Annotated in this window: 53 protein-coding genes (2 of these 53 only partly in view); 24 read left to right on the top strand and 29 right to left on the bottom strand. The window is 66.7% G+C overall.

Annotated elements, in window-relative coordinates:
• From DFO63_RS04560 to DFO63_RS04545, 4 genes are all read right to left on the bottom strand, one after another.
• Positions 1 to 728, bottom strand: partial view of a ferredoxin--NADP reductase gene (locus DFO63_RS04560; protein ID WP_014037801.1) — the 5' portion only. 52 nt of this gene lie to the left of the window's left edge; 728 of the gene's 780 nt are visible here — the first part of the coding sequence; its start codon is at positions 726 to 728; its stop codon lies beyond the left edge, outside the window.
• Between the two features lie 80 nt (positions 729 to 808).
• Positions 809 to 2680 (bottom strand): ABC transporter ATP-binding protein, encoded by a 1872-nt coding sequence (locus DFO63_RS04555; protein ID WP_119006520.1) that lies wholly within the window; start codon positions 2678 to 2680, stop codon positions 809 to 811.
• A gap of 196 nt (positions 2681 to 2876) precedes the next feature.
• A complete protein-coding gene (locus DFO63_RS04550; RefSeq protein ID WP_119006987.1) occupies positions 2877 to 3326 on the bottom strand; it encodes a carboxymuconolactone decarboxylase family protein in 450 nt (149 codons plus the stop codon).
• Between the two features lie 36 nt (positions 3327 to 3362).
• Positions 3363 to 4259, bottom strand: coding sequence for an RNA polymerase sigma-70 factor (locus tag DFO63_RS04545; protein ID WP_119006519.1), 897 nt, complete (start codon positions 4257 to 4259; stop codon positions 3363 to 3365).
• A 155-nt stretch (positions 4260 to 4414) separates the two neighbouring features.
• On the opposite strand from DFO63_RS04545, the gene DFO63_RS04540 reads away from it, so the two are divergent.
• From DFO63_RS04540 to DFO63_RS04530, 3 genes are all read left to right on the top strand, one after another.
• The gene (locus DFO63_RS04540; RefSeq protein ID WP_049421523.1) at positions 4415 to 5932 is read left to right on the top strand and encodes a fumarate hydratase; all 1518 of its coding nucleotides are present in this window, start codon (positions 4415 to 4417) and stop codon (positions 5930 to 5932) included.
• A gap of 122 nt (positions 5933 to 6054) precedes the next feature.
• Entirely contained in the window at positions 6055 to 6390 is a 336-nt protein-coding gene (locus DFO63_RS04535) for a hypothetical protein (RefSeq protein ID WP_119006518.1), read from the top strand.
• Positions 6391 to 6447: 57 nt separating this feature from the next.
• Positions 6448 to 7083, top strand: a complete 636-nt coding sequence (locus DFO63_RS04530) for a glutathione S-transferase family protein (protein ID WP_119006517.1) — start codon at positions 6448 to 6450, stop codon at positions 7081 to 7083.
• A gap of 96 nt (positions 7084 to 7179) precedes the next feature.
• On the opposite strand, the gene arsC is transcribed toward DFO63_RS04530, so the two are convergent.
• From arsC to DFO63_RS04515, 3 genes are all read right to left on the bottom strand, one after another.
• On the bottom strand, positions 7180 to 7521 hold the full coding sequence (gene arsC / locus DFO63_RS04525; protein WP_049444769.1) for an arsenate reductase (glutaredoxin): 342 nt from the start codon (positions 7519 to 7521) through the stop codon (positions 7180 to 7182).
• On the bottom strand, positions 7521 to 8675 hold the full coding sequence (locus DFO63_RS04520) for a phospholipase A (RefSeq protein WP_014037794.1): 1155 nt from the start codon (positions 8673 to 8675) through the stop codon (positions 7521 to 7523). Before DFO63_RS04520 ends, arsC begins: the two co-directional genes overlap by 1 nt.
• Before the next feature lie 118 nt (positions 8676 to 8793).
• Positions 8794 to 9279 carry a DUF456 domain-containing protein gene (locus tag DFO63_RS04515; protein ID WP_014037793.1) on the bottom strand — a complete coding sequence of 162 codons (486 nt, stop codon included), beginning with the start codon at positions 9277 to 9279 and terminating at the stop codon, positions 8794 to 8796.
• A 235-nt stretch (positions 9280 to 9514) separates the two neighbouring features.
• Here DFO63_RS04515 and DFO63_RS04510 point away from each other — a divergent pair, with 235 nt between their 5' ends.
• Positions 9515 to 9724, top strand: coding sequence for a cold-shock protein (locus tag DFO63_RS04510; RefSeq protein ID WP_014037792.1), 210 nt, complete (start codon positions 9515 to 9517; stop codon positions 9722 to 9724).
• A 72-nt stretch (positions 9725 to 9796) separates the two neighbouring features.
• Here DFO63_RS04510 and DFO63_RS04505 read toward each other — a convergent pair whose 3' ends face one another.
• Positions 9797 to 10291, bottom strand: a complete 495-nt coding sequence (locus DFO63_RS04505; protein WP_005410289.1) for a glycine zipper 2TM domain-containing protein — start codon at positions 10289 to 10291, stop codon at positions 9797 to 9799.
• Positions 10292 to 10427: 136 nt separating this feature from the next.
• Positions 10428 to 10862 (bottom strand): cytochrome c, encoded by a 435-nt coding sequence (locus DFO63_RS04500; RefSeq protein WP_119006516.1) that lies wholly within the window; start codon positions 10860 to 10862, stop codon positions 10428 to 10430.
• A gap of 79 nt (positions 10863 to 10941) precedes the next feature.
• On the opposite strand from DFO63_RS04500, the gene DFO63_RS04495 reads away from it, so the two are divergent.
• Entirely contained in the window at positions 10942 to 11769 is an 828-nt protein-coding gene (locus DFO63_RS04495; RefSeq protein WP_049444765.1) for a tRNA threonylcarbamoyladenosine dehydratase, read from the top strand.
• Between the two features lie 77 nt (positions 11770 to 11846).
• Here the strand turns inward: DFO63_RS04495 and DFO63_RS04490 are convergent, their stop codons facing one another.
• On the bottom strand, positions 11847 to 12620 hold the full coding sequence (locus tag DFO63_RS04490) for a TatD family hydrolase (protein ID WP_119006515.1): 774 nt from the start codon (positions 12618 to 12620) through the stop codon (positions 11847 to 11849).
• Positions 12617 to 12832, bottom strand: coding sequence for a DUF6116 family protein (locus DFO63_RS04485; RefSeq protein ID WP_014037787.1), 216 nt, complete (start codon positions 12830 to 12832; stop codon positions 12617 to 12619). Before DFO63_RS04485 ends, DFO63_RS04490 begins: the two co-directional genes overlap by 4 nt.
• A 163-nt stretch (positions 12833 to 12995) precedes the next feature.
• Between DFO63_RS04485 and DFO63_RS04480 the strand changes: the two genes are divergently transcribed.
• The 11 genes from DFO63_RS04480 to DFO63_RS04430 all read left to right on the top strand — a co-directional run bounded on the left by DFO63_RS04480 (position 12996) and on the right by DFO63_RS04430 (position 26681).
• A complete protein-coding gene (locus DFO63_RS04480) occupies positions 12996 to 13841 on the top strand; it encodes a glycine zipper 2TM domain-containing protein (RefSeq protein ID WP_119006986.1) in 846 nt (281 codons plus the stop codon).
• A 126-nt stretch (positions 13842 to 13967) separates the two neighbouring features.
• Entirely contained in the window at positions 13968 to 14510 is a 543-nt protein-coding gene (locus DFO63_RS04475) for a GNAT family N-acetyltransferase (RefSeq protein ID WP_119006514.1), read from the top strand.
• 176 nt (positions 14511 to 14686) lie between these two features.
• A complete protein-coding gene (locus tag DFO63_RS04470; protein WP_119006985.1) occupies positions 14687 to 15343 on the top strand; it encodes a glutathione S-transferase family protein in 657 nt (218 codons plus the stop codon).
• 78 nt (positions 15344 to 15421) lie between these two features.
• Positions 15422 to 17701: a thiamine pyrophosphate-dependent enzyme gene (locus DFO63_RS04465; RefSeq protein ID WP_119006513.1), complete on the top strand. Its 2280-nt coding sequence runs from the start codon at positions 15422 to 15424 to the stop codon at positions 17699 to 17701.
• A 3-nt stretch (positions 17702 to 17704) separates the two neighbouring features.
• A complete protein-coding gene (gene asnB, locus DFO63_RS04460; RefSeq protein WP_119006512.1) occupies positions 17705 to 19645 on the top strand; it encodes an asparagine synthase (glutamine-hydrolyzing) in 1941 nt (646 codons plus the stop codon).
• 66 nt (positions 19646 to 19711) lie between these two features.
• Entirely contained in the window at positions 19712 to 20272 is a 561-nt protein-coding gene (locus DFO63_RS04455) for an NAD(P)H-dependent oxidoreductase (protein WP_101765781.1), read from the top strand.
• A 347-nt stretch (positions 20273 to 20619) separates the two neighbouring features.
• Positions 20620 to 22050 carry a replicative DNA helicase gene (locus DFO63_RS04450; protein WP_075677331.1) on the top strand — a complete coding sequence of 477 codons (1431 nt, stop codon included), beginning with the start codon at positions 20620 to 20622 and terminating at the stop codon, positions 22048 to 22050.
• Between the two features lie 173 nt (positions 22051 to 22223).
• The gene (locus DFO63_RS04445; RefSeq protein WP_119006511.1) at positions 22224 to 24467 is read left to right on the top strand and encodes a TonB-dependent receptor; all 2244 of its coding nucleotides are present in this window, start codon (positions 22224 to 22226) and stop codon (positions 24465 to 24467) included.
• A complete protein-coding gene (locus tag DFO63_RS04440) occupies positions 24467 to 26056 on the top strand; it encodes an alkaline phosphatase D family protein (RefSeq protein ID WP_101765778.1) in 1590 nt (529 codons plus the stop codon). The genes DFO63_RS04445 and DFO63_RS04440 overlap by 1 nt, the downstream gene beginning before the upstream one ends.
• A 167-nt stretch (positions 26057 to 26223) precedes the next feature.
• Positions 26224 to 26436, top strand: a complete 213-nt coding sequence (locus DFO63_RS04435; RefSeq protein ID WP_049438118.1) for a hypothetical protein — start codon at positions 26224 to 26226, stop codon at positions 26434 to 26436.
• Entirely contained in the window at positions 26433 to 26681 is a 249-nt protein-coding gene (locus tag DFO63_RS04430) for a hypothetical protein (RefSeq protein ID WP_101765777.1), read from the top strand. Before DFO63_RS04435 ends, DFO63_RS04430 begins: the two co-directional genes overlap by 4 nt.
• Before the next feature lie 25 nt (positions 26682 to 26706).
• Here DFO63_RS04430 and gstA read toward each other — a convergent pair whose 3' ends face one another.
• Entirely contained in the window at positions 26707 to 27309 is a 603-nt protein-coding gene (gene gstA, locus DFO63_RS04425) for a glutathione transferase GstA (protein WP_101765776.1), read from the bottom strand.
• 123 nt (positions 27310 to 27432) lie between these two features.
• Between gstA and DFO63_RS04420 the strand changes: the two genes are divergently transcribed.
• A complete protein-coding gene (locus DFO63_RS04420) occupies positions 27433 to 28329 on the top strand; it encodes a LysR family transcriptional regulator (RefSeq protein ID WP_233490792.1) in 897 nt (298 codons plus the stop codon).
• A gap of 139 nt (positions 28330 to 28468) precedes the next feature.
• Here the strand turns inward: DFO63_RS04420 and lpdA are convergent, their stop codons facing one another.
• The 6 genes from lpdA to purB form a co-directional block, all read right to left on the bottom strand.
• The gene (gene lpdA / locus DFO63_RS04415; protein WP_008264626.1) at positions 28469 to 29905 is read right to left on the bottom strand and encodes a dihydrolipoyl dehydrogenase; all 1437 of its coding nucleotides are present in this window, start codon (positions 29903 to 29905) and stop codon (positions 28469 to 28471) included.
• Positions 29906 to 29968: 63 nt separating this feature from the next.
• On the bottom strand, positions 29969 to 31171 hold the full coding sequence (gene sucB, locus DFO63_RS04410; RefSeq protein WP_119006510.1) for a dihydrolipoyllysine-residue succinyltransferase: 1203 nt from the start codon (positions 31169 to 31171) through the stop codon (positions 29969 to 29971).
• A gap of 40 nt (positions 31172 to 31211) precedes the next feature.
• Positions 31212 to 34043 carry a 2-oxoglutarate dehydrogenase E1 component gene (locus DFO63_RS04405; protein WP_014037774.1) on the bottom strand — a complete coding sequence of 944 codons (2832 nt, stop codon included), beginning with the start codon at positions 34041 to 34043 and terminating at the stop codon, positions 31212 to 31214.
• Positions 34044 to 34229: 186 nt separating this feature from the next.
• Positions 34230 to 35126 (bottom strand): GNAT family N-acetyltransferase, encoded by an 897-nt coding sequence (locus DFO63_RS04400; protein ID WP_119006509.1) that lies wholly within the window; start codon positions 35124 to 35126, stop codon positions 34230 to 34232.
• A 9-nt stretch (positions 35127 to 35135) separates the two neighbouring features.
• A complete protein-coding gene (locus DFO63_RS04395) occupies positions 35136 to 36548 on the bottom strand; it encodes a cupin domain-containing protein (protein WP_119006508.1) in 1413 nt (470 codons plus the stop codon).
• A 771-nt stretch (positions 36549 to 37319) separates the two neighbouring features.
• Complete coding sequence (purB, locus tag DFO63_RS04390; protein ID WP_119006507.1) at positions 37320 to 38687, bottom strand: adenylosuccinate lyase; 1368 nt, start codon at positions 38685 to 38687, stop codon at positions 37320 to 37322.
• Between the two features lie 294 nt (positions 38688 to 38981).
• On the opposite strand from purB, the gene DFO63_RS04385 reads away from it, so the two are divergent.
• Complete coding sequence (locus tag DFO63_RS04385) at positions 38982 to 40409, top strand: class II fumarate hydratase (RefSeq protein ID WP_119006506.1); 1428 nt, start codon at positions 38982 to 38984, stop codon at positions 40407 to 40409.
• Positions 40410 to 40479: 70 nt separating this feature from the next.
• On the opposite strand, the gene DFO63_RS04380 is transcribed toward DFO63_RS04385, so the two are convergent.
• The 7 genes from DFO63_RS04380 to DFO63_RS04350 form a co-directional block, all read right to left on the bottom strand.
• Positions 40480 to 40905 carry a hypothetical protein gene (locus DFO63_RS04380; protein WP_042358832.1) on the bottom strand — a complete coding sequence of 142 codons (426 nt, stop codon included), beginning with the start codon at positions 40903 to 40905 and terminating at the stop codon, positions 40480 to 40482.
• A gap of 106 nt (positions 40906 to 41011) precedes the next feature.
• The gene (locus DFO63_RS04375) at positions 41012 to 41617 is read right to left on the bottom strand and encodes a DUF2884 family protein (RefSeq protein ID WP_119006505.1); all 606 of its coding nucleotides are present in this window, start codon (positions 41615 to 41617) and stop codon (positions 41012 to 41014) included.
• A 30-nt stretch (positions 41618 to 41647) separates the two neighbouring features.
• The gene (locus tag DFO63_RS04370; RefSeq protein WP_119006504.1) at positions 41648 to 42535 is read right to left on the bottom strand and encodes a DUF4097 family beta strand repeat-containing protein; all 888 of its coding nucleotides are present in this window, start codon (positions 42533 to 42535) and stop codon (positions 41648 to 41650) included.
• 25 nt (positions 42536 to 42560) lie between these two features.
• On the bottom strand, positions 42561 to 43589 hold the full coding sequence (locus DFO63_RS04365) for an ABC-2 transporter permease (RefSeq protein WP_119006503.1): 1029 nt from the start codon (positions 43587 to 43589) through the stop codon (positions 42561 to 42563).
• Positions 43586 to 44461, bottom strand: a complete 876-nt coding sequence (locus DFO63_RS04360) for an ABC transporter ATP-binding protein (RefSeq protein WP_014037764.1) — start codon at positions 44459 to 44461, stop codon at positions 43586 to 43588. Before DFO63_RS04360 ends, DFO63_RS04365 begins: the two co-directional genes overlap by 4 nt.
• A complete protein-coding gene (locus DFO63_RS04355) occupies positions 44461 to 44820 on the bottom strand; it encodes a GntR family transcriptional regulator (protein ID WP_005410261.1) in 360 nt (119 codons plus the stop codon). Before DFO63_RS04355 ends, DFO63_RS04360 begins: the two co-directional genes overlap by 1 nt.
• A gap of 2 nt (positions 44821 to 44822) precedes the next feature.
• Positions 44823 to 45059 (bottom strand): hypothetical protein, encoded by a 237-nt coding sequence (locus DFO63_RS04350; protein WP_080347456.1) that lies wholly within the window; start codon positions 45057 to 45059, stop codon positions 44823 to 44825.
• A 366-nt stretch (positions 45060 to 45425) separates the two neighbouring features.
• Between DFO63_RS04350 and DFO63_RS04345 the strand changes: the two genes are divergently transcribed.
• The 5 genes from DFO63_RS04345 to DFO63_RS04325 all read left to right on the top strand — a co-directional run bounded on the left by DFO63_RS04345 (position 45426) and on the right by DFO63_RS04325 (position 49392).
• Positions 45426 to 46013 (top strand): glutathione peroxidase, encoded by a 588-nt coding sequence (locus DFO63_RS04345; protein WP_119006984.1) that lies wholly within the window; start codon positions 45426 to 45428, stop codon positions 46011 to 46013.
• 102 nt (positions 46014 to 46115) lie between these two features.
• On the top strand, positions 46116 to 47093 hold the full coding sequence (locus DFO63_RS04340; RefSeq protein ID WP_014037761.1) for an FKBP-type peptidyl-prolyl cis-trans isomerase: 978 nt from the start codon (positions 46116 to 46118) through the stop codon (positions 47091 to 47093).
• A gap of 23 nt (positions 47094 to 47116) precedes the next feature.
• Complete coding sequence (locus DFO63_RS04335) at positions 47117 to 48466, top strand: UDP-glucose/GDP-mannose dehydrogenase family protein (RefSeq protein ID WP_049443188.1); 1350 nt, start codon at positions 47117 to 47119, stop codon at positions 48464 to 48466.
• On the top strand, positions 48459 to 48701 hold the full coding sequence (locus DFO63_RS04330) for a SlyX family protein (protein ID WP_005410256.1): 243 nt from the start codon (positions 48459 to 48461) through the stop codon (positions 48699 to 48701). The genes DFO63_RS04335 and DFO63_RS04330 overlap by 8 nt, the downstream gene beginning before the upstream one ends.
• Before the next feature lie 10 nt (positions 48702 to 48711).
• Positions 48712 to 49392, top strand: a complete 681-nt coding sequence (locus DFO63_RS04325; RefSeq protein WP_119006502.1) for a DUF2058 family protein — start codon at positions 48712 to 48714, stop codon at positions 49390 to 49392.
• Between the two features lie 48 nt (positions 49393 to 49440).
• Here DFO63_RS04325 and DFO63_RS04320 read toward each other — a convergent pair whose 3' ends face one another.
• From DFO63_RS04320 to DFO63_RS04305, 4 genes are all read right to left on the bottom strand, one after another.
• Complete coding sequence (locus DFO63_RS04320; RefSeq protein ID WP_049443190.1) at positions 49441 to 50628, bottom strand: MFS transporter; 1188 nt, start codon at positions 50626 to 50628, stop codon at positions 49441 to 49443.
• Positions 50629 to 50713: 85 nt separating this feature from the next.
• Complete coding sequence (gene metH, locus DFO63_RS04315) at positions 50714 to 53398, bottom strand: methionine synthase (protein WP_119006501.1); 2685 nt, start codon at positions 53396 to 53398, stop codon at positions 50714 to 50716.
• 57 nt (positions 53399 to 53455) lie between these two features.
• Positions 53456 to 54547 (bottom strand): homocysteine S-methyltransferase family protein, encoded by a 1092-nt coding sequence (locus DFO63_RS04310; protein WP_049443192.1) that lies wholly within the window; start codon positions 54545 to 54547, stop codon positions 53456 to 53458.
• A 13-nt stretch (positions 54548 to 54560) separates the two neighbouring features.
• Entirely contained in the window at positions 54561 to 55490 is a 930-nt protein-coding gene (locus DFO63_RS04305) for a metalloregulator ArsR/SmtB family transcription factor (RefSeq protein WP_014037755.1), read from the bottom strand.
• A 153-nt stretch (positions 55491 to 55643) separates the two neighbouring features.
• On the opposite strand from DFO63_RS04305, the gene DFO63_RS04300 reads away from it, so the two are divergent.
• Positions 55644 to 56398, top strand: the 5' portion of a protein-coding gene (locus tag DFO63_RS04300; protein WP_014037754.1) for an acyl-CoA dehydrogenase family protein. The gene runs 394 nt beyond the window's last position; 755 of the gene's 1149 nt are visible here — the first part of the coding sequence; its start codon is at positions 55644 to 55646; its stop codon lies beyond the right edge, outside the window.

Below are 56398 nucleotides of genomic sequence, written 5' to 3'. Positions count from 1 at the left end.
CGCGGCGAAACCTGGAAACCGCGGGCATCGAGCACAGCGCGCAGGTCGGCCAGCATCTGCGGGCTGCCACAGATCATCGCGCGGTCGTTTTCCGGGCTCAGCTCCGGCAGGCCGAGCGTGCGCTGCATCTCGCCGCTTTCCATCAGCGAGGTCAGGCGGCCCTGGTTGGCGAACGGCTCGCGGGTGACGGCCGGGTAGTACAGCAGCTTGTCGCCGATCATCTCGCCCAGGAACTCGTGCTCTCGCAGTTCCTTCTCGAAGTAATCGCGGTAGGCCAGGTCCTTCTCGTAGCGCACGCCGTGGCACAGGATCACCTTCTCGAAGCGCTCGTAGGTTTCCGGGTCCTTGATGACCGACAGCCACGGCGCCATGCCGGTGCCCGTGCCCAACAGGTACAGGTTCTTGCCCGGGTGCAGGTCGCTGATCAGCAGGGTGCCGGTGGGCTTCTTGCCGACCAGCACCTTGTCGCCCGGCTTGATGTGCTGCAGGCGCGAGGTCAGCGGGCCGTCCTGCACCTTGATGCTGAAGAACTCCAGGTGCTCTTCCCAGTTGGCGCTGGCGATGGAGTACGCGCGCAGCAGCGGCCGCGCCTCGGTTTCCAGGCCGATCATCACGAACTGGCCGTTCTCGAAGCGGAAACCGCTGTCGCGGGTGAGGGTGAAGCTGAAGTAGGCATCGGTCCAGTGACGGACCTCAAGCACCGTTTCGGCGCCAAAAGCGGAGGACATGGGCGTATCTATCGGAAGTCGTCGGGGGTGATTCTATCTCAAATGAGACAGGTTCTCATTAGGCGGAACGAGAGGCGTTCTCAGCGGTAACCGGCCGCCTGCAGCTCGAACAGCTCGGCGTAGCGGCCTCCCTGGGCCATCAGCTGCTCATGGGTGCCACTGGCCTCGATCCGGCCATCGGCCAGCACCAGGATGCGATCGGCCATGCGGACCGAGGAGAAACGGTGGGAAATCAGCACTGCGGTGCGATTATCCGCCAGTTCCCTGAACCGCTGGAACACCTCGAACTCACTGCGTGCATCCAGCGCCGCCGTTGGCTCATCCAGGATCATCACCTGCGCATTGCGCATCCATGCGCGGGCGATGGCGATCTTCTGCCACTGGCCACCGGACAGGTCCACGCCCTGCTTGAAGCGGCGGCCGATCAGCTGGTCGTAGCCGCCGGGCAGGTCGTCGATCACTTCCTCGGCCATGCCGCGCCGTGCGGCGTCGGCGATGCGCGCCTGGTCGTCCATCGCCTCGACCTGGCCGACGCCGATGTTCTCGCCGGCGCTGAGGTTGTAGCGCACGAAGTCCTGGAAGATCACCCCGAGGTTGGCGCGCAGGTCGTCCAGGTCGTAGTCGCGCAGGTCGCGCCCATCGAGCAGGATGCGGCCCTCGTCCGGTTCGTACAGCCGCGCCAGCAGCTTCACCAGCGTGGTCTTGCCGGCGCCGTTCTCACCGACCAGGGCCAGCACTTCGCCGGCCTGCAGCTGGAAATCGAGGTGGCGCACGGCCCATTGCTCGGCATCCGGGTAGCGGAAGCCGACGTTCTCGAACACGAAGCCCTGGCGGATCGGCTGCGGCACGCGCACCGCACCTTCGCGCGAGTGGATTTCCGGCTGGATCTGGAAGAACGAGAACAGGTCGTCCAGATAAAGTGCCTGGCTGGCCACCTGCGAGAACCCGATCAACAGGCCCTCCAGCAGCTGGCGCAGGCGCAGGAAGCTGCCGGCGAGGAAGGTCAGGTCGCCGATCGAGAAGTCGCCGCGCACCGTGCGCCACGCGATGTAGGCATAGGCGGTGTAGTAGCCCAGCGTGCCGAGCGCAGCCAGCAGCGTGCCCCAGAACGCGCGGCGCCGGGCCAGGGCACGGTTGGCCTGGAAGAGTGCTACAGACAACCTGCGATAGCGCTCCACCAGGAAGCGGTGCAGGTTGTAGATCTTCACTTCCTTGGCCGTTTCCACGCTGGCACCGAGCTGGCGCAGGTAGTCGAGCTGGCGGCGCTCGGGCGTCCACTGGAAGTTGAGGCTGTAGCCGGCCGCGTTGAAGTGCGATTCGCCGATGAAGGCCGGCACCAGTGCCAGCGCCAGCAGCAGGATCAGCCACGGCGCGTAGACCAGCAGGCCGACGGCGAGGCTGGCCACGGTGATCGCGTCCTGCACCTGGCCGAACAGCTGGCTCATCAGGTTCATCCGGCCCATGGTCTGGCGTCGCGCACGGTCCAGCTTGTCCTGCAGGTCCGGGTCTTCGAAGTCCTCCAGATCCAGCGTTGCGGCGTGTTCCATCAGCCGGATGCTGGTGACGTTGGCGAACAGTTCCGAGAGCAGGGCATCGGCGTAGCTGACCAGCCGGCCGAGCAGATCCGAGGCGATGGCCAGGCCGAATTCCAGCGCGAGCAGGCCCAGCAACGGATTCAGCACGCCGCTGGACAGCGCTTCGCCCAGCGGCGGGAAGCCAGCGTCGTGCTGGCTCAGGTGCAGGGCGCTGTCGATGATCAGCTTGCCGACGTACAGCATTGCCACCGGCAGCAGCGCACGGATCAGGCGCAGCCCCAGGCTGGCCAGGGTGAGCGCGGGGCTGGTCTGCCAGACCATGCGCAGGAACGGCGGCAGGTTGCGCATCGCCTTGAAGCGCTGGCGCAGGCTGGGCTTCTTCGCGGCGGCAGCGCCGGCGGTGGGGGTAGCAGGCATGCGCGTATTGTGCGCGCCTGACGCGTGCAGATGGGGTCAGTGCAGCCGTGTGGCCGCGCCGGGGTCAGATCGAGTCAGAGCCCTTCGCGTGGCGAAGGGATCCGACCCTGCCGCATCCACGCATGGCGTGGATCTACCGTGTCGACCAAGATCGACACCTACCAACCGTTGCAGGAACCCGCCCAGCCAGACCCCGTTACGGCAGCGGCGGCAGCAAACCCGCGCCCAACCGGTTCCAGGCATTGATCACCGCAATGCCCATGCTCAGGTCACTGATGCCCTTCTCATCGAAGTGCGGTGCCAGTGCGTCGAACGCTGCCTGCGACGGCGCACCGTCGGTCAGCCGGGTCAGTGCCTCGGCCCAGCCCAGCGCCGCGCGTTCGCGCGCATCGAAGAAGCGGCTTTCGTGCCACGCGGGCAGGGTGTCCAGCTTGCGCGGCTCGATGCCGCCCTTGCGCAGCGCGGTGCCATGCATGTCCATGCAGTAGCCGCAGCCGTTGAGCTGCGACACGCGCAGGAACAGCAGTTCCATCAGGGGCGGATCAATCGAGCTTTCATGCACCGCCTTGCTGGTGGCCAGCAGGCCCTTGAAGGCCTCGGCGGCCAGGCGGGTATAGGGAACGCGGGGAGAGGCGTGGTCGGACATTTTCGGCTCCACGGCGGCCACGATGGCCACCTTTCACTACCAGGACGCCGCACCGTCATCGCGCGTGACAACTCCCGGCAGCTTTTCCGGGTTCAACACGCTGTACACGTTGGCGATGCGGCCATCGACCACCTCGATGGTGGTGACCGAGTGCAGACGATCGCCCTGGAAGCGCAGGATCGCCGGTTCGCCATTGACGTAGCCCAATTGCGCCGGATGCACCGCGCCGCGGCGGGCGATGGCCCAGAACAGGCGGCCGATGCGTTCGGCGCCGAGCAGGGGCCGCACCGCCGCAGTGACCACGCCACCGCCGTCGGAAACCAGTACCGCGTTGGCGTGCAGCAGGGCCTGGATCGCTTCGCTGTCGCCGCGCTGGGAAGCGTCCATGAAGCGTGCGAGCAGCTGCCGGTGCTGGCTGGCATCGGCGTTGAAGCGCGGCCGCCCGGCCTGCAGGCGCTGCCGCGCGCGGTGCACCAGTTGCCGGCAGTTGGCCTCGCTGTGGCCGAGCAGGTCGGCGATCTCGCGGTAATCGTGATCAAAGGCCTCCTTCAGCAGGAACGCGGCGCGTTCCTCAGGGCCGAGCTGTTCGAGCAGGGTCAGGAAGGCCACCGAGACATCGTCGGCCAGCGCATGCAGCTGCGCCGGACCGGGTGCCGGGTCGGGCTCCAGGGTCACCGCCAGCGGTTCGGCCAGCCATGGGCCGACGTAGTGCACGCGCTCGCGCTTGGCCGCGCGCAGCCGGTCCAGGCCGAGCCGGGTGGTGGTGGTGACCAGCCAGGCTTCGGGGTCGCGGACGGCCGCCGGGTCGGCGCCGGACCAGCGCAGCCAGGCATCCTGGACCACGTCTTCGGCGTCGGCGCGGCTGCCGAGCAGGCGGTAGGCCAGGGCCATCAGGCGCGGGCGGTGGGTCTGGAATGCGGTTTCAGGGTTCATGTCGACCAGGACGCCGGGAAGGGAGCACGCGTGACAGGGAGTGTGGGGTCAGAGCCCCTTGCAGGGGATCCGACCCCGAGATTGTGATCCTGCGGCCGGGGGAGGGGGTAAAATGGGGGGATTACCCCCGCCAGCCTCCAGCAAGCGAGCAAGTCGTGACATCGATCAAGCAGGAAGACCTCATCCAGTCCATCGCCGACGCGCTGCAGTACATCTCGTACTACCACCCGGTCGACTACATCAAGAACCTTGCCGCCGCCTACGAGCGCGAGGAGTCGCCGGCCGCGAAGGAAGCGATGGCGCAGATCCTGATCAATTCGCGCATGTGCGCCGAAGGCCACCGTCCGATCTGCCAGGACACAGGCATCGTCACCGTGTTCCTGGAAATCGGCATGGACGTGCGTTGGGACGACGCCACCATGGGCGTGGAAGACATGGCCAATGAAGGCGTGCGCCGCGCCTACATGCACCCGGACAACAAGCTACGCGCTTCGGTGCTGGCTGATCCGGCCGGCAAGCGCATCAACACCAAGGACAATACCCCGGGCGTGGTCAACGTCAAGGTGGTGCCGGGCAACACCGTCGACGTCATCGTCGCCGCCAAGGGTGGTGGTTCGGAAGCCAAGACCAAGTTCGCCATGCTCAACCCGTCCGATTCCATCGTCGACTGGGTGCTGAAGACCGTGCCGACCATGGGCGCCGGCTGGTGCCCGCCGGGCATGCTCGGCATCGGCATCGGCGGCACCGCCGAGAAGGCGATGCTGCTGGCCAAGGAAGCTCTGATGGAGCCGATCGACATCACCGAGCTGCAGGCCCGTGGTGCGTCCAACCGCATTGAAGAGCTGCGCCTGGAGCTGTACGAGAAGGTCAACGCACTGGGTATTGGCGCGCAGGGCCTGGGTGGCCTGACCACTGTGCTCGACATCAAGATCAACGATTACCCGACTCATGCGGCCAACCTGCCGGTGGCGATGATCCCGAACTGCGCGGCCACCCGCCATGCGCACTTCACCCTGGATGGCAGCGGTCCGGTGATGCTGGACCCGCCGTCGCTGGAGGACTGGCCGAAGCTGACCTACGATTCGTCCAAGGGCACCCGCGTGGACCTGGACACGATCACCCCGGAGGACGTGGCCAGCTGGAAGCCGGGCCAGACCCTGCTGCTCAACGGCAAGCTGCTGACCGGCCGCGACGCCGCGCACAAGCGCATGGTCGACATGCTCAACAAGGGCGAGCAGCTGCCGGTCGATCTGAAGGGCCGCTTCATCTACTACGTCGGACCGGTCGATCCGGTGCGTGACGAAGTAGTGGGCCCGGCCGGCCCGACCACGGCGACCCGCATGGACAAGTTCACCCGCCAGGTGCTGGAGCAGACCGGCCTGCTGGGCATGGTCGGCAAGGCCGAGCGCGGTCCGGCGGCGATCGAAGCGATCCGTGACAACAAGTCGGCCTACCTGATGGCCGTCGGTGGTTCGGCCTACCTGGTGTCCAAGGCGATCAAGGCGGCCAAGGTGGTCGGTTTCGCCGACCTGGGCATGGAGGCGATCTACGAGTTCACCGTGCAGGACATGCCGGTGACCGTGGCGGTGGATTCCACCGGCGAATCGGTGCACAAGACCGGCCCGCGCGAGTGGCAGGCCCGCATCGGCAAGATTCCGGTGGTGGTGGAGTAACCCTGCCGCGCATCCGGTTCAAGCAACGGCGCCCGTATGGCGCCGTTGTTGTGTGGTGAGGGTTAACGAACCTGCAGCATCTGCTCTGCTAGGCTCGGCGCGACCTCACACAGGACGTGTTCATGGGCCTGCATCGATTCATCGCCGTTGCGATCCTGCTGGCCCTGGCCGGCTGCAGTACAACCTCATCCTATGAATGTGCGGACTTCTCCGCCTCCTCGCAGTGCCGCATGCAGTGCCAGGCCGACTATCGCAGCTGCATGGCGCGGGGCAGTGTCGGCAGCAACGACTTCAGCTGCGAACAACAGATGGTGCCGGCGCCAGACAAGCGCTGCAAGGACGTTGCCAACCCCGAGTTGCGCCGTTCCTGTGAACTGAAGACGCACGACTGCGCGATACGCACGCCGATCATGTCCTGTAGCGAAGGCCGCGATACCTGCATGAGCCGCTGCGGCTGAGCAGCGACCGCCCGCGCGGGCGCATAATCAGCGGATCCATTCACACAGGAGCCGCGCATGAGCACCACGCTGTATGGTTCAACCAGTACCGCCGCGCTGGTGGTGCACTGGCTGCTGATCGAGCTGGGCATCGAGCATGAACTGGTGCTGCTGGATTTCGACACGCGCGAGCACAAGTCGGCGGAATACCTGGCGCTGAATCCGGCCGGTGTGGTGCCGACACTGCTGATCGATGGATTGGTACTGACCGAAGCGGCGGCGATCGCACTGCATCTGGCTGACCGCCATCCGGAAGCCAACCTGTTGCCGGCACTGGGTACGCCGCAGCGCGCCGATGCCTACCGCTGGATGTTCTGGTGTGCCAATACGCTGCAGCCGGCCTATCGTGCCTGGTTCTATCCGTATGAGATGGCGGGCGAGGCAAACGTGGAGGCCACTCGCGAGATGGCCCGTCAGCGCCTGGAAGCGGCCTGGCAGCATGTGGCCACGCACCTGCAGGCACACGGACCGTACCTGCTGGGTGCCACGCCCTGCGTGGTCGACTACATGCTGGTGATGCTGATGCGCTGGTCGCGCAACATGCCCAGGCCCAGCGACACCTGGCCGGTGCTGAAGGCACATGCCACGTCGATGAAGGCGCGCCCGGCGTTCGCCGAGGTGTACCGCCGCGAAGGCATCACCGACTGGCGGTAACCCGTTCTGTAGAGCCGAGCCATGCTCGGCTGCATTCATGGGTAGCACGCGAACCGCAGCCGAGCATGGCTCGGCTCTACCAAAAGTAGGGCGGGCTTAGAGGATCTCCAGCACCGTTTCCGGTGGGCGGCACAGCCGCGTGCCCTTGGGGGTGCGCACCACCGGACGGTTGATCAAGTGCGGGTATTCGGCCATCGCGGCTAGCAGCGTGGCCTCGTCGGCATCTTCCAGCCCGAGTTCGGCGAACTGCGCTTCCTTGCTGCGCACCAGATCGCGCGCGTTCAGCGCCGACTCGGCCAGCACCTGGCGCAGCGTGGCCGCGTCGGGTGGGTTGCCCAGGTACTCGATGACCACCGGATCGAAGCCCGCATCGCGGATCAGCTTCAGTGCGCCGCGCGAGTTGCTGCAGGCCGGGTTGTGCCAGATCGTCACGTCCATCAGAACCACTCCAGCAGCGACACGCCCACGCCCACATAGGTGGCCTTGTGGTTGTAGTCGATCATGCTCTCGCCATAGCCGTCGAAGATCTGCACATGGCCACGCAGCAGGTTGCTGATCGGGAAGCCGTAGTCCAGCTGCAGTGCACCGTGGGAGCGGCTGCCGGTGCGCAGCGAATGGCGCGCCATCAGCGCGACCTCATGCCCGTTGCGGTTCCAGATCAGGGTCGCGTCACCGCGGCCCATGTAGTCCTCGATGTCCGGATTGTTGTCTTCGCTGCGGCTTTCCGGGATGCGGTACCACGGGCGGAGGACCAGCGCCCAGTTCTCGCGATCCAGGCCGATGTTGAGCATGACCCGGTTCCAGCTGCGCGAGAGCGGATCGGCCCGTCCGTTGGACTGGTGGTTGAGGCTGATGCCGGTCATGCGCCCGCGCCAGCCACCGATCGAGTAGCCGTTGCGGAACACCATCATCACTTCCGGTTCGTAATTGGTTTCGCGGAACGGGCGCGAATCCTCGCTGTTGTAGGCCTGCCAGCGCGAACTCTGGGTGTAGCCGGCCCAGATATCACCGTTGTCGCCGAACAGGTTCTCGGCGATCTTGGTCTTGAAGCTGATCTGGAACTTCAGTTCGGCACTGTCGAGCACCTGCGGGGTCGTTACGCTGTTGGCCGGGTTCGGCGAGTGCGGCATGGTGTTGCGGTCGCTGGTCCAGAACGCGGGCAGCAGGTACACCGGCTTGTAGGCGCGCAGCTGGAACGGGCCCAGCTTGGAGTCCTCGGCCAGCTCCCAGCGGCTGTCCAGCAGCGAACCGCGGCCGGCGTTGGCCAGCGCGCTGTCCGGTGCCGCCGGGCGGAACAGGTCGCTGACCCGTTCGCGCAGTTTCTCTTCGCCCTGGCTCACACGTGCGGTCTGGCGCTCTTCGCGGCGGGCCTGCGCGGCTGCCTCGGCAGCGGCGTCGGCAGCGGCGGTGGCCTGCGGGGTGTGCGCGAACAGGCGGTCATAGCAGGCCAGGCGCGCCGCGTCGGTGGTGATCGCCGCGCAGGCGGCCGGCGAGGTGTCGGTGCTGGGCACGAACTCCTGCGCGGCCAGCGGTGCACTGGCCAGGGCAAGCGCCAGCGGCGCCAGACGGGGAAGCAGCGTGGGGAGGGTCATTGCAGCAGGCCCTTCGGTGGATACGGGAATCGCACAGTGTGGCGGCTGCAACGGATCGCGGCCAGCCCCACGGTTTATGCACGGCCCCGGCGTGCGCGTGGCGTGAAGGCCAGGTGGCTCAGAAGAACCAGGCGAACGCGAACAGGCCCAGCATCGCGATCACCACCGCCAGTTTCAGTGCCAGGCCGAGCAGGATGCCGAGCCAGGTGGCCAGGCCGACCTTGGTCGAGCGGCCGAGTTCGCGGGTGTGCCAGTACTCGCCGAGCAGGGCGCCGATCAGGGGGCCGGCAAACAGGCCGATGGGCATGAAGAACAGGCCGACGATGCTGCCGACGAAGGTGCCCCACAGGGCCTTGCGGCTGGCGCCGACGCGCTGTGCCCCAACCACGGTGGCCAGCACGTCCACCAGCAGTGAAAGCAGGGTCAGTACGCCCAGCGCGACCAGGGTGGGCCAGCCGACATGGGCGAAGCCGTCGGCCCAGGCCGCCAGCAGCAGTCCGATGAATACCAGCGGGATGCCCGGAAGGGCTGGCAGGACGATGCCGGCGATGCCGATCAGGACAAAAATGACCGCTAGCAGATATAAGATGAATGAGAGTCCCATGCTGTCCCGTATGGTGTCCGTTTTGGGGTTGACAGTGAAAGATTTTGCCAGTTGCTTTTTCGTTTTGGGCGGGTTAAGTTGCAGTCGCTGAGCTTGGCAAGGTCACCGTGGATCGTGGCCTGATGAAGCAAGATCTTTCCGATCCGCTGCATCGATGCACCTCGCTTCCCCCTTGCTTGTCAGCCGCCCACCGGGCGTTTCCAACAACAAGAGAGAGTCAAAGGGAGTTAGTGAGATGGCTGAGCGCGAGACCGGTACCGTAAAGTGGTTCAATGATGCGAAGGGCTTCGGCTTCATCAGCCGGCAGAATGGCGAGGACGTGTTCGTGCACTTCCGCGCCATCGAGACCCAGGGCTTCAAGAGCCTCAAGGAAGGCCAGTCGGTGACCTTTGAAGTCGTGCAGGGCCAGAAGGGCCTGCAGGCTGACAAGGTGCAGCCGGTGTAATACCCGCCGCCCGTCGGCATGAAAAAGGCCCGCGCAAGCGGGCCTTTTTCTTTGCCGTTGGCCCGGTGCAGGTCAGCGCAGGATGACCTTGCCATTGACCACGCGCACGTAGGTGTTCTCGCGGATGCCGCCGAGATCGCGCTGGTTGACCACGATGGTACGGCCATCATCCATGCGCACGCTGATGTCATAGGTATCGCTGGTGACGTTCTTCTGGATCTGGTTGCCGGCCAGGGCGCCACCGACCGCGCCTGCAGCGGCGGCGATGTTCTTGTTGCCACGGCTGCCACCGGTGTGGTCGGAGATTTCATGGCCGGCCACGGCGCCGACGATGCCGCCGAGGATCGCACCGGTCGCGCTGGGCGCGGTGCGGCCCGAGGGCACGGTGTTGATGCGGGTGACGATGCCGCAGTCGGCGCAGCGGCCCTGGTTGTAACCGCCATTGTTGCCGTAGCCGCCGTTGTTGTAGCCGTTGTTGTAACCACCGCCGCCGTAACCGGGCGAGGTGGCACAGCCGGCCAGGGCGAGGGTTGCGATGGCACTGGCAGCGATGAGCTGGATCTTCATGAGGCGTCTCCTGGCCGTGAAGGCGGGTGCGTTGGGTGGTACTGCGTCATGCAGCAGGGTGGACGAATCCTCTCCTTTCGAACGTGAACAACGCGCCAACCGTGCGTGCCCTGACCGGCTGCAGGATGAATGCGCGTCAGCGGAAGTCCTGGTGGCAGGCACGGCAGTCCGCCTGCAGTGTTTCCACCACCTGGGCGAGGGCTTTGCAGTCGCCTGGCGGTGAGGCCAGCGCCGTGTTGAGGTTGCCGCGCAGCTGGCTGGCGTGCTGCTGGAACTGCACACTGTCCTTCAGCCCGGGAAAGGCCAGATCCAGATCGTTGGACAACAGGCGTATGGCCTGCAGGCGCGGCACGCTGTCGGCCAGGCTGCAGCGGTTCTGCTGCTGGGCCTGCTGCAGCAGCTGCGACTGCCGCTGCATCACCTGCATGAGGCTGTCCGGGAACGGGTCACGGCGGGCCTGCAGGGCACGGCTGACCATCACCGTGGCGATCAGGCCGATCAGCAGGCCCAGGCAGAGCACGAACAGGTAACGATGGGCGGTGGACAGGCGGCGGGGCGGGCTGGCATTCATGCGGGCTCTCCGGGCTTGCAACGGTGGGTTCGATGCCGGCGTACTGCGGGCGCCGGCACCTGCACGTTAAAATAGCCCGATGAACGAACAGGTCAAACAACGCTTCGCCGGCATCGAACGGCTGTATGGCGTGGGCGCGCTCGAGCGCCTGCAGGGCAGCCGCGTGGCGGTGGTGGGCATGGGCGGCGTCGGCTCGTGGGTGGTGGAGGCGCTGGCCCGTTCGGCGGTCGGCCACCTGACCCTGATCGATGCCGACGATATCTGCGTGTCCAACACCAACCGGCAGCTGCCGGCGATGGAAGGCAACTACGGCCGCAACAAGGCCGAAGCAATGGCCGAGCGCTGCCGTGCGATCAATCCGGACATCGAGGTCGACGCCGTGCAGGCGTTCCTGACCGTGTCCAACATGGCCGAGCTGCTGGACCGGGGGTTCGATCTGGTGATCGATGCCTGCGACAGCTTCCGGGTCAAGGTCGAGACGATCGCCTGGTGCCGCCGCCGCAAACTGCCGTTGCTGACCGTGGGGGCAGCCGGTGGCCGTACCGACCCGACCCTGGTGCGTATCCGCGATGTCTCGCGCACCGAGCACGACGCCATGCTGGCGCTGATCCGCAAGAAGCTGCGCAGCGAATTCAACTTCCCGAAGAACGCCAAGCGCTATTTCGGCGTGCCGGCGGTGTATTCGCTGGAGAATGTGAAGTACCCGCAGGCCGATGGCAGTGTGTGTGGCCTCCGCCCGAACCTGGGCGCCGATGCGGCGTTGAAGCTGGACTGTGGCGCCGGCCTGGGCGCGGCGACCCACATCACCGGCGCGTTCGCCTTCGCGGCGGTGGGCAAGGCGCTGGAGATGCTGCTGGAGCCGAAGAAGGTGAAGGCTGAAGTGGTCGAGGATCACGCCGACGCGTGATGGTAGTGCCGGCCGCTGGCCGGCAACGCCGGAATGCTTGAATCAGCGCAGATGCCGGCCAGCGGCCGGCACTACCGCTATAGCGCCGGCAGCGTGAACAGCCGCCGCGCATTCTCCGTCGTGGCCTGGGCCACGGCATCCAGCTCCATCCCGCGCAGCGCGGCCACATGGCGGGCAATGGTCGCCAGCCGCGCCGGTTCGTTGCGCTGGCCGCGGATGCCGGCATCGGGCTGGTCCGGTGCGTCGGTTTCCAGCAGCAGCTGTTCCAGCGGCATCTCACGTACCAGCCGCTGCAGTCGTTGCGCGCGGTCGTAGGTCAATGGGCCGCCGAGGCCGAGCAGGAAGCCCTGCCCGTGCAGTTGCGCGGCCTGTTCGGGGCTGCCGGAAAAGCTGTGCACCACGCCGCGCAGGCCGCCGATGCGGCGGATGGCGGCGATCACCGCATCCACCGCACGTCGCGCGTGCACGATCACCGGCAGCTCGAATTCACGGGCCAGTTCCAGCTGGCCGATGAAATACACCTGCTGAGCCTCGGCATCCAGTCCTTCGACGAAGAAGTCCAGGCCGCATTCGCCGATCGCGCAGGGGCGTTCGCGCTCGATCCACTCGCGCAGCAGCGGCAGGTGCCCAGGCTGGTGCTCGGCCAGGAACATCGGATGCAGGCCGTAGGCCGGGTACAGACCCGGTGCCTGCCGGCAGACCTCGCGCAGCTTCGGCCAGCTGGCTGCGGTCACCGCCGGTACCACCTGCAGGCGCACACCAGCCGCCTGCGCACGCTCGACCACGGCGGTGCGGTCACGGTCGAACTCGCTGGCGTCCAGATGGCAGTGGCTGTCGACCAGCACGCTCAACGCTGTTCCAGCGGCGGGGGCGTGATGGCGTTGCGGCTCTTCCAGTTGGCCAGCAGCAGGGTGCCGAAGCCCAGCACCAGCTCATCGACGAACGGAATCGGGTCCGGGATGAACAACGTCAGCACGAACAGGCCGGCGGTGAGCTTGAACAGGGTCGGGTAGCGCAGCCGGCGGGCCCATTGCAGTACCGGCAGCAGCATCGGGTTGGCCATGGCGGGAATCCTCGTGGGGAATATGCAAACGCTACCACGGGCCCAGCATTTCCCGATGCTGAATGGGTTACAGCAATGAGCAGGAAATGTGGAGATTCCGTTCAGGCAGCGCATGCTGCAATCTGGTCCGAGAACGTTGCGGATGGTCCGCAAGGAGCAGGTCATGAAAAGCACAACTACAACTGTCCTGGTCGCAGCGGGCGCGCTGCTGGTCGGTGGCATCGCCACCGCCGCCTTCATGAAGAGTGGCGACAAATCGCCCGATTCCATCAGCGCCGCAACCCCCAATGGCGAGTCGCGCCTGGTCGATGGCAGCGCCACCGACGATGGCGCGCGTGGTGACAAGCTCGACCCGTCCGCACCGCGCGGCCTGGAGTACGCCGATGTGCTGAAGGTCGATCCAATCACCGAAAAGCAGAAGGCGTATGCCACCGTGATCGGCACCGATCCGGTCCGTGAGACCTCCACCACCCAGACCCCGCACGAGGTCTGCCAGGACGTGACGGTGCAGGAACGCCTGCCGGAGCGTGATGGCAATGTCGGCGGCACCGTGGTCGGCGCTGTGGTCGGTGGCCTGCTCGGCAACCAGGTGGGTGGTGGTAACGGCAAGAAGGCCGCGACCGCAGCCGGTGCCGTGGCCGGCGGCTTCATCGGCAACCAGATCGACAAGCGCCACGTGGGCGGCCGCGTGGTCAACCGTACCGAACGCCAGTGCCATACCGAGACCGCCACCTCCGAGTCGAGCCGCGTCACCGGCTACAACGTGACCTACCGCAACGAGGACGGCACCACCGGCACCATGCGCATGGCCAGCAAGCCGGGCACCCGCATCGCCATGGGCAACACCGATGTGGTCAAGGGCTACAACGTGACCTACCGCTATGACGGCGCCGAGAAGACCGTGCGCATGGACAACAAGCCGGCCAGCGATCGCCTGCCGGTGGTCGATGGCCAGCTGGTCACGCAGACCGCTGCCGCCGGTGCCACTGCCGCAGCCACGCGCCAGTAATCCCGGCGCAGCCTGCAGTACCTGACGGGCCGGCGTATGCCGGCCCGTTTCGTTGTGGCCTGCGATATTCATCCGCGCGGGGAAGCAATCCTCCATCATGGATGCCCCCTTCGACATGGAGCCGGCATGAGCATCTTCGACCTGCGCATCGAAACCGAGCGGCTGATCCTGCGCCCGCTGCTGCGCGAGGACTACGAACCGTACCTGGCGTTCTGCGCCGACGAGGACACGATGCGCACTCTCGGTGGCGTGCAGCCGCCGTCGGTGGCCTGGCGCGGTTTCTGCAGCCTTGCCGGCGCCTGGCAGCTGTTCGGCTTCTCGATGTTCAGCGTGATCGAGAAATCCAGCGGCGACTGGATCGGGCGGATGGGACCGTGGCAGCCGCAGGACTGGCCGGGTACCGAGGTCGGTTGGGGCATCCGCCATGCCAGTTGGGGCAGGGGCTATGCGCCGGAGGCGGCGGTCGCGGCGATCGACTGGGCCTTCGATACGCTGGGCTGGGATGAGGTGATCCACACCATCGCCGAGAACAACGACAACTCGCGGGCCGTGGCACGCAAGCTCGGCAGTACCCTGCTGCGCATGGGGGAGTTGCCGGAGCCGTACAACGACAAGCCCATGCAGATCTGGGGCCAGTCGCGCGAACAGTGGCGGCAGCGCACACGCTGAACACTGCCCGGTAGTGCCGGCCGCTGGCCGGCAATCTCTTTGCAGCAGGATTCATGCGAGTGCCGGCCAGCGGCCGGCACCACGGTGTAGCCATGCTGCACCCGCGCTTGGCATTCACCGGCGTGCTTGCCAGACTGCATGCAGCCGGCCGCCGGCCGGATCCGAGGGAGCAGGCAATGGTGGAAGAGCGCGTCCCGTTGACGGTGCACGGCATGTCGGTGTCAGGCAATTGCCACAAGGTCCGCCTGCTGCTGGAGCAGCTCGGCAGCCGCTACCGCTGGGTGGAAGTGGACAGTGCCCATGGCCAGACCCACACCCCTGAGTTCCTCGCGCTCAATCCCAATGCGAAGGTGCCGCTGATCGTCCGCGACGATGGTCGCGTGCTGACTGAATCCAACGCGATCCTGTTCTGGCTGGCCGAGGGCACGCCCTACCTGCCCACCGATGGCTGGGACCGTGCGCAGGCACTGAGCTGGATGTTCTTCGAGCAGTACACGCACGAGCCGTGCGTAGCGGTCGCGCGCTTCATCCGCGGCTGGACCCCGCCTGAGTCGCCGCGCCGCGCAGAACTGCCACGCCTGCACGAGCGCGCCGCCACCGCGCTGGCGGTGATGGAGCAACATCTGCGTGAAGCGCAATGGTTCACCGGCAGCGGGTACGGCATCGCCGACATCGCGCTGTTCGCCTATACCGACGTCGCAGGCGAGGGTGGAATCAGCCTGCAGCCATTCCCGGAGGTGCGTGCCTGGCTGCAACGCGTGCGCGGGCAACCGCGCTTCCTGCCGATGCCGGCAGTGACCGCCGAGGTGCGCGCACGCTTCGAGGCCGCGTGACTCTCACCAGGGTGACCCCCACAGGGTAGCGCCTGGCCAACGCCGGGCGGAATGCAGCAACGACACGGAGGGTGTTCGATGTTCGCTGTGGTTCCAGATCCGATTCCCGCACGCATGCGCGTGCTCAACCGCGCCGACGTGTGCGATGCCAATTTCCTCGACGCGGTACGTGGCTGGCGCGGTACCCCGCGTCCGCGCCCGGCGCCGGATGCGCCGATCCTGCCGGGCAGCACGCTCACTGCCGCCGCGTTTGGCGAGCTGTTCGATTCGCAGCTGGCCAGCCGCCAGCTGGACCTGATGGCGCGCGTGCTGCGCGTGCAGAACAAGGTCTTCTACACCATCGGTTCGTCCGGCCACGAAGGCAATGCGCTGTTGGCGCGGGCCTGCCGGCATACCGACCCGGCATTCCTGCATTATCGCTCCGGAGCCTTCATGGCCGAGCGTTCGCGCCAGGTGCCGGGGATCGACCCACTGCGCGATGCCGCGCTGTCCTTTGCTGCCAGCGCCGATGACCCGGCCAGCGGGGGGCGCCACAAGGTGTGGGGCAGCAAACCGTTGTGGGTGCTGCCGCAGACCTCGACCATCGCCTCGCATCTGCCGAAAGCGCTGGGCACCGCGCTCGCCATCGAAAGCGGCAAGCGGCTGGGCCAGGAACTGCCGATTCCGGCCGACAGCATCGTGCTGTGCTCGTTCGGCGACGCCTCGGCCAACCATGCCACCGCGCAGACCGCGTTCAATACCGCGATGTGGTCGGCCTACCAGAAGCTGCCGGCGCCGATCCTGTTCGTCTGCGAGGACAACGGGCTGGGCATTTCGGTGAAGACGCCGGAAGGCTGGATTGCCGAACGCTTCAGCCGCCAGCCGGGGCTGGACTATTTCTTCGCCGATGGTCTGGACCTGGCCACCGGACACGCCCAGGTGCAGGCGGCGGTGGAGCACTGCCGGCGTACGCGGCGGCCGACGTTCCTGCATCTGCGCACCACGCGCCTGATGGGGCACGCCGGTACCGACTTCGAGGTGGAATGGCGCGCGTTGCCGGAGCTGTGTGCGGCCGAGGCGCAGGACCCGCTGCTGCGCTCGGCACAGATTGCGATGGAATCGGGCTGGATGGATGCGGCCGCCATCGAGGTGGCCTACGAGACGATGCGTGCGCGCTGCATGGCCGCCGCCGCCGATGCCGAAGGACGCCCGAAGCTGCAATCGCTGCGCGAAGTGATGGAGCCGCTTGCGCCCTATACGCCGGCTGCGGTGCAGGCCGAAGCACGGCGCGAGGTGCCCGCCGGGACACGCGAAGCGCTGTATGGCGGTGCGGAGGCCTTGCCCGAACGGCAGGCGCCACGCCACTTGGCGATCCAGATCAACCATGCCCTGCAGGAACTGCTGGCGAAGTATCCGCAGAGCCTGCTGTTCGGTGAGGACGTCGCACAGAAGGGCGGTGTCTACACCGTCACCAAGGACCTGCTGCGCCGCTTCGGCCCACGCCGGGTGTTCAACACCCTGCTGGACGAGACCATGATCCTGGGCATGGCGCAGGGTCTGGCCAACCTGGGCATGCTGCCGATTCCGGAGATCCAGTACCTGGCCTACCTGCACAACGCCATCGACCAGGTGCGCGGCGAAGCGTGTTCGCTGCAGTTCTTCTCCAACGATCAGTACCGCAACCCGATGCTGGTGCGGGTGGCCGGGCTGGGCTACCAGAAGGGCTTCGGTGGCCACTTCCACAACGACAACTCGATCACCGCGCTGCGCGACATCCCCGGGCTGGTGGTGGGCTGCCCGTCGCGTGGCGACGATGCGGTGATGATGCTGCGCACGCTGGCCGCACTGGCGCGGGTGGATGGACGCGTGGCGGTGTTCCTGGAGCCGATCGCGCTGTACATGAGCAAGGACCTGCACGAAGCGGGTGATGGCCAGTGGCTGTTTGACTATCCGGCACAGGGCCAGGCACTGGTGCCGGGCGAGGGCCGGGTCTATGCGCCGGAGGCCGGCGACCTCGTGATCTATACCTATGGCAACGGCGTGCCGATGGCATTGCGCGCATCGCGGGCGCTCGAGCAGCAGCTGGGCTGGCAGGTACGGGTGGTCGACCTGCGCTGGCTGGTGCCGCTGGACGCCGGCTTCATCGCCGCCCAGGCTGCCAGCGCTCGGCGGGTGCTGGTGCTGGACGAAGGTCGCCACAGTGGCGGGGTGGGGGAGGGCGTGGTCACCGCGCTGGTCGAGGCGGGGTTCGGCCATCTGCCGTTGCGCCGGGTCTGTGGTGCCGACACCTACACGCCACTGGCGGGGGCAGCAATGTTCGGGCTTCCAAGCGACAATGCGGTGATTGGCGCCGCCCTCGACCTGGCGCAGGAACCCTGATGCATGTGTGGATTGGCGGGAATGTTGTTGCCGGCGCCGCTGGCGTCGGCCGAGGCGCTGCAGGCGCAGGCCCTGGCCATGGGCCAGGCGCTGCACCACCGCGGGCCGGATGATGGCGGCAGCTGGGTCGATGCCGAGGCGGGCATCGCGCTGGCGCATCGGCGCCTGAGCATCCTCGACCTGTCCCCGCTGGGCCACCAGCCGATGGCCTCGGCCGACGGCCGCTACGTGATGGCCTACAACGGCGAGGTCTACAACTTCGCCGCCCTGCGTGAGGAACTGGAGCCGCTGGGGCATGCCTTCCGCGGCCATTCCGACACCGAAGTACTGCTGGCGGCGATCCTGCAATGGGGCGTGGAAGACACCCTGCAGCGCTGCAACGGCATGTTCGCCATCGCGCTGTGGGACCGCCAGGAGCGTTGCCTGTGGCTGGCCCGCGACCGCGTCGGCAAGAAGCCGCTGTACTACGGCTGGGCCGGCGACACGCTGGTGTTCGGTTCGGAACTGAAGGCGCTCTGGCAGCACCCGGCGTTCGACAACGACATCGACCGCGATGCGCTCACATTGCTGCTGCGGCTCGACTACATTCCCGCGCCGCACAGCATCCACCAGCGCTGCTACAAGCTGATGCCGGGCCGCGTGCTGCGCCTGGACGCGGCGGCTGTGGCTGCAGGTGCCGCAGCACATCGCCCGGAACAGGCACAGCGCCCGTACTGGGATGCGCGCGCGCGCATGCAGGCGGCGTTGGCCGCTCCGTTCCAGGGCCGCATCGAGGACGCCGAGGAGCAGCTGGACACGCTGCTGCGCGACGCGGTGGCGCTGCGCATGGTGGCCGACGTGCCGGTTGGCGTGTTCCTGTCCGGTGGCACCGATTCATCGCTGGTGGCGGCGCTGATGCAGGCGCAGAGCGGGCAGCCGGTGCACAGTTTCAGCATCGGCTTCACCGACTCGGGGCATGACGAAGCGCCGCTGGCCAGGGAGCTGGCGGCCCACCTGGGCTGTGATCACACCGAGCTGTACGTCAGCGGTGCCGACGCGTTGGCGGTGGTGCCGCAGTTGCCGGCGATGTTCGACGAGCCTTTTGCCGATGCGTCGCAGGTGCCGACCGCGCTGGTCGCCCGGCTGGCACGGCAGGGGGTGACCGTGGCGCTGTCCGGCGACGGTGGCGATGAGCTGTTCTTCGGCTACACCCGGTATGTACGCGCGCTGCGCAACTGGCAGATGCTCGGCCGCGTGCCGGGGCCGTTGCGGCGCTGGATGGGCGCACGCGCGCAGCAGGGCGAGTCCTCGCGGACCGGTGGCCTGGCCGCGCTGCTGGCCGAGACCGGCGCACGTGGCATCGGCGACGTCTACCGCAACCGCATCTCGCGCTGGCGCGACCCGGCCGCGGCGGTGCCCGGCGCGCAGGCCGCCGGCAGCTTCTACGACCTGGCCGATCCGCTGCACGGCGCGGGGACGCCGGCCGACGCGATGATGCTGGCCGATTTCGTGACCTACCTGCCGGATGACCTGTTGTGCAAGGTCGACCGCACCTCGATGGCAGTCAGCCTGGAGGCGCGCGCACCGCTGTTGGACTGGCGCGTGGCCGAGTTCGCCTGGTCGCTGCCGCTGGGCTTCAAGCGCAGTGAGACGACCAGCAAGGTGTTGCTCAAGCGCGTGCTGGGTCGTTACGTGCCGCATTCGATGGTGCACCGTCCCAAGCGCGGTTTCGGCGCACCGGTCAGCGATTGGCTGAAGGGTGACCTGCGGCCCTGGGCCGAGGACCTGCTGCAGCCGGCGCGGCTGGAGCGTGAGGGCGTGCTGTCGGCGGCGGCGGTGCAGCCGTTGTGGCAGCAGTTCCTGGGAGGGCAGCGCAAGTGGCATACCCATCTGTGGAACGTGCTGATGTTCCAGGCCTGGCAGGCGCATTGGCGGCAGGTGCGCGCGACCGTCACGGGCGGTTGATCTTCACCGGCCTGCACGGGCCCGGCGACTAGGCTGGGCCTCCCGCACCGTGAGGAGTATGTCCCGATGTCCGTCCCCACCATCGCCGTGTTCGTCGGCAGCCTGCGCAAGGACTCCTGCAACCGCAAGCTGGCCCATGCGCTGGAGAAGATCGCCGGCGATCGCGCGCGCTTCCAGTACGTGCAGATCGGCGACCTGCCGCTGTACGACCAGGACTTCGACGCGCACTATCCGCCGCAGGGTACCCGGCTGAAGAACCAGGTGCGCGCCGCCGACGCGGTGCTGTTCGTGACCCCCGAGTACAACCGGTCGGTGCCGGGCGTACTCAAGAACGCCATCGATATCGGCTCGCGCCCCTACGGTGACAGTGCGTTTGCCGGCAAGCCGGCGGCGGTGATCGGCGCCTCCATCGGCCAGATCGGTACCGCCGTGGCCCAGCAGCACCTGCGCAACAGCCTGGCCTTCCTGGACATGCACGTGCTGGGCCAGCCCGAGGCGTTCATCCACTTCAAGGATGGACTGATCGATGCCGACGGCACGATCCACAACGAGGGCACGCAGAAGTTCCTGCAGGGCTACGTGGACCGGTTCCTGGCGCTGATCGCGGTACACGTGAAGGGCGATTGAGACCGATGGGGTCAGAGCCCTCTGCTTCGCAGAGGGATCCGACCCCAGCCATGCCCGGGGTCGGATCCCGTCGCGCAGTGGCGGGTTCTGACCCCACGCCCAGCAGGGCGGGCCAGAGCCCGTATGTTGCACGGGTTCCGACCCGGGGCGCCTGATCTGCGATAATGCTCCGCTCGGGTGCCGCAATGGCGCCTGTCGCAGGCAGTGCGACGCCCCCACGCCAGTCTGGCCAGGCGCCGGCGGATATCCCCCGTTTCTCCACGGCTTATCCACAGGCTTGTCCATGGCCGCCGGGGGCGGCGCATGCCTACACTCGTCTGGCCCACTTTTCCAGGAAACACCGCAGCATGTCCGCTCGTCCCGGCTTCCGTTCCAACCGCAGAGAGCGCGGTGATGGCTTCGATCGCGATCGCGACGAGTCGCGCATCGACCAGTTGCGGGTACCGCCGCATTCGGTGGAGGCCGAGCAGGCGGTGCTGGGTGGCCTGATGCTGGCGCCCGAGGCGTATGACCGGGTCAACGACCAGCTGACCGAAGGCGACTTCTATCGTCGCGATCACCAGATGATCTACCGGGCGATCCGCGAGCTGTCCGAGCGCGAACGGCCGTTCGATGCGGTGACCCTGGGCGAGTGGTTTGAATCGCAGGGCAAGATGGAACTCGTTGGCGACGGCGCCTACCTGATCGAACTGGCCAGTACCACGCCGTCGGCCGCCAATATCGTGGCCTACGCCGAGATCGTGCGCGACAAGGCGGTGCTGCGGCAGCTGATCCAGGTCGGCACCGACATCGTCAACGACGGTTTCCAGCCCGAAGGGCGTGACAGCAGCGAGCTGCTGGCCTCGGCGGAAAAGAGCGTGTTCGCCATCGCCGAACAGGGCGCGCGTGGCCGTACCGATTTCGTGGCCATGCCGGGTGCACTGAAGGATGCCTTCGAGGAGCTGCGCAACCGCTTCGAGAACGGCGGCAACATCACCGGCCTGCCGACCGGTTACAACGATTTCGATGCGATGACCGCCGGCCTGCAGCCGACCGACCTGATCATCCTCGCGGCGCGCCCGGCCATGGGCAAGACCACCTTCGCGCTGAACATCGCCGAGTACGCGGCGATCAAGTCGAAGAAGGGCGTGGCGGTGTTCTCGATGGAAATGTCGGCATCGCAGCTGGCGATGCGCCTGATTTCCTCCAATGGCCGCATCAACGCGCAGCGCCTGCGCACCGGCCAGCTGGAAGACGAGGACTGGAGCCGCGTCACCAGCGCGATCAAGATGCTGAAGGAAACCAAGATCTTCATCGATGATACGCCGGGCGTGTCGCCGGAAGTGCTGCGCTCCAAGTGCCGCCGCCTCAAGCGCGAGCATGATCTCGGCCTGATCGTGATCGACTACCTGCAGCTGATGAGCGTGCCGGGCAACAGCGAGAACCGCGCGACCGAAATCTCGGAGATCTCGCGTTCGCTGAAGGGCCTGGCCAAGGAACTGAATGTGCCGGTGATCGCGCTGTCACAGCTCAACCGCTCGCTGGAAACGCGTACCGACAAGCGCCCGGTGATGGCTGACCTTCGTGAGTCGGGCGCAATCGAGCAGGATGCGGACATGATCGTGTTCATCTACCGCGATGACTACTACAACAAGGAAAACTCGCCGGACAAGGGCCTGGCCGAGATCATCATCGGCAAGCACCGTGGTGGCCCGACCGGTTCGTGCAAGCTGAAGTTCTTCGGCGAGTACACCCGCTTCGACAACCTGGCCCACGATTCGGTCGGCTCGTTCGAGTAACCGTAGTGCCGGCCGCTGGCCGGCAACCACCCCACGGCCGGTAAACCATCCGAAACGCCAAAATTCCGTATGTGGCGTGTAAATGACATGTAACGCGACGCTTCTACGATTCCGCCGCTGCTGCCCTTCGACGCCGCCCTTCGGCGTCCAGCGTGCCCAAGGAATCCGCCTCCATGCCGTCCCACGCTCCGCTTCGCCGCAATCTGCTGGCCCTGCTGGTCTGTGCTTCGCTGCCGTCGCTGGCTGCCGCTGAAACCGCCCCCGCCACCGACGCACCGTCGGCCACCACCCTCGATTCGATCTCGGTGATCGGCCGCGGCGAAGCCCGCCAGGTGCAGCGCGTGACCGCCGAGGACATGAAGATCCTGCCGCCCGGTGCCAACCCGCTGAAGTTGCTGGCCAGCAAGCCGGGCGTGCACTTCGAGTCGGCCGATGCCACCGGCGCCTACGAATGGTCCACCACCATCAGCCTGCGTGGCTTCAACCAGAACCGCCTGGGCTACACCCTCGATGGCATCCCGCTGGGCAACATGGCCTATGGCAACAGCAACGGCCTGCACATCAGCCGTGCGGTGATCAGCGAGAATCTGGGCGGTGCCGAAGTGTCCACCGGCATCGGCGCGCTGGGCACGCCGTCCACCAGCAACCTCGGTGGCGTGTTCCAGTTCTATTCGATCGATCCGTCCACCGAGTACGGCGTGGTGCTGGCGCAGGGCTTCGGCAGTGACAGTGCGCGCCGCAGCTATGCGCGCCTGGAGACCGGTGAGCACCAGGGCTTCGCCGCCTACCTGTCCGGCGTGTATTCGGAAGGCGACAAGTGGAAGGGCAAGGGCTCGCAGGAGCTGAAGCAGTTCAACGGCAAGGCCACCTACAACTTCGGAACAGACAGCAGGATCACCGCGTTGTTCAACGCTCCGCGCCGCGTCGAGGCCGATTACCAGGACCTGTCGCTGGAGATGATCGATCGCCTCGGCTGGGACTGGGACAACTACGCGCCGGACTGGGATCGCGCCGTCGCCGCGGCACGCGGGAAATTCAGCGGCGGCGTCAACAGCCCGTGGGATGCGTACTACTCCGGCCACGGCCTGCGCAACGATGACCTGTCCAGCATCGCCGGCGATTTCGGCCTGAACGAGTCGATGCGGTTGAAGGTCAATGTCTACAACCACAGCAACCGTGGCCAGGGCCACTGGTTCAGCCCGTCCAATCCGTCCAACCCGGGCACCAGCCGCGAGATTCCGATCTCGATCCGCACCACCGAGTACGCGATCGACCGTACCGGCGTGACCTCGGCGTTCACCTGGAACGTTGGCGGCCACGAACTGGAAGCCGGTCTCTGGTACGAGGACAACGGCCACAGCGTGCAGCGCAACTTCTACTACATCGACGGCCCGATCACCGACGACTTCTTCCTGCGCAACCCGGACCAGCGCGTGTGGCACCAGCGCTACACCACCATCACCCGCCAGTTCTACGTGCAGGACCGCTTCCGCCTGTTCGATGACCGGCTGACCATCGACATCGGTGCGAAGTCGCCGCACACCCGCACCAGCGTGCGCACGCCGCTGGGCAGCTATGCCAACAACAGCAGCCTGACCTCGAAGAAGGGCTTCCTGCCGCAGGCCGGCTTCAACTTCAAGCTCAACGAAGGCAACGAGATCTTTGGTTCGTTCGCCAAGAACATCGCGGCCTATGCACTGGGCGTGGGCAGTCCGTTCAACGTGCCGCAGGCCGCCTTCGATGCCAGCGCGCAGAACCTGAAGCCGGAACAGTCGCGCACGATCGAGCTGGGTTGGCGTGGCTACGGCCGTGGCTATGAAGCCTCGGTTGCGGTGTACGACGTCAAGTTCGACAACCGCCTGCTGGCGATCGCACAGTGCGTGGGCATCCTCGGTTGCCCGGCGCTGTTCTCCAACGTGGGTTCGGTGACCAGCCGTGGCGCCGAGGCGACGCTGCAGCTGAAGCCGATGCAGGACCTGTCGTGGTCCAACGCGCTGTCCTGGAATGACAGCACCTATGACAACGACTACGTGAACAACGGCGTGGTGCCGACCCGCGGCAAGAAGACCGTCGACACCCCGGAATGGATGTTCGCCAGCACCCTGGCCTGGACCCCGGGCCCGTGGGACATGCGCCTGTCGGCCAACCACGTGGGCAAGCGCTACGTGACCTACACCAATGATGTATCGGTGCCGAGCTACTGGCTGGTCAACGCTTCGGTGGCCTATGACTTCGGCAAGCTCGGCCCGGCGCAGAACCTGACCGTGGCGTTGAACCTGACCAACCTGACCGACAAGCGCTACCTGTCTTCGATCAACACCAACGGCACCTACGCCGCCGACCCGACCCGCAGCCTGGCGACCATGCAGGTCGGTGCGCCGCGCCAGGTGATGGCTACCGCCACCGTGCGCTTCTGATGCGCGGGCCTGTCGATCCGGAACGCCGTCGTCGTCTGCTGCGCATGGCGTGGCAGGGCACGGGGGCGGCGATCGCGCTGGCGGCGATGCCGGGGCTGGCCACGGCCGGCCCACGGCCGCGGCTGGGGCGCGATCCGTTCACCCTCGGTGTCGCCGCCGGTGATCCGGATCCACAGGGGGCCGTGTTGTGGACGCGGCTGGTACCGGACCCGCTCAATGGCGGCGGCATGCCGTCGCGGGCGGTGCCGGTGCGCTGGTTCGTGGCCGAAGACCCCGGCATGCGCCGGCTGGTGCAGCGGGGGACTGCGGCCGCGGTGCCCGAGCTGGCCCACTCGGTGCACGTGGAGGTCAACGGACTGCGCCCAGGCCGCGACTACTACTACCGTTTTGCCTGCGACGGCGATGAGGAAAGCGCGGTCGGCCACTTCCGCACCGCGCCGCTGCTGGACACGCAACTGCAGCAGCTGCGGCTGGCCCTGTGCACCTGCCAGGCCTGGAACAGTGGCTACTACCCGGTCCTGCGTGATATCGCGAAGAGTGATGTTGACCTGGTGCTGCATGCCGGTGACTACCTGTACGAGTACAGCCCGCTGCAGAACGCGCGTGGTCGCGCGTTGGATGCCGAGCGCTTCAGCGGCGAGACCGTCAGCCTGGAGCGCTACCGTGACCAGTACGCGCTGTACAAACTCGATCCGGATCTACAGGCCGCGCACGCCGCACACGCGTTCGCGGTGATCTGGGACGACCATGAAGTGCAGAACGATTACTCCGGCATCCACCCGGAAAAGCCCGGCGTATCGACCGAAGATTTCATCGTGCGTCGTGCGGCAGCCTATCGCGCGTTCTACGAACACCTGCCGATGCGCAGCTCGCCGGCGGGCAATGGCGGCCTGCGCGTGCACCGGCGCCTGCGCTATGGCGACCTGGCACAGCTGACGCTGCTCGATTGCCGCCAGTTCCGCCCGGCCAATCCCTGTGGCGTCGGCGAGTCGCCACGCTGTGATGCCGCACTGGACCCGCGCATGAGCATGCTCGGCGTGGGCCAGGAAGCGTGGTTCGCGCAGTCGATGGCCGCCGCGCAAGGCACGCGCTGGAACGTGGTGGTGCAGCAGCTGTTGATGGCGCAGCTGCGGCTGGACGGCGGCACGCCACGCGAGCGCTTCTGGAACGACGCCTGGGATGGCTATCCCGCCGCACGCAACCGGTTGCTGCAGGCGATGCAGGCGGGCGGGCAGGGCAATGCCATCGTGCTGGGCGGTGACTGGCATTCCTCTTTCGTCAACGATCTGAAGCTGGATTTCGACGCGGCCAGTGCGCCGGTCGTGGCCACCGAATTCATCGCCCCGGCAATCAGCAGTGGCGGCGACGATACGCCCTATGGCCCGTACTACGGGCCGTCGATTCCGCAGAATCCGCATATCCGCTATTTCGACGGCGACCGCCGTGGCTGGTGGAAGCTGCAGCTGAACCGGCAGACCATGGACGCCGAGCTGCGCTTCGCCGACAGCGTGCTGCGCCCGGATGCGGCGGTGCGTACAGCGGCGCGTTTCCAGGTGACCCACGGCCGCCCGGGCGCAGTCCCGGTGTGAATCCGATCCTGATCGATGGCGGGTAGTGCCGGCCGCTGGCCGGCAACCGCATTAACCACTGGTTTCATCGCTCCCAGCCCGGGTTTCGTCGCAAACCGTTTGCGGGCGGCCTGGGCGGGGCGCCAAGGTGTCCGCAGGCGGCAGGGTGCCGCCCCAAGGAGACCGTGATGAAGACCCTGTTCGCGCTCGGTGTGTGGTGCCTGCTGTTCGTGCTGTGCTGGCCGCTGGCGATCCTCGCCCTGATCGCCTGGCCGTTCGTGTGGCTGCTGAGCCTGCCGTTCCGCCTGGTCGGCATCACCTTCTCGGCGCTGTTCGCCTTCCTGCGCGCGCTGTTCATGCTGCCGGCGCGGTTGCTCGGTGGTCGGGTGGTTCCCGCATGAGGAGGGTGCTGCTGGTCGGTCTGGCCCTGTTGGCGGCCCCGGTACTGGCCGCACCTCCAGCGCCGCCCTCGGTGTGGCTGGAACGCCAGCAGACCGCCGCTGCCGATGAGGCGAACGCTGCAGCGGTCTCTGTGCAGAAGGCCAAGGAGCGCTGCAGGGTCGCGAAGGAATGGAAGGTCGGCGATACGGTTGTGCAGCACAGGGTCTGTGAGGATCCGCCGAAGAAGCCCACTGGGAAGGTGTAGAGCCGAGCCCATGCTCGGCTCCACCTCATGCTGCCTCGGCACGCAGCGCCGCCTGCACGGCCGGTCGTGCGTTGATCCTGCGGACATAGGCAGGCAGGGCCGGCCACGGCGCCAGATCGATGGAGAAGAAGCGGCACCAACCCAGCACCGTAAACAGGTAGGCATCGACCACGCTGAAGTCGGGCCCCATGAGGAAGTCCTGCGTTGCCAACGTCTCCTGCAGCAGGTCGAAACGCTTGAACAGCTTCTGCCGGAAGAAGGCTTTGGCCGCTTCCGGCAGATCGGCGTTGAACAGCGGCGCCGAGCCGGCGTGGATCTCGCTGGTCACGAAGTTCAACCACTCCTGCAGTCGCACCCGCTCCCAGCTGCCGGCGGGCGGCGCCAGCGCGCATCCGGGTTTCAGGTCGGCCAGGTACTGGACGATGGCCGGGCCTTCGGTCAGCACCTGTCCGTCATCCAGTTCCAGCGCCGCGACATAGCCTTTGCGGTTGATGGTGCGGAAATCGCGGCCATCGGCGGTCTGCTTGCTGGCGTTGTCGACCTTGATCAGCTCGAAGGGCAGGCCGAGCTCACGCAGCACGATATGGGGCGACAGCGAGCAGGTGTAGGGCGCGTAGTACAGCTTCATGGACGGTCTCGAGGGGGAAAGGACGGCTGGGCCAGCCGATGCGAGGCAGTCTGCTGTGCGAGCGGTATCCGGTAAAATCAATCTTCGATTTTCTTGCCATAAGCTGGGCTACTGCCAGTCATGATGAATCTTGCCCATTGGCGCCTGCTGGTTGCGGTGGCTGACGAGGGAACCATCTCGCGCGGCGCTGACCGGGTCGGCATCAGCCAGTCCGGTGCCAGCCAGGCCCTGGCCCAGCTGGAATCCTCATTGGGGTTTGCGGTGTTCGTGCGCGAGCGGCGCCAGGTGGAGATCACTGCGCTCGGGCAGCGGGTGATCGAACACGCACGCATCATGCTGGGCGGCCTGCAGGCGATCCGTGCGCTGGCCGATGACAGCCAGGGGTTCAGTGGCGCACGCATCCGTCTGGCGACCTTCCCGTCACTCGTTTCCAGCGTGCTGCCAGCGCTGCTGCGGGATTTCCAGCGCCGCCACCCGGGCATCGAGGTGGTGATCGTGGAGGGTACGGACGAGGAGGTCGAGCGCTGGCTCGAATCGGGCACGGTCGATGCCGGCGTGGTGATGAACCCCGCTGCCGATCGCGTCCCGTTGATGCTGGGCAGCGATGGGTGGATGGCGGTGCTGCCGCAGGCGCATCCGCTGGGGCGTCGCGCCACGGAAAGCGGGGTGGCCTTGAGCGAGCTGGCGGGCGAACCCTTCATCCTCGCAACAGGGGGCTGTGCGGTGAACGGTCAGCGCTTGATGGCGGACGCTGGTCTACAGCTGAGCGACGTACGGGTGACCGTGCGCGACTGGGCCAGCGCGTGCGTGCTGGCGCGCGAGGGACTGGGCGTCTCGCTGGTGCCGGAATCGACGTTGCCGGACGATCTCCACGGCCTGCGCGTGCTGCCGGTGAAGCCGGCCATCCGTCGATTGTTTGGCCTGGTCTGTTCGCCGGCGGGTCGCGCATCGCGTGCAACGCAGGTCTTCATGCAGGAGCTGGCCACGGCCGTTGCGGGCAGTGCGTCTGGATCAGCGTGAGCCCGCTACCGGCGGGGAGCCCGAGCGCGGGGGCGTCAGCTGCCCGGCAGGGGTGCGGGCAACAAAAAACCCCGCCGAGGCGGGGTTCTTTGTTTGCAGGCGCGTGCCGACCAACGGTCGGCACCTACCCGGATGCAGATCAGTTCGCCTTGTGGATGGCGCGCTTGCTGACCGCCATCGCCGCGTCGTGGATCACTTCCGACAGCGACGGGTGGGCGTGGCAGATGCGGGCCAGGTCATCGGCCGAGCCGCTGAACTCCATGGTCAGCACGCCTTCGTGCACCAGTTCGGAGACGTTGGCGCCGACCAGGTGCATGCCGAGGATGCGATCGGTTTCGGCATGGGCCAGGATCTTCACGAAGCCAGCCGGCTCGATCATCGCCACGGCACGGCCGTTGGCGGCGAACGGGAAGCTGCCGGCCTTGTACGGAATGCCTTCGGCCTTCAGCTGGGCTTCGGTCTTGCCGACCCACGCCAGTTCCGGCTCGGTGTAGATGACCCACGGGATGGTGTCGAAGTTGACGTGGCCCGGCAGGCCGGCGATCAGCTCGGCCACCGCGATGCCTTCCTCGAAGCCCTTGTGCGCCAGCATCGGGCCGCGCACGCAGTCGCCGACCGCCCACACGCCGTTGACGCCGGTGTGGCAGTGCGCGTCGACTTCGATCTGGCCGCGCTCGTTGATCTTGACGCCGGTGCCTTCGGCCAGCAGGCCCTTGGTGGCGGCGCGACGGCCAACGGCCACCAGCAGCTTGTCCACGGTCAGGGTCTTTTCGCCTTCGCTGTCGGTGTAGGTGACAACGACTTCCTTCTTCTTGCCCTTGCCGGTGATCTCGGTCTTGGAGACCTTGGCGCCGAGGCGGATGTCCAGGCCCTGCTTCTTGAATTCCTTGGCAGCGGTCTTGGCCACTTCGGCGTCGGCCACGGCCAGGAACTCCGGCAGTGCTTCCAGGATGGTGACTTCAGCGCCCAGGCGCTTCCACACGCTGCCCAGTTCCAGGCCGATCACGCCGGCGCCGATCACGGCCAGGCGGTTCGGCACTTCGGTGAAGTCCAGGCCGCCGACGTTGTCGACGATGGTCTCGCCGTCGAACTTGGCGAACGGCAGTTCGATCGAATCCGAACCGGCGGCGATGATGACGTTGGTGCCCTTCAGCTCGACGATGGAACCGTCATGCTGGGTGACCTTGACCACGTTGCCCGGCTGCAGTTCGCCAAAACCGTAGTAGGCGGCGACCTTGTTGGCCTTGAACAGCATGCCGATGCCGCCGGTGAACTGCTTGACGATCTTGTCCTTGCGGCCAACCATCGCCTCGACGTCGATCTTGGCATCCTTGAAGCTGATGCCGTGGTCGCCAAAGATGTGGCCCATGTTCCAGAACTGGCGCGAGGAATCCAGCAGCGCCTTGGACGGGATGCAGCCCACGCGCAGGCAGGTGCCGCCCAGCGCCGGCTTGCCGTCCTTGCCCAGCGCTGCGTCGATGCAGGCGGTCTTCAGGCCCAGCTGGGCCGCGCGGATGGCAGCGTGGTAACCGGCCGGGCCGGCACCGATGACGACGACGTCGAATTGTTCAGCCATTGAATTATTCCTTGATGCATTACCAGAACCCCTCCGCGCAGGCGCGGAGGGGCGGGAGGTTTCTTACAGGCCGAACAGCATGCGGCCCGGGTTTTCCAGCTGGTTCTTGATGTCCACCAGGAACTGCACCGAGTCCTTGCCGTCGATGATGCGGTGGTCGTACGACAGCGCCAGGTACATCATCGGCGCGATCACGACCTGGCCGTTCTGGGCGATCGGACGCTCCTTGATGGCGTGCATGCCCAGGATGGCGCTCTGCGGCGGGTTGATGATCGGGGTCGACAGCAGCGAACCGAAGGTGCCGCCGTTGGTCACGGTGAAGGTGCCGCCCTGCAGTTCTTCCAGGCTCAGCTTGCCGTCACGCGCCTTCTTGGCGTAGTCGGCGATGGTCTTCTCGATGTCGGCGAACGACATGCGTTCGACGTTGCGCAGCACCGGCGTGACCAGGCCCTTCTCGGTCGACACGGCGATCGAGATGTCCGAGTAGCCGTGGTAGATGATGTCGTCGCCGTCGATCGAGGCGTTGACCAGCGGGAAGCGCTGCAGCGCGTTGGCAGCGGCCTTCACGAAGAAGCTCATGAAGCCCAGCTTGATGTCGTGTGCCTTGACGAACTCGTCCTGCAGTTCCTTGCGCGCGGCCGACACCTTGGACAGGTCGACTTCGTTGAAGGTGGTCAGCATGGCGGTGGAGTTCTTCGACTCCATCAGGCGCTCGGCGATGCGCTTGCGGATGCGGGTCATCGGCACGCGTTCTTCCGGACGTGCGCCACCGGCCTTGCCGGCGCCGCCGTTGCGGGCGAAGTTGACGATGTCTTCCTTGGTCACCGCGCCGCGACGGCCGGTGCCGTCGACGTCGGCCGGGTTCACGCCTTCCGTGATAGCGGTGAAGCGGGCGCCCGGCGGCAGCGCGTCGGCGGCCGACTTGGCAGCCGGGGCCGGAGCGGCGGCAGCGGCCGGAGCCGCGGCGGCCGGGGCAGCAGCGGCAGCCGGAGCGGCTTCAGCGGCCGGAGCCGGGGCAGCAGCGACGGCGCCTTCCTCGATGATCGCCACGACCTGGCTGGAGGTCACGGTCGAGCCTTCGGCGAACTTGATTTCCTTGAGCACGCCGTCGACCGGCGACGGCACTTCCAGGACGACCTTGTCGGTTTCCAGGTCAAGCAGGTTTTCGTCGCGCTTGACGGCGTCGCCCACCTTCTTGTGCCAGGTGGCGATGGTGCCGTCGGCGACGGATTCGGGCAGTACCGGGGCTTTGACTTCGGTGGCCATTGCGGGAGCTTCCTGGTTTGTCTTCTAAATAGGGGGAGGATTATTCAGCGAACGTGTCGTTGAACGGGTTGACCAGTGCATCGGCGACCAGCTGCTGCTGTTCGCGGACGTGGTCAGCCATGTGACCGGCAGCCGGCGAAGCCGAACGTGCGCGACCGGCGTAGTGCAGGTTCTGGCCATCGGCCAGGCAGAACTGCAGGTGGTGGCGGATCTGGTACCACGCACCCTGGTTCTGCGGTTCTTCCTGCGTCCACACCACGTCGGTGGCCTTGCCGTACTTCTTCAGTTCGGCAGCCAGCAGCGCACGCGGGAACGGGTACAGCTGCTCCACGCGGATGATCGCCACGTCGTCCTGGCCACGCTTGGTCTGGTCTTCCAGCAGGTCGTAGTAGACCTTGCCCGAGCACAGCACCACGCGCTTGACCTTCTTGGCGTCCGCGTTGGCGTCGCCGATCAGGTGCTGGAACTCGCCGTTGGCCAGTTCGTCCAGGGTCGACACGGCCAGCTTGTGGCGCAGCAGCGACTTCGGCGACATCACCACCAGCGGCTTGCGGGTGGTCAGGTGCAGCTGGCGGCGCAGCATGTGGAAGGCCTGTGCCGGGGTCGACGGCACGACCACCAGCATGTTCTCCAGCGCGCACAGCTGCAGGAAGCGCTCCAGGCGCGCCGAGCTGTGTTCCGGGCCCTGACCTTCATAGCCATGCGGCAGCAGCAGGGTCAGGCCGGAGATGCGGCCCCACTTGGCTTCACCGGCGGCGATGAACTGGTCGATGACGACCTGGGCACCGTTGGCGAAGTCGCCGAACTGGCCTTCCCAGATGCACAGCGTGTTCGGATCGGTGGTGGAGAAGCCGTACTCATAGGCCATCACCGCTTCTTCGCTCAGCAGCGAATCGATGACGGTGGCCTTCTCCGGCGAATCCACCAGCTGCCGCAGCGGCATGTAGTAGTTGTCGGTCTTCTGGTCGTGCAGGATCGCGTGGCGGTGCGTGAACGTGCCGCGGCCGACGTCCTGGCCGACCAGACGCAGGGCACTGCCTTCGTCGAGCAGGGTGGCGTACGCCAGGTTCTCGGCAAAGCCCCAGTCGCCCGGGATCTCGCCGGCGGCCATCTTGCGGCGGTCGTCGTAGACCTTGGCCACGCGCGAATGCAGCTGCACTTCGTCCGGAATGGTGTTGATCAGCTTGGCCAGCTCGACCAGCTTGTTCTTCTCGACCTTGGTCGAGACCGGATCGGACAGTTTGCCTTCCAGCAGCTTCGGCCAGTCGACGAACAGCGGGCTGGTCGGCGGAGTCTTCTCGACCTTGGCCAGCTCGGTGGTCACTTCACCGGCGTCCAGCTTCTCACGGTAGGCATCGACCATCGCCTTGCCGGCACCGGCGGCGATCACGCCCGCCTTTTCCAGCTGCTCGGCGTACATCTCGCGGGTGGTGGCGTGCTTGCGGATCACCTGGTACATCAGCGGCTGGGTGATCGCCGGTTCGTCGGCCTCGTTGTGGCCCCAACGGCGGTAGCACATCAGGTCGATGACCACGTCCTTGGCGAACGTCTGGCGGAACTCGAAGGCCAGCTGTGCGGCGAACACCACGGCTTCCGGATCATCGCCATTCACGTGCAGCACCGGTGCGGCGATCATCTTCGCCACGTCGGTGGCATAGCGCGTGGAGCGCGTATCCAGCGGGTTGGAGGTGGTGAAGCCGACCTGGTTGTTGACCACGATGTGCACGGTGCCGCCGACGGCGAAGCCGCGGGCCTGCGACATCTGGAACAGTTCCATGACCACGCCCTGGCCGGAGAAGGCCGCGTCGCCGTGGATCAGGATCGGCATGACCTGCTTGCGTGCGGTGTCCTTGCGGCGCTCCTGGCGCGAACGCACGGAACCGGCCACGACCGGGTCGGCGATTTCCAGGTGCGACGGGTTGAACGCCAGCGCCAGGTGCACCGGGCCGCCGTCGGTGGCGACGTCGGCGGAGAAGCCCATGTGGTACTTCACGTCACCGGCCGACGCGTGCTCGTCGTGTTCGAACTTGCCTTCGAATTCGTCGAACAGCTTGCGCGGGTTCTTGCCCAGGGTGTTGACCAGCACGTTCAGGCGGCCGCGGTGGGCCATGCCGATCACCACGTCCTTGACGCCATCCTTGCCGGCGCTGCGGATGATGGTGTCCATCATCGGGATCAGCGAGTCGCCGCCTTCCAGCGAGAAGCGCTTCTGGCCGACGTACTTGGTGTGCAGGTAGCGCTCCAGGCCTTCGGCCGCGGTCAGGCGCTCCAGGGTGCGGCGCTGGGTGTCAGCGTCCAGCTGGTAGTTGCCACCGGCCGCTTCCAGCTTCTTGTAGATCCACTGGCGCTGCTCGACCTCCGAGATGTGCATGAACTCCGCACCGATCGAGCCGGTGTAGGTCGCCTTCAGGCGTGCCAGCAGGTCGCGCAGCTTCATGCGCGGCTGGCCGCCGACGCCGCCGGTGCTGAACTCGCTGTTGAGGTCGCCATCGGACAGGCTGTGGAACGGCAGGCCCAGGTCCGGGGTGTTGACCGGCGCGGCCAGGCCCAGCGGATCGAGGCGGGCGTCCAGGTGGCCGCGCGAACGGTAGGCGGTGATCAGACGACCGACATTGCGCTCGCGCTCGTCGCCCGCACCATTGCCGGTGCCGGCTTTCAGCGCATCCTTGGCCGCGTCCGCGATGTGGGAGATGACGGCCGAGTGCGGAATGTCACCTGCTTCGCGGCCCTTGAAGCCGTCGAAGTAGGTTTTCCATTTGGGATCGACACTATCCGGGGAGACCAGGTACTGCTCGTACAGGTCCTCGACATAGGAGGCGTTGCCGCCGGCGAGTTGCGAAGATTGCGCAAACTGCTTCAGTTGATTGTCCACGATGGAGGGTGTTGATTCGCTTTGTGGGGTATGGCTTCAGAAGGACCCGGCACGAAGATGAATAGCCATGCACGGGCGCGTTCAAACAGCCAAATTGTACCCCCAACCGGACACGAAGGGGCACCACCCGAGGCATCGTGCGTCCCCCGGTGCCGCTCCCAGACAGGTTGGCGCGGTGGCGCGCGCTCAGATGCCGAGCGCACGCAGTTCGCTGCAATCGCGCGAACGGTCCCAGACGCGCTGCAATTGCTGCTCGAACGGCTGCGAACGTGCAGGCAGCGCGATGCCGGCCTCGCCGTCGAGGCGATGGCCGATCAGACGAAAGTAGAAGTCGCCCGCATCGTTGAGCAGGCACGCCGAGGCCAGCGCGCGGTCGATCGGGTCGCTGACCTCGCGGAACTGGATCACGCTGGGCAGGCGCTGGGCCAGCGCCAGCAGCGGCGCGCCGGCAGCGGCGATCGCGGCCGCGTCGTGCACGATCACCCGCAGCTGCTTGTCGTGACGGGCGGTGACGAAGCGGCGCAGGGCGGCCTGCACCGGCGGTGCGTCAAGCAGTCCGGGGTCCAGCTGGCGGCTGTGCAGCCACAGCTGGCGGCGGGCGCGGTGGATGATGGCGGTGGTGATGGCCACCGCCTCGGCGCAGCTGTCGATGGCGCTGGCCGCGCCCAGCCGGCGGCGCATCTGCTGGTGGCCGATGCCGGCCTCCTCGAACACCTCGCCCTCGGGCAGGAAGCCCTGGCGGGCATAGAAATCGCGGGCCGGCAGCTGGGCGTGCAGGTGCAGTTCGGCCAGGCCGAGCCTGCGCCCAGCCTCGACCAGTGCCTCCAACAGGGCCTCGCCGACACCGTTGCTGCGATGGCTGGCCAGCACGGCCATGCGGCCGATGCGACCGTCCGGGGCCAGCCGGCCGGTGCCGACCGGCTGGCCGTCACTGTCCAGCGCCAGCACATGGGCGCTGACCGGGTCCAGCGCATCGCGTTCCAGCTCGGCGGCGATGCCCTGTTCCTGCACGAACACGCGTTGGCGCACCTCGTGGATGGCGACGTGGGCATCGGCGTGGCTGACCTGCTGGACCCGGATCATGGCGATGGCTCAGGCCCGGCCGGCGCTGTCGTCTTCTTCGTCGTCCTCGAAGTTGACGATGACCTCGATACCGTCGTCGTGCACGGTCACGGAGTGGACATCGTCGGACACCGCATCGGCGTCGATCGCATCCACGCGGTCGCGGCCTTCGACGACCTCGCCGAGCACCACGGCATCCTCGCCGTCTTCCTCGTCTTCGGCCTCGTATACCTCATTCGGGTCGATCAGCTGGAACACACCACCGACCAGCAGCTGCTGGACCACGGCCCGGCCCTTGTCGGACAGGCCGCGATAAGCGGCGGCATCGAGCTGTTCGGCGCCAGCCAGGCGCTGCGCGTCCTTCACTGGCAGCGCGAAGTCCTGGCCGCTGACGTACAGGCTGGCGCCACGCTTGGCCCGGCGCCAGGCCAGGCGGGCCCACGGGTGGCGCTGCAGCAGCAGGCCCGAGGCCAGCGCTTCGACCACTTCCTCCGCGGCCGGTGCGGCCTGGTGGGCCATCACTTCGCCGGCGGCGCGGTAGGTGGTGATGAAGCGGCCGAACCAGTCGCCCAGCTTGTCCGGGTCGTTCATGCGGATGGCGTTGAGGGCGGTGATCACCCGTGCCATCGCCACCGTATCGATTTCGTTCGGGTCGGCCGGCACCTTCAGGTCGGCATCCTGGTAGCGGATGTTCTCGTCGGCATCGGCGATCAGGGTGTCCAGGTAGTCGCTGATCAGCTCGGCCGACGCCGGTGCGCGCATGCCGAACGAGAAGGTCAGGCAGGGATCTTCGGCGACACCGTGGTGCGGCACGTTCGGCGGCAGGTACAGCATGTCGCCCGGCGCCAGCACCCAGTCGTGGGTCGGCTTGAACACCTTCAGCAGCTTCAGTTCGACGTCCGGGCGGAAGCCCAGCGGCGGCTGCTTGCCCTTGATCGATTCGCTGGCGTCGATCTGCCAGCGGCGATGGCCATGGGCCTGCAGCAGGAACACGTCGTACTGGTCGACGTGGGCGCCGACCGAGCCGCCGGTGGCGGCAAAGCTGATCATCACGTCATCCATGCGCCAGCGCGGCAGGAAGCTGAAGTGCTCGATCAGGGCGCGCACGTCCTTGTCCCACTTGTCGACATCCTGCACCAGCAGGGTCCAGTCGTGGTCGGGCAGGGCGGGGAAGATGTCTTCCTGGAACGGGCCGCTGCGAACGCGCCAGCTGTCCTGCGTCTTGTCGTGCTCGATCAGGCGCGCCAGCACGCCTTCCTCGCAGGCCAGGCCGGCCAGGTCTTCCGGCTGCACCGGGGTCTGGAAGTCCGGGAAGGCATTGCGGATCAGCAGCGGGCGCTTCTGCCAGAAGTCGCGCAGGAACACGGCCGGGGACATGCCCAGCGGCTGTCCGGGGCGGGCGGTGACTTCGATGACGGGGGCGGTGGATTTACGGGCGGCCATGGGGGGATCCTTGCAGCGGAAAGCGGGAGGGGCGGTGTGGCGGACCGCCTGAGATGTCCATTGTCCGCCGTTCGTGGGGATTGCGCACGTGCGCGGGTTTGTCGCGGGGTGTCCGGCCAACGGCGGAGCCCCTTGTGGCGACATCTTGGTAGGGTCGACTGTTAGTCGACCGTCTTCATGAGCTGGGCCGGGCGGGTGGGCCATGCAGGGGACGCTGCAAGTCCCCCTCCGGGGCCCGGCCCAGTCGCTGGCGGCTGTGCGTTCAGGCGCTTGCGAAGCAGTGCTTCGCAAGCAAAGCGCCTTCACCCCTGTAAGCTCGATGGCGCCATCCATGGCGCCAACGCCCCTGCATGGCCCACCCGCCCGTCCCCTGACAGTTTCCTGCGCGGCCCGCCACGGAATGGAAGAAGATCAAAGGCAACAGCGGGTCGCGCGCTGCGCTTGCTCATGCTCCTGACCCCATCGGACAAACAAAAGAGGGACGCGGCGAAGCCGCGTCCCTCTTTCAAATTCCATCTCGATAACCCAATGCTCTTCGATCCGTCACCGGAAATCTGTCAGAGGTGGGGCGGGATGGGTTCGCGGGGGTGTCCGCGGCATGGATGCCGCGGCCAAGCCCCCAGGGACGGGTTCACGGCGTCCCCCGCGAACCCAACCCGCCCCGCCAAGCACGGCATAACCCAGAGCCGCCTTTGACGTTGCAGTTGCTGTTGCCGTTGCAGTAAAGCCTGCCGCAGGCAGCGCCCGCGGCCGCCGCCGCAAAGGAAACCCTTAAATCTTCTTCGCCAGCGACTCGGCCAGGCCGGTGTAGCTGCCCGGGGTCATCTCCAGCAGACGCTGCTTCGCATCCGCCGGCAGCTCCAGCCCCTGCACGAACGCACGCATCGACTCGGCCGTGATGCCCTGGCCGCGGGTCAGCGCCTTCAGCTGCTCGTACGGATTCGGCAGGCCGTGGCGGCGCATCACCGTCTGCACGGCCTCGGCCAGCACTTCCCAGGCCGCGTCCAGATCGGCGTCCAGGCGCTGCGGGTTCACTTCCAGCTTGCCCAGGCCCTTGGCCAGCGAATCCAGTGCCACCTGGCTGTGGCCGAACGCGGTACCCAGCGCACGCAGCACGGTGGAGTCGGTCAGGTCACGCTGCCAGCGGCTGATCGGCAGCTTCGCGCTGAAGTGTTCGAACAGCGCGTTGGCGATGCCGAAGTTGCCTTCCGCATTCTCGAAATCGATCGGGTTGACCTTGTGCGGCATCGTCGACGAACCGACTTCGCCTTCCTTCAGGCGCTGCTTGAAGTAGCCCAGCGAAACGTAGCCCCAGATGTCACGGGCCAGGTCGATCAGGATGATGTTGGCGCGGCGTGCGGCATCGCCGATCTCGGCGATGTTGTCGTGCGGCTCGATCTGGGTGGTGTACGGGTTGAACACCAGGCCCAGGCCGGTCACGAAGCGCTCGGCGAAGGCCGGCCAGTCCACGTCCGGGTAGCTGGCGATGTGGGCGTTGTAGTTGCCGACCGCGCCGTTGATCTTGCCGGTCAGTTCGACGGCGGCGATCTGCCTGCGCTGGCGCTCCAGGCGGGCGACCACGTTGGCCAGTTCCTTGCCCAGGGTGGTCGGCGAGGCGGTCTGGCCGTGGGTGCGCGACAGCATCGGCTGGCCGGCATGGGCGTGGGCCAGGGTGCGCAGGGTGCTGGCGATGCCGTCCAGGGTCGGCAGCAGCACCTCGCGGCGCGCCTGTTCCAGCATCAGCCCGTAGCTGAGGTTGTTGATGTCTTCGCTGGTGCAGGCGAAATGCACGAATTCCAGCGCCGGGGCCAGCTCGGCGTCGTCCTTCAGCTGTTCCTTGATGAAGTACTCCACCGCCTTGACGTCATGGTTGGTGGTGCGCTCGATCTCCTTCACGCGCGCGGCCTGGGCCGGGCTGAAGCCGGCGGCCAGCGCGCGCAGGCGGGCGATGGCGGCGTCGGAGAACGGCGCCAGTTCGACGATGCCCGGCTCGGCGGCCAGGGCCAGCAGCCATTCCACCTCGACCGTGATGCGGGCCTTGATCAGGCCGTACTCGGAGAAGATCGGGCGCAGGGCGTCGACCTTGCCGGCATAGCGGCCATCGAGCGGGGACAGGGCGAGCAGGGCGGAATCGGACATGTCGGCAGGGCTGGGACGAGCGGCGGGGCCGATATTCTACGACGTGCCGGTGAGGTAGTGCCGGCCGCTGGCCGGCTACCACGCCCGGCCCACGATTCCATGGAGTGCCGGCCAGCAGCCGGCACTACCCCTTGCGCGTGCGGAACGGCCGTGCAGACGGAACGATCTGGCCCGTCCTCGTCATCCCACGCTACGGGCAAGGGAGTATCGTTGGCGCAGCCGCCAGCCCGGGAAGCGACACCCTGCCAGCCGCCGCTTCCCTTTCCCCAACTGAAGTAGTGCGGAGTTGATGCAATGAGCAAAGCTGCAAGCAAGGGTTTCAGAATCGAACATGACAGCATGGGCGAACTGCAGGTGCCTGCCGACGCCCTGTGGGGCGCGCAGACCCAGCGTGCCGTGCAGAATTTCCCGGTGTCGGGCCAGCGCATGCCGCGCGGTTTCATCCGTGCACTGGGCCTGGTCAAGGGCGCTGCTGCCGGCGTCAACGCCGAGCTGGGCCATCTGCCGAAGACCGTGGCCAAGGCCATCCAGACCGCTGCCGCCGAAGTGGCCGCCGGCAACTGGGACGCGCAGTTCCCGATCGATGTCTACCAGACTGGTTCGGGCACTTCCTCGAACATGAATGCCAACGAGGTCATCGCCACCCTGGCCAATCGTGCCGGCAAGGCCGGCAAGACCGCGGTGCACCCCAATGACCACGTCAACCAGGGGCAGAGCTCCAATGACGTGATCCCGACCGCGTTGCGCGTATCGGCGGTACTGGCGGCGCATGAGCAGCTGCTGCCGGCGCTGGTGCACCTGCGCAAGACCCTCGACAAGAAGGGCCGCAGCCTGCGCAAGGTGGTCAAGACCGGCCGCACGCACCTGATGGATGCGATGCCGCTGACCTTCGAGCAGGAGTTCGGCGCATGGTCCGCACAGCTGGCCTCGGCGCAGGAGCGCATCGAAGACAGCCTCAAGCGCGTGCGTCGCCTGCCGCTCGGCGGCACCGCCATCGGTACCGGCATCAATGCCGATCCGCGCTTCGGCGCGCAGGTGGCCAAGGCGCTGAAGCAGCAGACCGGTTTCAAGTTCGACAGCGCCGAGAACAAGTTCGAAGGCCTGGCCGCGCAGGATGATGCCGTGGAACTGTCGGGCCAGCTCAATGCACTGGCCGTGGCGCTGATCAAGATCGCCAATGACCTTCGCTGGATGAACGCCGGTCCGCTGGCCGGGCTGGGCGAGATCGAATTGCCGGCGCTGCAGCCGGGCAGCTCGATCATGCCGGGCAAGGTCAATCCGGTGATTCCGGAGGCGACGGTGATGGCCTGCGCGCAGGTGATCGGCCACCACACCGCGATCACCGTGGCCGGGCAGACCGGCAACTTCCAGCTCAATGTCACCCTGCCGCTGATCGCGGTGAACCTGCTGGATGGCATCGGCCTGCTGGCCAATGTGTCCCGCCTGCTGGCCGACAGCGCGATTGCCGGGCTGAAGGTGCGCGAAGACCGTGTAGCCGAGGCGCTGGCGCGCAACCCGATCCTGGTCACTGCACTGAACCCGATCATCGGCTACGAGAAGGCGGCGGCCATCGCCAAGCGTGCCTACAAGGAACAGCGCCCGGTGCTGGACGTCGCGCTGGAGGACAGCGGCCTGGACGAAGCCGAGCTGCGCCGCCTGCTGGACCCGGCCGCGCTGACTGCTGGTGGCATCCAGGCGGGGGGCGGTGGCGGCGGCGGTTGATCGAACGGCGTGCGGACCAAGGTCCGCACCCACCACACGCAGGAACGCCGCCCTTGGGCGGCGTTTTTCTTCAGCGACGGTCGGCGACGATGTTGCCGAAGGTGTCGGTGTAATCCTTGAATTCCGGGATGCGCTGGATCAGGTCGGCCGGGATCACCTCCATGCCCTCCGGCGGCTGGATCTTCACCGGCTGCATGTTGGGATCGGCCGGGGCGGCGACCAGGGTGTTCTGGCGCAGCACCTGCAGCTTGCCGAACATGGTCTGCAGCATCTGCTTCTGTGCCTCGTCCAGCGGGATCTGGATCTCGTCCACCTTCATCGAGCCATCGCCGAGGATGATGATGTTCGGTGCCGGCGGGCGACGCACGGTGACCATGCCTTCGCTGACGGAAATCTTGGGCTTGCCGCGCTCGGCGCGGTGGTTGCGGTAATCCTTGTCACAGCCGACCAGGCCCAGGCAGAGCAGGGCGGCCAGCAGCAGGAACAACTTCTTCATGGCATTCGGTTCGGGGGCGTCCGGGGCCGCCATTGTAAGCCGGTCGGCGCACTGCGGCCGGCAGCAGGGCGCCACTGCCGGCCGGGTGCGCTGATCTGTCACAGGCCTAGCGCTGGACCACGGTGTCCTTGCCGCAGTCGTCGACGTCACTCTGGTCCATCGTTGCGTAGGGCTTGAACGCGGGCAGCGATGCGGCCAGCGCCTGCTGGCTGGCCAGCATCGCCGGCAGGCGCTCGCAGATGCGCTTTGCCTGGGCCTCGATCTTCGCCGCCTTGGCGTTGATCCGCTTCTCGATGCCATCGCTGTCGCCACTGAAGATGCCCTTCAGCGCTTCGCTGGCAGCATCGGTGCCGAGTTTGGCGCCGGCCAGGCCGATCTCCATGCCTTCATTCGCCACGGCCACCACCTGGCTGCGGTATGCCTGCAGCTGGCGGCGCTGGTTGGCATCGGCCGGTACATCCTTGCCGTCGATCAGCAGACGGCCGTCGGGGGTGATCTCGGCCTGTGGCTGGTTGGAGGCGGAAATCTTGATGTTGCCCTCGGTGATTTCCTTGCGGGCATCGTCCATGGCCTCCTTGACGGTCTGGCCGACGCCGCTGGTGGCCTCGGCGACGCTCTTGCCGATGGTCTTGTCGGGCGTGGAGGAAGTGCCGCCGCAGGCGATCAGCGGCAGGCACAGCAGGGTGGCAGGCAGCACGCGCAGCAGGTTCATGGCAATTCCCTCGAATCGGTCGGGTGGCGGTTACTTGTTGCGGGGCAGGGTGACCGTGCCGCTGACGTTGCGGTGGCCGACATCGCCGCTGCCGCTGTGGTCGACAGTCAGGCTGCCGCGCACGCCATCGACCTGGATGTCCCCCGAACCATGGCTGCGCACATGCACGTTGCCGCCGATCTCGGACAGATCGACATCACCGGAGCCGACCACGCCGACCTCGACGTTGCCCTGCACGCGCTTGAACCCGATATCGCCGGAACCGACGGTGTCCAGCCGCGCGTTGCTGCGGACATCGCTGATCTTCAGGTCGCCCGAACCGACGGTGCCGGTGACCGCATCGCCACCGATGTTGCGCGCCTTGACGTCGCCGGAACCCAGCGACAGCAGGTTCAGCGAGCCGCCGCCGTCGATGTCCAGGTCACCCGAACCCACCGCTGCGTGGATGCTGCCGCGGGTGCCGCGAACGATCGCGTCGCCCGAGCCGACGTCCACGCTCAGCGACTGGGCGTTGTCCACGCTGGCATCGCCGGAGCCGACCTTGAGCTGCAGTGGCAGGTTGTCCGGCACGCTGCCGCGGATGTCCAGCCAGGCATAGCTGTTGCCCAGGCTGATGCCGCTGTGGCGGCCGTCGCGGCGCAGGCTGACGACCAGCTTGTCGCCTTCCCTGCGCTGGTCCAGTACCAGCTGGTCCAGCCATTCCTGGCTGGAGGCACAGGCGCGGCCATCGAGCTGGCCACCGCCCTTGCTGGCGACGACCTTCAGGTCATGCTGGTTCACCTCCAGCACCACCGCCTTGGCGCCGGCCACATCCAGCTTCAGCGTGCGGGCGGCGGTGAACTTGCAGTTCGGAGCATCGGCGGCCAGCGCCGACAGCGGCAACAGCAACAACGCAGAACAGGCGAGCAGGGAACGCATGGGTGGTGCCTCCGGGTGGATGGAATCAGATCTCGCCGGCGCGCTTGCGCAGGCGGATGGCAAGGACGATGAACACGACACCGACGGCGGCGCCGATCCACAGCTCCGGCATCGCCAGCGATTTCAGCTGCGAGGCCGGCGACATCAGGCTGACCACCGATTCAAGATCGCGACGCGTGCCTTCCTCGGCGCTGAGGCGATACACCAGGTCGGTGCCCGGTACGCCGCCCAGCAACAGGCGGCCGACGATGTTCTGCCAGAACCAGCCGGTGGTCAGGCCGATCAGCGGCATCACCTTGGTGGTGCTGACAATGACGCCGGCGAACAGCGGCAGCATCACTGCCCACAGGAACGGCTTGGTACGGGCCCAGGCCGAGCACAGCAGCAGCCAGCCGGCGGTGGGCAGGGCCCACAGGGCGTAGACCGGGATCCAGGCCAGGTGACCGGCGGCCAGGGTCAGCGGGCTGGCCGGGCCCCAGATCAGGGTCATCGGGCTGCCACCGTGTATCAGCGCGACGATGCTGATCACCAGCATGAAGCCGAACATGGTGATGATGCCGGCGATCACCGCGATCAGCGGGGCCACGACCAGTGCGCTGATCACCTTGGACAGCACGGTCTGGGTGTCCGACAGCGGCAGCGACTTCCAGAACAGGATGCTGCGGTCGCGACGGTCGTCGTACAAGGCGCCCAGGCAGTAGAAGAACACCACGAAGGCCAACACCAGGAACGGCCAGGCCGAGCTGAGCACCAGGGTCAGGTCGAGGCCGTTGCCGAGGTCGGTCAGGTCCTTGGCGCTGATGTCGCGGGTCAGCAGGGCCAGGTCCAGGCCGTTGATGTTCACGCTCTCGCCGTCGACATGCAGTGCACCGTTGCGGGCTGCACGGTTCAGCGCAAACAGACCGAAGGCGATGCCGACGGTGCTCATCACCAGCGAGATCAGACCGGCGATCAGCGGCGCATACAGGAAGCCGCCACGGTTCTCCCAGTACTCGCGCTTGAGCAGCCAGCGCAGGGTGCCCATCGGGCTGACGGGGTGGTTGACGGCATTCATGCGTAGGTCCCCTTCATGATGGCGACGAACAGGTCGGCCAGGCCCGGGCTGCGGGTCTCGCCAAGGGTGGAGAGCTGGGTGCGCGGCACGCCATCGAACAGCATCACGGTCTTGCCGAACGTCAGGCTGCGCTCGTCGATCGGCTTCAGCGCCCGCGCGGTCTCCAGCTGGTCGGCGTTGACCAGCAGTTCGGTGTAGCGCTGGCCGACATCGTCCATTTCTGCATCGAGCACGATGCGGCCATCACGGATGAACATGACGTCGCTGAGGATGTGCTCGATCTCCTCCACCTGGTGGGTGGTGACGATGATGGTCTTCTGTTCGTCGAAATAGTCTTCCAGCAGGCGCTGGTAGAACTCCTTGCGGTACAGGATGTCCAGGCCCAGGGTGGGTTCGTCCAGCACCAGGATGCGGGCATCGATGGCCATCACCAGCGCCAGGTGCAGCTGCACGATCATGCCCTTGGACAGTTCGCGCACGCGCTGCTTCGGCTGCAGCTTGGTGTTGGCCAGGAAGCGCTCGCAGCGGGCGCGGTCGAAGCGCGGGTGCACGCCGGCCACGAAATCGATCGCCTCGCGGACCTTCAGCCAGCGCGGCAGCACGGCGACGTCGGCAATGAAGCAGATGTCGTTCATCAGCTCGTCGCGGTGCAGCCGCGGGTCGCGGCCGAGCACGCTCAGCTCACCTTCCACCGAAGTCAGGCCGAGGATGGCCTTCAGCGCGGTGGTCTTGCCGGCGCCGTTGGGCCCGATCAGGCCGACGATGCGCCCGCTCGGAATGCTGAAGCTGGCATTGTCGAGGGCAACGGTGGTCTTGTAGGCCTTGCGCAGGCCTCGGGCGGTGATGACCGGTTCACTTGCAGTGCTATTCATCAGACTTTCCCCTGGGGCAGCAATTCGTCGAGGCTCAGGCCCAGGCGCTGGATACGCTCCAGCACCGCCGGCCATTCTTCGTTGAGAAAGCGCTCGCGCTCGCTGCTGCGAAGCTGCGTGGCCGCCTGCTCGGTCATGAACATGCCCAGGCCGCGGCGCTTCTCGACCAGGCCTTCATCGGCCAGTTCCTGGTAAGCGCGCGAAACGGTGATGGGGTTGAGCTGGTAGTCGGCGGCCACCTGGCGCACCGAAGGCAGGGCATCGCCCGGCTTGAGGATTCCGTCGAGCATCATGGCGATCACGCGCTCCTTCAACTGACGGTAGATGGGAGCGCCGTCGCTCCACTGGATGTCGCTCATATTCAGCTCCGTGGGGTCAGCGGCTGTGCGAACGAGAAATACGGCATGGACAGGGAGCTGTGCAGCCGACGCGGGGGAGGGGGGGAGGGATCGGCGTTCCCGGCCGGTGAAACGGACGCGTCCTGCGCACTGTCGGCGGAGGCGGGGGTGGTTGGCATGGCCAGCCAGGCCAGCACGATCAGGGTCGAAACTGCAGCGGCCGCGGGTGCGGTGAGGTTGCGACGGATCCGGGCGTTCATGGCTTCCCCCTGTCTCAGGTGACTGGTGTTGTATGCAACTATAACACCGGCACGCCTACGTGCAACCCCTTGCCGTCCCCAACTGATGGCACGGGTGGTCAAGTTGCTGAAATATCCCCTTATCTCTTTGATTGAAAAGGGAAATAAAATTGTCGTGCGGGCCGATCAAGCCCTGCCTTCCATTCAGTGTTGTCCATGCTATGTCATCCCTGCGCCGTTGCTGGTGGGTCCTGCCGGGAAAGGCCACGCCACGCAAAGCCAGTGGCGCTCGCCGCAACAAGGGGGAACGGAGCCCGGTGCTATAGTTCGGCCGATTCCCGGCCGCTACCGGCCGGCCCTGTGAATGGCTACCGCGGACTGTTCTCGATGCCTCTGCCGACCGTTATCCCGCGCCGCCTGCGCGGCCTGTCCCTGCTGACCCTGCTGGTGGCCGGCTTGACCGGTTCCGCCCATGTGCTGGCGGCCGATCTGCTGGACCTGGAGTACCGCCCGCTGGCCAGCAAGCAGCAGGTCAACCTGCAGCAGCGCTACCACGGGCAGGTACTGCTGGTGGTCAATACCGCAAGCAAGTGCGGCTATACCCCTCAGTACGAAGGCCTGGAGGCGCTGCAGAAGCGCTATGCCGGCCGCGGCTTTGCCGTGCTCGGTTTCCCGTCCAACGATTTCAAGGGCCAGGAGCCGGGTGACGAGAAGCAGATCCAGGATTTCTGCACGCTTACCTATGGCGTCAAGTTCCCGATGTTCGAGAAGGTGCACGTCGTCGGTGCGGAGGCCACGCCGCTGTACCAGCGGCTGACCGCAGCCACCGGCGTGGCGCCGGGCTGGAACTTCCACAAGTACCTGGTCGGCCGCGATGGCAAGGTCATCGCCCAGTTCGCCAGCAAGGTGACGCCGGACGATCCACAGCTGACCGCGGCGATCGACAAGGCGCTGGCCGCCGCCGCTACGCATTGATATCGATATCCGGCACGGATGCCTCGACATCTCGGGCATGCGTGCGACAATGTTTCTTTTCGCGCCGACGTCGGCGCCCAGACACTTCCAGGAATGCAGCGAATGAAGATGGGAATGCGCGGCGCCGCGGCGTCGGTTCTGATTCTGGCGATGGGCACTTCGGGTGTCGCTCTGTCGCAACAACCGGCTGCCCCCGCGGCCGCCAAGGAGACCGCAACCTTGAATTCCCCCAAGCAGAAGCTCGGCTACGCCATCGGCCTGGATGTCGCCAAGTCGTTCACCCCGATCGCCGATGAGATCGATGTGGCCGCGCTGCGCACCGCCGTGGAGCGTTCGTTCGAAGGCCTGCAGCCGCAGATCACCCAGGAACAGGCCAAGGCCACCGATGCCGCGCTGCGCCAGGTCGTGATGGCCCGCAGCGGCCAGCAGGTGCCGGGCATGGCGCCGGGTTCGCAGCCGCCGAAGGTCGATCGCGTCAAAGTGTCGCAGATGATCGGTTCCTACTCGGTCGGCCCGTCGCTGGCACAGCTGAAGGACGACATCGACGTCGCCTCGCTGTTTGACGCGATCAGCACCGGCCTGAGCAAGGGGCAGCCGAAGATGACGGAAGCTGACGCGACCGCCACCATCCAGGCCTTCATGGGCAGCAAGCAGGCCGAAATGCAGGCCAAGGCAGCTGCCGCCGCGCAGACCAACCGCGAGGAAGGCAATGCGTTCCTGGCCAAGAACAAGACCCAGCCGGGCGTGGTGACCACTCCGTCGGGCCTGCAGTACCAGATCATCCGCCCGGGTAGCGGCGAGCGTCCGCTGCCGAGCAGCAAGGTGCGCGTGAACTACGAAGGCAAGCTGCTCAACGGCACCGTGTTCGACAGCTCCTACGGTCGCCAGCCGGCCGAGTTCGGCCTGGACCAGGTGATCAAGGGCTGGACCGAAGGCGTCGCGCTGATGCCGGTCGGTTCGAAGTACCGCTTCTGGATCCCGGGCGAGCTCGCCTACGGTGAGAACGGTACCCCGGGTGGCCCGATCGGCCCGAACGCGACTCTGACGTTCGACGTCGAGCTGCTGGGCGTCCTGCCGTAAGCGACCACGGAGCCTGCACGGACATGCGCGTTGCGATTTTCGGTACCGGTTATGTAGGGCTGGTGACCGGTACCTGCCTGGCCGACGTCGGCCACCAGGTGGTCTGCGTCGATATCGACCAGGCCAAGGTCGATGGCCTCAACCAGGGCATCATCCCGATCTATGAGCCGGGCCTGGAACCGATGGTGAAGGCCAACCACGCCGCGTCGCGGCTGGCGTTCACCACCGATGCCGCGGCCGCGATCGGCCACGGCCAGGTCGTGTTCATCGCCGTCGGCACGCCGCCGGACGAGGATGGCAGCGCCGATCTGCAGTACGTGCTGGCCGTGGCCCGCACCATCGGCCGGCACATGAGCGTGCCGACCGTGGTGGTCAACAAGTCGACGGTGCCGGTGGGCACCGCCGACAAGGTACGTGCCGCCATTGCCGCAGAGCTGGCGGCACGTGGCGCCGACATCGCCTTCGACGTGGTGTCCAACCCGGAATTCCTGAAGGAAGGCGACGCCGTTGCCGACTGCATGCGCCCGGATCGAATCATCATCGGTGCGACCAGTGCCGAGTCGGTGGCGGTGATGCGGCGCCTGTATGCACCGTTCAACCGCAACCACGATCGTGTGGTGGAAATGGACGTGCGTTCGGCCGAACTGACCAAGTACGCCGCCAACGCGATGCTGGCGACCAAGATTTCGTTCATGAACGAAATCGCCAACATCGCCGAGCGTGTCGGCGCCGATGTCGAGCAGGTCCGCCAGGGCATCGGCTCGGATCCGCGCATCGGCTGGCATTTCATCTACCCGGGTGCCGGCTACGGCGGCTCGTGCTTCCCCAAGGATGTGCAGGCGCTGGCCCGCACCGCGCAGCAGGCCGGCCTGGAGCCGAAACTGCTGAACGCGGTGGAAGCGGTCAACGATGCGCAGAAGGGCCATCTGTTCGCCTTGATCCAGCGTCATTACGACAAGGGCGAGGACGAAGGCGTGCGTGGCAAGACCTTTGCCGTGTGGGGCCTGGCGTTCAAGCCAAACACCGACGACATGCGCGAAGCCTCCAGCCGTCGCCTGCTGGCGCAGCTGTGGGAAGGTGGTGCGACGGTGCGTGCCTACGATCCGGAGGCGATGCACGAGTCGCAGCGCATCTTCGGCGAACGCGATGACCTGGTGTTCTGCAGCAATGCCAACGAGGCGCTGCAGGGCGCCGATGCACTGGTCGTGGTGACCGAGTGGAAGCAGTTCCGCAGTCCCGATTTCCAGAAGCTGCGCGAGCAGCTGAAGGACGCGGTGGTGTTCGACGGCCGCAACCTGTACGAGCCGGCGGATGTGGAAGCAGCGGGCCTGGCGTATTATGGCATTGGCCGGGGGCGCTCGCTGCATGTCTGATCTGCTGCCAACCGAACGCGAGCAGGCGCTGGAAGCGCGCCTGGTCGAACTGGAAATGCGCGTGTCCTTCCAGGAACAGGCGCTGGCCGAACTGAGCGATGCGCTGGCCGATGCCCGCATGCAGGGCATGCGCAACGCCGACGTGCTGCGCGTGCTGCTGGAAGACCTGGGCAAGGTCCGCAACGCGCTGAATTCTTCCGATCCGGCGAGCGAACCGCCGCCGCCGCACTACTGATCCGAATCCTATGAGCGATACCCTCCGCGACCAGCTGATGGGCCTGGGCTTCAAGCCTGCGCCCAAGCCCGAGCGCAAGAATGATGGCCCCCGCCGTGATGGCCGCCCGCAGGGCAAGGGTGGCAACGGCAATGGAAAGCCGCAGGGCGCTGGCAAGGGCGAGCACAAGCCCGGCGAGCGTCGTGGGCATGGCCACGGCGGCCCGGGCAAGCCCGGCCAGTCGCGTGGCCCGGGCCAGCAGGGCCCGCGCAAGCCGCGCAGCGCCGAAGAGATGGACCTGGCCAAGGCCTATGCCATCCGCGCGCAACGGGAAAAGGAAGAGCGCATCGAGGCCGAGCGCCTGAAGCAGGAAGAAGCGCGTGTGCGCCGCGAGGCCAAGGCCAAGCTGGAAGAACTGCTGAAGGACAAGGGCCTGAATGCCGAATCGGCGGACATTGCCCGCCACTTCCCGTACGGCGGCAAGATCAAGCGCATCTACGTGACCGCCGAACAGCTGACCGCGCTCAACGCCGGCGAGCTGGGTGTGGTCCAGCTCAATGGCCGCTACCTGCTGGTGACCGCCGAGGTGCTGGCGCAGTCCGAAGCGGTGTTCGCCGCGTCGGTGGCACTGAAGGTCGATCCGGATGCGCCGGCCGAGGAAGATCCGTACGCAGACCCGCAATACCAGGTGCCGGACGACCTGGTCTGGTAAACGGGCCTGCAGGATGATCGAAACGCCGGGCATTTTCCGGCGTTTTCGTTATGGGGTGTGCGCGGCGCTGCGGCGCGCGCGGATCAGCGGCAGGCTCAGCGCGAAGAAGCACAGCAGTGCACCGACCAGAGCGAAGCCACTGCCGGCCAGGAATGCGGTGCGACCGTCGTCTATTTTCCAAAGCTGGCCGGCGATGAGCGCACCCAGCACGCCACCGACGCCGGACGAGAATCCGTACAGCAGCCCCTGGCCATGCCCATTGAGGCGACCGGGGAAGTAGGTCGCCAGCATCTGCATCGCTGCAGCGAAGAACGCCGCAAAGCCCAGCGCGTGCGCTGTCTGCGCCAGCAGCATCACCGGCAGGTTTTCCGGGAACAGTGCGGTCACGGCCCAGCGCAGGCAGGAACTGACCAGCGCGATCAGCAGCATCCAGCTGGCGTCATAGCGGCGGAAGAAGCGACCGATGGTGAAGAACACGCCTACTTCGAAGACCACGCCGATGGTCCACAACAGGCCCAGGGTGGAGGTGCGGTAGCCATGATGGTCCATGTAGACCGAGAAGAACGTGTAGTACGGGCCGAAAGACAGCTGCTCCATGAAGGCCGCCAGGAAGAACGCCAGCACCGGCGGTCGGCGCACGATCTGCCAGAAGCCGCTGGCGTCGCCGTCAGTCTTGCCGATACCGCGCGCGTAGTGGTTGCTGAAGGCCGAGGCGACCAGCAGCGCGAACAGGGGCAGCATCATCCACGGCAGCAGCCCGGCGCGGCTGGCCGTGCCGTCACCTTCGATCAGCCAGCCGAACAGGGTCACGACGGCGATGAAGCCGAGCGAGCCCCAGACCCGGATCAACCCGTAGCGATGGCTGTCACTGCCGAGGTGGGTGAGTGTGATCGACTCGAACTGCGGCATCACAGCGTTGTAGAAGAAGCAGAACACCACCATCGCCGGGTACATCCACGGCTGTGGCAGTGGCAGCAGGAATGCGGCGAAGCTGAGCAGGGTCAGCACACAGCCGACGCGCAGCAAGCGGATCGGTCGCGCTGATGCGGCCGCCAGCGAAGTCCAGGTGCTGGGCGCGATCACCCGGGTGGCGTACCACAGGCCCATCATTACGCTGATGGCGGTCACGCTCATGCCGCGCGCGGTCAGGAACAGGCTCCAGTACGGAGTGAACGCGCCCAGCGCCGCGTAGTAGAACAGGTAGAAGCTGGAAAGGCGGGCAACGGGAACGGTCATCGCGGAATGATGAGGCAAAAAGGGGACGGAGGGGATCAAGTCGTCTGTGCACAAACGACTTGATCCCCTCCGTCCCGTTTTCATGTCATTCGGGGTCGTAGTCGAGGTTGGAGGCCAGCCAGCGTTCGGCCTGGGCACGGTCCACGCCCTTGCGGCGGGCGTAGTCGCTGACCTGTTCGCGGCTGAGGCGGCCGACCACGAAGTACTGGCTCTGCGGATGGCTGAAGTAGTAGCCCGAAACGGCCGCCGTGGGCAGCATCGCGAAGCTCTCGGTCAGTTCCATGCAGGCGTTCGCTTCGGCCTGCAGCAGGTCGAACAGGCGGCGTTTTTCGCTGTGCTCCGGGCAGGCGGGATAGCCCGGCGCGGGGCGGATGCCACGGTACTGCTCGTCGATCAGGGCTTCGTTGTCCAGCGTCTCGGCGCGCTCATGGCCCCAGAACTCGGTACGCACGCGCTGATGCAGGCGCTCGGCCAGTGCCTCGGCGAAGCGGTCGGCGAGGGCCTTCAGCAGGATCGCGTTGTAGTCGTCATGCTCGGCCTCGAAGCGCGCGACGTGCGCGTCGATGCCGATACCGGCAGTGACCGCGAACGCGCCGATCCAGTCCTGCTTGCCACTGTCGGCGGGCGCGATGAAATCGGCCAGGCAGAAATCCGGGCGCTCGGCCGGCTTGTCCACCTGCTGGCGCAGGAAGTGCAGGGTGGTTTCGCCCTGCGGGTGCTGTACGCGCACGTCGTCGCCGATGCTGTTGGCCGGCCACAGGCCGAACACGGCCTTGGCGGTCAGCCATTTCTCATCGACGATGCGCTCGAGCATCGCGCGGGCGTCCTCGTACAGTTCGCTGGCCTGGGTGCCGACGATCTCGTCGGTGAGGATGGCCGGGAACTTGCCGGCCAGCTCCCAGGCCTGGAAGAACGGCGTCCAGTCGATGTAGTCGACCAGTTCGGCCAGCGGGTAGTCGTCGAATACGTGCAGGCCGGGCTGGTCCGGTGCCGGTGGCGTGTAGCTGTCCCAGCCGCCCTGGAATTTCTGCCCGCGCGCATGTTCCAGCGTGACCAGGCGCTTGGCGTCGCCGCGGTTGCGGTGGCGTGCGCGGATTTCGGCATAGTCGGCTTCGTTGGCGGCGACGAAGGCCTCGCGCAGGTCGCGCGAGATCAGCGACTGCGCCACGCCCACCGCGCGCGAGGCATCCTTCACCCACACCGTGGGTGCCTTGTAGTGGGGGTCGATCTTCAGCGCAGTGTGCGCGCGCGAGGTGGTGGCGCCGCCGATCAGCAGCGGCAGGTCGAAGCCCTGGCGCTCCATCTCGCGGGCGACGTGGCTCATCTCCTCCAGCGACGGGGTGATCAGTCCGGACAGGCCGATCAGATCGGCGTTGTGCTCGCGAGCGGCATCGAGGATCTTCTGTGCCGGCACCATCACGCCGAGGTCGACCACTTCGAAGTTGTTGCAGGCCAGGACCACGCCGACGATGTTCTTGCCGATGTCATGCACATCGCCCTTCACCGTGGCCATGATGATCTTGCCGTTGCTCTTGGCGGTGTCACCGCTGCGCGCTTTCTCCGCCTCGATGTACGGCAGGAGGTAGGCCACGGCCTTCTTCATCACGCGCGCGGATTTCACCACCTGCGGCAGGAACATCTTGCCGGCACCGAACAGGTCGCCCACGATGTTCATGCCGTCCATCAACGGGCCCTCGATCACGTCCAGCGGGCGGCTGGAGGCCTGCCGGGCCAGCTCGGTGTCTTCCTCGACATAGGCATCCAGGCCGTGCACCAGCGCATGTGCCAGGCGCTGCGCGACCGGCTTCTCGCGCCAGGCGAGGTCTTCGGTCTTCGCCGCGCCCTTCTTGCCCTTGTAGCGCTCGGCGATTTCCAGCAGTCGCTCGGTGGCATCGCTGCGGCGGTTGAGGATCACGTCCTCGACGCGCTCGCGCAGCTCCGGCTCCAGCTCGTCGTAGATCGGCATGGCGCCGGCGTTGACGATGCCCATGTCCATGCCGGCGGCGATGGCGTGGTACAGGAACACCGAGTGGATGGCCTGGCGCACCGTTTCGTTGCCGCGGAACGAGAACGAGACGTTGGAGACGCCGCCGGAGACGTGGCAGTGCGGCAGCGTCTGCTTGATGATGCGGGTGGCTTCGATGAAGTCCACCGCATAGTTGTCGTGCTCTTCGATGCCGGTGGCGACGGCGAAGATGTTCGGGTCGAAGATGATGTCCTGCGGCGGGAAGCCGATCTCGTCGACCAGGATGCGGTAGGCGCGGGTGCAGATCTCGACCTTGCGCGCACAGGTATCGGCCTGCCCGCTTTCGTCGAACGCCATCACCACCGCGGCGGCACCGTAGCGCAGCACCTTGCGCGCGTGCTCGCGGAACAGCGCCTCGCCTTCCTTCAGCGAGATCGAATTGACCACGCTCTTGCCCTGCAGGCACTTCAGGCCGGCTTCGATCACGCTCCACTTGGAGGAGTCGACCATGACCGGGATGCGGGCGATATCCGGCTCGGACATGATCAGGTTGAGGTAGCGGGTCATCGCCGCTTCCGAATCGATCAGGCCCTCGTCCATGTTGACGTCGAGGATCTGCGCGCCGCTGGCGACCTGCTGGCGGGCCACGTCCACCGCTTCTTCGTAGCGGCCTTCCTTGATGAGCTTGCGGAACTGCGCGCTGCCAGTGACGTTGGTGCGTTCGCCGACGTTGATGAACAGCAGGTCCGGAGTGATGACCAGGGGTTCCAGGCCGGACAGGCGGGTAGGGCGGACAGGCGTCATGGCAGGCGTCGGCTCAACAGCAATAGGGCGGGAAGTGCGGAACGGTGGCGGCGACATTCATGCGGCCTGCTCCTGGACACCGGGCAGGGCGCGCGGCGGCAGCCCGGCCACGGCCTGGGCGATCGCACGGATGTGGTCGGGTGTGGAGCCGCAGCAGCCGCCGACCAGGTTCAACAGGCCATCCTCGGCGAAACCACGCAGGGTGCCGGCCATGTCCTCGGGCGTCTCGTCGTACTCGCCGAAGGCATTGGGCAGGCCTGCGTTGGGATGCGCACTGACGTAGCAGTCGGCGACCTGTGAGAGGGTTTCCACGTGCGGGCGCATCGCATCGGCGCCCAACGCGCAGTTCAAGCCGATCGACAGCGGGCGCGCATGCGCCAGTGACGCATGGAAGGCCTCGGCGGTCTGTCCGGACAGCGTGCGCCCGGAGGCATCGGTGATGGTGCCGGAGATCATCACCGGCAGGCGTGCGCCACGGGCGTCGAAGGCCTCCTCCAGTGCATACAGCGCGGCTTTCGCGTTGAGGGTATCGAAGATGGTTTCGACCATGAGGGTGTCGGCGCCGCCGTCGATCAGGCCCTCGATGGCTTCGCGATAGGTGTCGCGAAGCTCGTCGAAGCTGGTGTTGCGGAAGCCGGGATCATTGACGTCGGGGCTGATCGAGGCGGTGCGGCTGGTAGGGCCGATCACCCCGATCACGAAGCGCGGTTTGCCCGGCGTGGTCGCGGCCACGGCATCGCAGCAGGTGCGTGCGACCGCGGCCCCGGCTTTGTTCAGCTCGTATACCAGGTGTTCGAGGTGGTAGTCGGCCTGGCTGACCGACGTGGCGTTGAAGGTGTTGGTCTCGACCAGATCCGCGCCGGCATCCAGGTAGGCGGTATGGATGTCGGCGATGACCTGCGGCCGGGTCAACAGCAGCAGATCGTTGTTGCCCTTCAGGTCATGGCCTTCCGGCGCGCCGTGGTCGCAGCCGGGGCCGTGCGCATGGTCATAGCCACCGGCGAAACGCTCGCCGCGGTAGTCGTCTTCCTGCAGGCCATGGCGCTGGATCATGGTGCCCATCGCACCGTCGATGATCAGGATCCGCTCGCGCAGGGCGTCGAGCAGGGCATTGGCACGATCAGGATGCAACCAGGGCAGGGCGGGCATGGCGGTCTCGGGCTCAGGGCTTGTTGGCGATCAGCGAAATCACTTCGAAGTGCGGCGGACGCTTCTCGCGGGTGACCGTCTCCAGGCTGGACACCTGCAGGCCGGCCTTGTCGACGAACTTGCGCAGCTCCTTGTCGCTGAAGCCGAGGTTGACGTGGCCGTAGGCCTCCACCGCCGCCTTGTGCTCGTGGCGGGCCAGGCTGCACAGCAGCAGGCGGCCGCCCGGGCGCAGCACGCGCGCGGCTTCGGTCACCGCCTGCGCCGGTTTGCTGGCGTAGGTCAGCGCGTGCATCAGCACCACCAGGTCGAAGCTGCCGTCCTTGAACGGCAGGGCATGCATGTCGCCCTCGCGCACCTCCACATTGGGCAGCCGGCGCAGGCGCTCGCTGGCAGCGGCGACTACGCGCGCACTGGTATCGATGCAGATGTAGCGCTTGGCGTGGGGGGCGACCAGTTCGGCCAGCACGCCGTCACCGGAGGCGATGTCCAGCACGTCGCCGGTCTCCAGCAACGGCAACGCGGTGCGCGCCAGCGCCTCCCAGGTACGGCCCGGAGAGTAGTGGCGTTCCATGTCGCCGGCCACGCTGTCGGCCCAGTTCTGGTCCGAGGCGCGGTGGGCCAGTACCGCAGCCACCCGCTCGGCATCCTGCCGCAGCAACGGGTCGTCGCTTCCGTTGCTCAAGGCATGCCACAATGCACGCTGCGCCGGGTCCAGCTGGGCCTCGTCGAAGCGGTAGTAGGCCGACACGCCGGCACGGCGGTCGCGGACCAGGCCGGCTTCCTTCAGGCGCGCCAAGTGGGTGGACACGCGCGGCTGCGCCAGCCGGGTGATCGCCGACAGTTCGGCCACGGTCAGTTCCTCCTGCTCCAGCAGCGCCAGCAGGCGCACGCGGGTGGCATCGGCGAACACCTTCAGGCGGGTCGACCAGTCTTCCAGATCCATAAATATCTACCTATCGCGATATAGAGATATATTCGCCGAGAAGGCCTGCCGCGGTCAAGTCGCCAGCGTACGGAAGCATCCGGGCCCCGGTACAATCGGGGCACCTGGGCGCGCCGTATGCGGCCCATAACTTCATGTACCCGGGAGGGTGTTGTGGATTTCAGCTTTACCGAAGAGCAGTTGATGCTGCAGGACGTGGCGCGGCGCATCGCGCAGGAAAAGATCGCCCCCAGCGCGGAGCACCATGACCGCACCGGCGAGTTCCCGCTGGACAACATCCGCCTGCTGGGCGAGAACGGCCTGATGGGCATCGAAGTGCCGACCGAATACGGCGGTGCGGGCATGGACCCGGTTGCGTACGTGCTGGCGATGGTGGAGGTCGCCGCCGCCGACGCAGCCCACTCGACCATCATGTCGGTCAACAACTCGCTGTTCTGCAACGGCATCCTCACCCATGGTACCGAGCAGCAGAAGCAGACCTACGTGCGTGCCATCGCCGAAGGCACGGCCATCGGCGCGTTTGCGCTGACCGAGCCGCAGTCCGGCTCCGATGCCACCGCCATGCGCTGCCGCGCGGTGAAGCAGGCCGACGGCACCTTCGTCATCAATGGCAAGAAGAGCTGGATCACCTCCGGCCCGGTGGCCAAGTACATCGTGCTGTTCGCGATGAGCGAGCCGGACAAGGGCGCGCGCGGCATCACCGCCTTCATCATCGATACTGACAAGGCCGGTTTCGGTCGTGGCAAGACCGAGCCCAAGCTCGGCATCCGTGCCTCGGCCACCTGCGAGATCGAGTTCAACGATTACGTGGCACAGGCCGAAGACGTGCTGGGCCAGGAAGGCGAGGGCTTCAAGATCGCGATGAGCGTGCTCGATGCCGGCCGCATCGGTATCGCCTCGCAGGCCAT

The organism is Stenotrophomonas sp. AG209 (genome assembly GCF_003550055.1).
Lineage (GTDB): Bacteria > Pseudomonadota > Gammaproteobacteria > Xanthomonadales > Xanthomonadaceae > Stenotrophomonas.
This window is presented reverse-complemented; position numbering and strand designations above follow the sequence as displayed.

Bases quoted from the DNA above. Each gene is read 5' to 3' on its own strand.
- DFO63_RS04340 (WP_014037761.1), top strand. From the start codon at position 46,116: ATGAAGATGGGAATGCGCGGCGCCGCGGCGTCGGTTCTGATTCTGGCG.
- DFO63_RS04420 (WP_233490792.1), top strand. From the start codon at position 27,433: ATGAATCTTGCCCATTGGCGCCTGCTGGTTGCGGTGGCTGACGAGGGA.
- DFO63_RS04320 (WP_049443190.1), bottom strand. From the start codon at position 50,628: ATGACCGTTCCCGTTGCCCGCCTTTCCAGCTTCTACCTGTTCTACTAC.
- DFO63_RS04515 (WP_014037793.1), bottom strand. From the start codon at position 9,279: ATGGGACTCTCATTCATCTTATATCTGCTAGCGGTCATTTTTGTCCTG.
- DFO63_RS04480 (WP_119006986.1), top strand. From the start codon at position 12,996: ATGAAAAGCACAACTACAACTGTCCTGGTCGCAGCGGGCGCGCTGCTG.
- metH (WP_119006501.1), bottom strand. From the start codon at position 53,398: ATGACGCCTGTCCGCCCTACCCGCCTGTCCGGCCTGGAACCCCTGGTC.
- DFO63_RS04465 (WP_119006513.1), top strand. From the start codon at position 15,422: ATGTTCGCTGTGGTTCCAGATCCGATTCCCGCACGCATGCGCGTGCTC.
- DFO63_RS04345 (WP_119006984.1), top strand. From the start codon at position 45,426: ATGCCTCTGCCGACCGTTATCCCGCGCCGCCTGCGCGGCCTGTCCCTG.
- DFO63_RS04375 (WP_119006505.1), bottom strand. From the start codon at position 41,617: ATGAACCTGCTGCGCGTGCTGCCTGCCACCCTGCTGTGCCTGCCGCTG.
- arsC (WP_049444769.1), bottom strand. From the start codon at position 7,521: ATGGACGTGACGATCTGGCACAACCCGGCCTGCAGCAACTCGCGCGGC.
- DFO63_RS04430 (WP_101765777.1), top strand. From the start codon at position 26,433: ATGAGGAGGGTGCTGCTGGTCGGTCTGGCCCTGTTGGCGGCCCCGGTA.
- DFO63_RS04355 (WP_005410261.1), bottom strand. From the start codon at position 44,820: ATGAGCGACATCCAGTGGAGCGACGGCGCTCCCATCTACCGTCAGTTG.
- gstA (WP_101765776.1), bottom strand. From the start codon at position 27,309: ATGAAGCTGTACTACGCGCCCTACACCTGCTCGCTGTCGCCCCATATC.
- DFO63_RS04370 (WP_119006504.1), bottom strand. From the start codon at position 42,535: ATGCGTTCCCTGCTCGCCTGTTCTGCGTTGTTGCTGTTGCCGCTGTCG.
- DFO63_RS04545 (WP_119006519.1), bottom strand. From the start codon at position 4,259: ATGAACCCTGAAACCGCATTCCAGACCCACCGCCCGCGCCTGATGGCC.
- DFO63_RS04455 (WP_101765781.1), top strand. From the start codon at position 19,712: ATGTCCGTCCCCACCATCGCCGTGTTCGTCGGCAGCCTGCGCAAGGAC.
- DFO63_RS04475 (WP_119006514.1), top strand. From the start codon at position 13,968: ATGAGCATCTTCGACCTGCGCATCGAAACCGAGCGGCTGATCCTGCGC.
- sucB (WP_119006510.1), bottom strand. From the start codon at position 31,171: ATGGCCACCGAAGTCAAAGCCCCGGTACTGCCCGAATCCGTCGCCGAC.
- DFO63_RS04510 (WP_014037792.1), top strand. From the start codon at position 9,515: ATGGCTGAGCGCGAGACCGGTACCGTAAAGTGGTTCAATGATGCGAAG.
- DFO63_RS04535 (WP_119006518.1), top strand. From the start codon at position 6,055: ATGGGCCTGCATCGATTCATCGCCGTTGCGATCCTGCTGGCCCTGGCC.
- DFO63_RS04365 (WP_119006503.1), bottom strand. From the start codon at position 43,589: ATGAATGCCGTCAACCACCCCGTCAGCCCGATGGGCACCCTGCGCTGG.
- DFO63_RS04325 (WP_119006502.1), top strand. From the start codon at position 48,712: ATGAGCGATACCCTCCGCGACCAGCTGATGGGCCTGGGCTTCAAGCCT.
- DFO63_RS04335 (WP_049443188.1), top strand. From the start codon at position 47,117: ATGCGCGTTGCGATTTTCGGTACCGGTTATGTAGGGCTGGTGACCGGT.
- DFO63_RS04440 (WP_101765778.1), top strand. From the start codon at position 24,467: ATGCGCGGGCCTGTCGATCCGGAACGCCGTCGTCGTCTGCTGCGCATG.
- DFO63_RS04530 (WP_119006517.1), top strand. From the start codon at position 6,448: ATGAGCACCACGCTGTATGGTTCAACCAGTACCGCCGCGCTGGTGGTG.
- DFO63_RS04445 (WP_119006511.1), top strand. From the start codon at position 22,224: ATGCCGTCCCACGCTCCGCTTCGCCGCAATCTGCTGGCCCTGCTGGTC.
- DFO63_RS04550 (WP_119006987.1), bottom strand. From the start codon at position 3,326: ATGTCCGACCACGCCTCTCCCCGCGTTCCCTATACCCGCCTGGCCGCC.
- DFO63_RS04500 (WP_119006516.1), bottom strand. From the start codon at position 10,862: ATGAATGCCAGCCCGCCCCGCCGCCTGTCCACCGCCCATCGTTACCTG.
- DFO63_RS04555 (WP_119006520.1), bottom strand. From the start codon at position 2,680: ATGCCTGCTACCCCCACCGCCGGCGCTGCCGCCGCGAAGAAGCCCAGC.
- DFO63_RS04470 (WP_119006985.1), top strand. From the start codon at position 14,687: ATGGTGGAAGAGCGCGTCCCGTTGACGGTGCACGGCATGTCGGTGTCA.
- lpdA (WP_008264626.1), bottom strand. From the start codon at position 29,905: ATGGCTGAACAATTCGACGTCGTCGTCATCGGTGCCGGCCCGGCCGGT.
- DFO63_RS04400 (WP_119006509.1), bottom strand. From the start codon at position 35,126: ATGATCCGGGTCCAGCAGGTCAGCCACGCCGATGCCCACGTCGCCATC.
- DFO63_RS04385 (WP_119006506.1), top strand. From the start codon at position 38,982: ATGAGCAAAGCTGCAAGCAAGGGTTTCAGAATCGAACATGACAGCATG.
- DFO63_RS04520 (WP_014037794.1), bottom strand. From the start codon at position 8,675: ATGACCCTCCCCACGCTGCTTCCCCGTCTGGCGCCGCTGGCGCTTGCC.
- DFO63_RS04435 (WP_049438118.1), top strand. From the start codon at position 26,224: ATGAAGACCCTGTTCGCGCTCGGTGTGTGGTGCCTGCTGTTCGTGCTG.
- DFO63_RS04395 (WP_119006508.1), bottom strand. From the start codon at position 36,548: ATGGCCGCCCGTAAATCCACCGCCCCCGTCATCGAAGTCACCGCCCGC.
- DFO63_RS04450 (WP_075677331.1), top strand. From the start codon at position 20,620: ATGTCCGCTCGTCCCGGCTTCCGTTCCAACCGCAGAGAGCGCGGTGAT.
- DFO63_RS04350 (WP_080347456.1), bottom strand. From the start codon at position 45,059: ATGAACGCCCGGATCCGTCGCAACCTCACCGCACCCGCGGCCGCTGCA.
- DFO63_RS04495 (WP_049444765.1), top strand. From the start codon at position 10,942: ATGAACGAACAGGTCAAACAACGCTTCGCCGGCATCGAACGGCTGTAT.
- DFO63_RS04360 (WP_014037764.1), bottom strand. From the start codon at position 44,461: ATGAATAGCACTGCAAGTGAACCGGTCATCACCGCCCGAGGCCTGCGC.
- DFO63_RS04380 (WP_042358832.1), bottom strand. From the start codon at position 40,905: ATGAAGAAGTTGTTCCTGCTGCTGGCCGCCCTGCTCTGCCTGGGCCTG.
- purB (WP_119006507.1), bottom strand. From the start codon at position 38,687: ATGTCCGATTCCGCCCTGCTCGCCCTGTCCCCGCTCGATGGCCGCTAT.
- DFO63_RS04505 (WP_005410289.1), bottom strand. From the start codon at position 10,291: ATGAAGATCCAGCTCATCGCTGCCAGTGCCATCGCAACCCTCGCCCTG.
- DFO63_RS04485 (WP_014037787.1), bottom strand. From the start codon at position 12,832: ATGGCCAACCCGATGCTGCTGCCGGTACTGCAATGGGCCCGCCGGCTG.
- DFO63_RS04310 (WP_049443192.1), bottom strand. From the start codon at position 54,547: ATGCCCGCCCTGCCCTGGTTGCATCCTGATCGTGCCAATGCCCTGCTC.
- DFO63_RS04305 (WP_014037755.1), bottom strand. From the start codon at position 55,490: ATGGATCTGGAAGACTGGTCGACCCGCCTGAAGGTGTTCGCCGATGCC.
- asnB (WP_119006512.1), top strand. From the start codon at position 17,705: ATGTGTGGATTGGCGGGAATGTTGTTGCCGGCGCCGCTGGCGTCGGCC.
- DFO63_RS04330 (WP_005410256.1), top strand. From the start codon at position 48,459: ATGTCTGATCTGCTGCCAACCGAACGCGAGCAGGCGCTGGAAGCGCGC.